The following is a 57293-nucleotide window of genomic DNA, read 5'->3' as shown; positions in this document are numbered from 1 at the left end:
CGGATAGCCCGGCACGATCGCCGCGGACTGCATCGCGGTCGGACCCTCCGGGGCCTGGGCGCGGGCCGAGGTCCGGTCCACGGCGAGTTCTCCGGCCGTGACGGACCTGGTGAAGCCGGTGGGCAGCGCGCCGGGCCGGTGCCAGGCGAGTTGGTACGCGTACCGGCTGGGATCCGATCCGTCGGCGAAGGCCGCGCCGATCATCGAGACGAAGGTGTCGGCGCTGCCGGTCCCGCCGATCTGGGCCGTCCGCATCCGGGTCGACGCGTTGCTGCTGCCGCCGACGGTCACCCAGGAGTCGCCGTTGCGGACGCCCACCTGGACGGTGCTGTCCGCGCGGACCGCGTCGGCTGCCGGCACGCTGACCTGGACCGGCCGCCCGGCCCGTTCGTCGAGCGTGAGGTCGGCGTCGGCGCGTACGGCGAGGTTCGCGTGCGCCAGATAGGTCAGCTCCGGAGGGCCGGAGAACATCTGCGACACGACCGCGTAGCGCCCCTCGGGCACCCGGATAGTGATCTCGCTGCCCTGCTCATCGTTGTAGTGGGCGAGCGAGTCGTAGACGTACGGGGTGTCCAGGCCCACGACGGTGGTGTAGAAGTCCCTGCTCGCCTGACCGTCCACGCCGAGATGCCGCAGCGTCAGCGAGTGGGTGGCGGCCTCCCGGACCAACCCGACCGGCGTGGTCAGCCGCTTGCCGTCGCCGGTGCTGGCGGTCAGCCGCCCGGAGTACGGCCCGGCCGGTGCCGTCGTGGAGGCGGCGGCCGTGACGGTGGCCTGCGCGCTGCCACCGGCCGGCACGGTCAGCGTCGACGGGCTGACCTGGAAAAGTCCGGAGACGGGCGTCATCCGCGGCCCGTCCACGGCCAGGGTCAGGGTCTGCGGCGCGGTGCCGGTGTTGCGGTAGGTGACCGTCCGGCTGATCGGCGCGTTGTCGGCGTGCGGGTACGTGTGCGTGCCGAGGCTCAGGCTCGGCGGGTCGGCGAGCACCCGGCCGGCGAGCGCCCCGGCCACGTCGACCCGACCGGCCCCCTGGGCGAACACGCCGACACCCGGTGCCGGTCGGGCGGTACCCATCAGCGCGGCCTTGATCATGTCCCCGGTCCAACCCGGGTGTTTCTGCTTCAGCAGGACGGCGCTGCCGGCCGCGTGCGGGGCCGCGAAGGAGGTGCCCCACAGGCCGTCGGTGTAGGGGCCGGTGCCGTACGCGTCGGTGCTGCGGGCGGCGGTGATGTCGTCGCCGGGTGCCGTGAGGTCGGGCTTGACGGCGTCGTCGCCGAGACGCGGGCCACGGCTGGAGAAGGAGGTCAGCCGGTCGTCGTGGTCGACCGCGCCGACGGCCAGCGCGGCATCGGCGGTGGCCGGTGACCCGACGTCGTAGTCGTGTGCGGCGTTCGGGTTGTTGCCGTTGTCGCCGCTGTTGCCCGACGCGACCACGAACAGCGTGCCGTGCTGCTCGCTCAGGCGGCGCAGGGCGATCTCCAGGGGGTCCTCGCCGGGGGTGTCGGGGAAGCCGAGACTCATGTTGACGACTGCGGCGCGCTTCGGGCCGGCCGCCCACTCCATCGCGGCGATCACCGCCGACTCGGTCGAGTCCCAGTCCCCGGTCTTGGCGTCGATGATCGTCGCCTCCGGAGCGACGCCCCGGTACCGGCCGGCCGAGGCGGCCCCGCTGCCGGCGGCGACGGCGGCGACGGCCGTGCCGTGTCCCATCAGGTCGCGGACGTCGCCCCTGGTGGGTACGCCGCCGTCGGAGACCGGCGAGAAGTCGACCTGGTCGACCACCCGGCCGACCAGGTCGGGGTGGGTGGCGTCGACACCGCTGTCGATCACCGCGACGGTGACGCCCTTGCCGGTCAGGCCGGCCTGCCAGGCGCTCGGCGCGCCGATCTGCTGGATGCCCTCGGCACCGTGGAAACGCCCGACGGCGTCCAGCCAGACCTTGCCCTTCGCGCCCTTGCGGGTCAGCCCCGACCAGAGCCGGTCGAGGCCCTGTTTGCGGGTGTGCATGGCGGTGGCCTGGAAGCTGGTCATGCGGTGCACGATCGTGCCGTCGACGCCACTGTCGGTGGAGGCGATGATCGGCAGGTCGGCGCGTCGGTCGTCGTCGTACCCGTCGGCGAGCAGCCCGGTCACGTCGAACAGCCGTGGGTCGAGCCGGGCCGCCCGCAACAGCGGCAGCGCGTCTGCCGGCACCACCCGTACCCGGCCGGCGATCGTGCTGGTCAGCATCGGGATCTCCGACCGGCCGGGGCCGGGGACGACGCTGACGCCGCCGTCGGCGGTCACGGTGACCCGGTCGCCGGTGATCAGCGTCGCGGTCCGGCCGTCACCGCCGGGCAGCGGCGCCGACCCGGCCGCGTCAGCCGCACCGGCCGGGGACGCGGGGACGAGACCGGCTGCGAGCAGCAGGGCCACGGCGGCCGGTAGGAATCTTCTGGGACGCATGTACCTCTTGTCCTCCATTGTGGACGAACGACGGCGGGAGAAGTGCGACGGCGCCGCGCCCCCGGGGGCGGGGACACGGCGCCGGACGTGCGGGGTCGCCGGTGTGGGCCAGGGGCTACCGCGCCTGGGGCACCGGGACCCAGGTGTTCTCGTCGGTGACGTCGGTCAGTTCGACCGACTCCACGATGCGGGTCAGTTCGGCGACGGAGAGCCCGCCGGTGCCGAGGACCTGCACCTGCACCGCGCCGTCGGCGGTCCAGCGGTTGCAGAACGGGTCACCCGACACCTGGTAGCACTTCGTCTTGCCGGCCTTCGCGCGCTGGTTGGAGGCGGAGGCGGGCATGACGTAGATGCTGACACTGCTCGGGATGGTGCCGGCCTCGTTGTCGCCGTACGGCGCGGTCAGGCCGGTGGTCGCCGGGCTGGGGTCGGCGTAGGTCACGCCGCCGTAGTTGCCCGCGCGGGCCTGCGAGATGCCGATCAGACCGGGCAGGGCGTGCGTGCCGGCCTCCACTGGGGCGTGGCCGGCGGGCAGGTAGCCGACCCGGAACGGCAGAGTGGCCGGCGTCGCCGGGCTCGGCTCCAGGGCGGTGACCAGCGCCGACAGGTCCGCGATGGAAGGTTCGGGGGTGCTGGTGTACGCGGTCACCACCGCCCATGCGTCGTCGGCGTACTCCCAGGCCAACTGTCGGCCGGCCGGCTCGACGGTGGACTCGACGGCCTGGCGGCCGGCGATCGTCGACGCGGTGCCGCCGACGATCCCCGCCGGGTCGAACGCGCCCGGCCGGTAGAGCGTCAGGTAGCCGGAGAACGGCCGGGCCGAGTCGGTGCCCGCAGCCGGGGGCCGCTTCCCGTTCCGCCGGACGGGCGTCTCGGAGTCCACGACCGGCCGGTCGTGGGTGACTCTGCCGTCCATGTAGACCGAGGCGATCTGATAGGCGGTGGAGACCACCACGGGGTCCTGCACACGCAGCGGACCGGCGTCGAACGCGCGGAACGTGAAGCTGAACGGCGGCGCGTCCGACCAGGTGGCCTCGGCGCCCGGCGCGGCCCCGGCGACGATCGTGGTCGGCTGCTCCGGAGCGCCCGACGTCAGCGCGAAGGTGCCGGCGACCACGGCCACGACCAGGCCGGCGGCACCTGCGGAGGCGAATCCCGCCCGACGGCGACGTTCGGCCTTGCGGCCGGCCGCGACGATCTGGTCGACGGAACGCGACATGGGCGGCTCGTCCACGGTCACCGCCGCCACGATCTCATGCAATTGCGACATTCCATTCCTTGTCCTCGATGTTGTTGAGCCGGTCGGCTCCGAGTAGTTCGCGGAGCTTGGCGAGACCGCGCGACGTCTGGCTCTTCGCCGTGCCGACGGTGCAGCCCAGGACCTGGGCCGTCTCCTCCAGGCTGAGTCCGAGGTAGTGGCGCAGCACCACGGCGGCCCGTTGGCCGGTGGGTACGGCGTTCAGCGCCGCCCGCAGCCGTAGCCGCTCGTCGGTGGCGCCGTTCGGGTCGTCCACCGCAACGTCCGGAATGCCGTAGCCGGCCGACCGCTCCCGCCCCTGACGCCAGGGCCTGCGCGTCTCGTCGACGGCGGCCCGGTACACCATGGTCTTGGCGTACAGGTCCGGGCGCTCCACCTTGCGCCAGCGCGGGTACAGCTTGATCAGTGTGTTGGCCACCGCGTCATCCGCCGCGTGCCAGTCCCCGCAGGTCACATAGGCCAGCTTGCGCAGTGACGCCATCTCGGACGTCACGAACTCCCGGAACGCTTGCTCGTCTGCGGCCTTCAAATCGACATTCCTCCTCTGTCCGGAGGTGGGACGGCGGTGGCGGGAGCAGAAGTTGCTCGGCGAGCAGAAGTACTTGCCTGACAACTCTCGGTAGCGGCGGTGGTCGTCGGAGCGGCGCTTCCATCGAGGGCGGGCGGGGCGCCACGGGGCGGTCGGCGGTGCGGCTAGGCTGGCTCATTGTGCTCGTACTCGTGGTGGACAGCTCGACGCCGGCGGTGACGGCGGCCCTGGTCGAGGTCACCGCGACGGCGGTGACGACCCGGGCACACCGGTGCACCGTCGACGCCCGCGCCCATGGCGAGCTGCTCGCGCCTCAGGTCGACGCGGTGCTGACCGACGTCGGCGTCCGCCCGGCCGACCTCGACGCGGTCGTCGCCGGGCTCGGTCCGGGGCCGTTCACCGGGCTGCGGGTCGGGCTGGTCACCGCCGCCACGATGGGCCAGGTGCTCGACATCCCGACGTACGGTGTCTGCTCGCTGGACGCGATCGGGTACCCGGCGGCGAGCGGCGAGCCGGTGCTGGCCGCCGGTGACGCGCGGCGGCGGGAGATCTACTGGGCGGTCTACGACGGTGCCGGGCAGCGGCTCGTCGGGCCGGAGGTCGGCGCGCCGGCGGTCGCCGCCGAGCGGGCCCGGGAGTTGGGCGTCACGGCGGCGGTCGGCGACGGCGCGCACCGGTACGCGGAGACGCTCGGGCTGCCGCTGCGACCGGAACCGCGCTACCCGGACGCGTCGGCGCTGGCCACCCTGGCCGCCGAGCGCATCCGGGCCGGTGCACCCGGCGAGACGTTGACCCCGCTCTACCTGCGACGTCCGGACGCCGTGGCGGCCACCGCCCGCAAACCGGTCCTGCCATGACCGAGCCGCAGCGCACCGATCCGGTGCGGCCCGATCCGGTCCGGCCCGATCTGGTGCGGCCCGATCCGGTCCGGCTCGGCCCGGTGCGGCTCGGCCGGTTCCGGTGGTGGCACATCGACGAGGTGCTGCCGATCGAGGTGGACCTCTTCGGCGCCGAGCAGTGGTCCGCGGCGATGTTCTGGAACGAGCTGTCCCACGGGCACTTCTATCTGGTCGCGACCGACGACGATGGCGCGGTGCTCGGCTACGCCGGGCTGGCCGTCGCGCCGCCCGACGAGGCGTGGGTGCAGAACATCGCGGTACGGCGGGACGCGCAGCGCCGGGGCGTGGGGCGGGTGCTGCTGGAGGCCCTGCTCGCCGAGGCCGCCCGGCGGCGCGTACGCAGCGTGCTGCTGGAGGTGGCGGCGGACAACGCGCCGGCCCAGCACCTCTACGCGTCGTACGGCTTCGAACCGATCGGCGTGCGGCGCGGCTACTACCAACCGAGCAACACCGACGCGCTGGTGATGCAGCGCAACCAGGACTGAGAACCCATGGCTGACGAACCACTGATCCTCGGCATCGAGACCTCGTGCGACGAGACCGGTGTCGGCATCGTGCGCGGGCACACCCTGCTCGCCGACGCGCTCGCGTCCAGCGTGGACCAGCACGCCCGGTTCGGTGGGGTGGTGCCCGAGGTGGCCAGCCGGGCGCACCTGGAGGCGATCGTGCCGACCATGCAGCGGGCGCTGACCGAGGCCGGGGTGACCCTCGCCGACGTCGACGCGATCGCGGTCACCGCCGGTCCGGGGCTGGCCGGTGCGCTGCTGGTGGGCGTGGCCGCGGCCAAGGGGTACGCGGTCGCCGCCGAGAAGCCCGTCTACGGGGTCAACCACCTGGCCGCCCACGTGGCGGTGGACACGCTGGAACACGGGCCGCTGCCCGAGCCGGCGATCGCGCTACTGGTCTCCGGGGGGCACTCGTCGCTGCTGCTCGTCGACGACCTGGCCCACGGCGTCACCCCGCTGGGCGCCACCATCGACGACGCGGCCGGGGAAGCCTTCGACAAGGTCGCCCGGCTGCTCGGCCTGCCGTTTCCCGGCGGCCCGTACATCGACCGGGAGGCGCGGGCCGGTGACCCCGCGTCGATCGCGTTCCCGCGTGGCCTGACCGCCGCCAAGGACCTGGCCGCGCACCGGTACGACTTCTCGTTCTCCGGCTTGAAGACCGCGGTGGCCCGGTGGGTGGAGGCGCGGCAGCGGGCAGGCGTTCCGGTGCCGGTGGCCGACGTCGCCGCGTCCTTCCAGGAGGCGGTCTGCGACGTGCTGGTCAGCAAGGCGCTGGACGCCTGCCGCAGCAGTGGCGTGGAGACCCTGGTGATCGGCGGGGGAGTGGCGGCCAACTCGCGGCTGCGGGCGTTGGCCGAGCAGCGGGCCGCGCGAGCGGGCATCCGGGTACGCGTACCCCGGCCGGGGCTGTGCACCGACAACGGCGCGATGGTGGCGGCCCTCGGCTCGCACCTGGTCGCCTCGGGGGTCGCGCCGAGCCGGCTCGACCTGCCCGCGGATTCGGCGATGCCGCTGACCACGGTCAGCGTGTGAGGGAGGACGGCGACGTGATCGTACGCATGTGGGAGGCGCGGGCGGAGCCGTACGCGCTCGCCGAGTTGATCACCTGGGTCTGCGACAGCGCCCTGCCCGAGTTCGAGCACGACCCGCTGCACCTGTCCAGCGAGGTGTTCTCCTCCACCGACCACCGGGTGGTGGTGATCTCGAAGTGGCGCAGCAGTCCCCGGCCGCTGCCCGAGCCGCCGGTGATGCTGCTCGCCCGGCCGCCGCACTCCTGGGACTTCACCCAGGTCGACCGCTGACCCGCAGAGCCACCACGGTCAGCGGATGGTCACCGTGGTGGTCGCGGTGGCCCGGTCGATGTCGCTGGTCCGCGCGCTGATCCGCAGCGTCCACTCGCCGGCCAGCGGGAACTGGATCTCGGCGCTGCCGTGGTGCGGTTCCAGGCTGACCACGTCGATCGCGATCGGCTCGACACCCGCCTCCGGCAGGGCGGCGGTGAGGCTCCACTCCGCCACCGGCAGCTCCTTGCCTTCGGGCGTGTAGACGTACGCGTGCAGGCTGTTCGCCGTGTTCGGCGCCGCCGGGTAGATGTCGAACTGCACCACGAAGATGCTGGTGCTGAGCGACTGCGCGACGCCGTCCCGGGTGACCCCGTCGGCCGTCGCGCCGTCGGTGCGCCCCGGCGGCGTCTGCACCAGCACCGCCGTCAGCGCCAGGACCAGCGCGGTCACCGCGAGTTCGACGCCGGCCGCGCGGGCGACCCAGCGGGGGCGTCCGGCGGCGACCCGCCGCCGGATCAGGCGTCGCTGCCAGGCCGCGATCGCCAGCACGGCCGCGAGCAGTGCGGCCTTGGCGCAGAGCAGACGACCGTACGCGGTGCCGAGCAGCGCCGACGGCCGACCGAGTTCGATCGCGGCCTGGAGCACCCCGGCGGTGACCAGCCAGGCCACGGCCAGCGTGGCCCACCTCGACCAGGCCGGCAGGATGCGGGCGAGGACCCGCTCGTGGGTGCCCCGGAGCAGGAACACGGTGAGGGTGAGCAGCCCACCCAGCCAGACGGCGACCCCGACGACGTGCACGGTGGTCAGCACGATGCTCACCGGCGGCACGGGTGCGGCGACCGGATGCCCGGCGAGCGGCCAGGTGACCGCTCCGGCCACCCCCACTGCGGCCAGCGCCCCGGTCCGGGCACGTCCGGCGGTACCCCGGGTGACCGCCGGCAGCAGCGCCGCGGCGACGCAGACCAGTGCCGGGCGTGCGGCCAACACCAGGCCGATGTCGGTGTCGGCGACGGCACGCAGGTCGGCGGGGGAGAGCTGCCCGACCGGCGCGCCGACCACCTGGGCGGCCTGCCCGACCCAGGTGCCGACGGTGGCCACCGCGACCAGGCCGAGCCCGACCAGCGCCGTCACCGTCGCACTCCGCCGAGATCGTCGGGGTGGCCAGAGGGCCGCCGCGAGCAGCGGCGGACCGACCGCCAGCAGCAGACCGAGGTAGCCGAGGAACTTGGCGGCAGGCACCAGGACCCCGGCCGGTGACTCCGACTCCGCCACGGCCGGCAGCGGCGGGGCCACCGACGGCGCTCCGGCGGCGAAGGTGAAGCTGCCGGCGACCGGGTGGCTGTCGGCGGAGATGACGCGGTAGCTGACCAGGTACGTGCCGAGCGGCCGGTCGGAGGCGCGCAGCATGATCCGCAGGGTCCGGTCACGGACCTCCGGGTCACCGATGTTGATCCGCTTGCCGTCCGGCGCGAGCACCTGCACCCGGCCGGACACCGGTGCGACCGACTCGCTGAAGGTGATCAGGACCTCGCGCGGCGCGTACGGAAGCACCTCGTCGCGCTGCGGGGTGGTGCTCACCACGACGGCGTGCGCCGCCGCTGGGCCGGCGGGACCCAGGGCGGCGCACAGGGTGGCCAGGACCAGCCCGAGCAGGGCGAGGGCCCGGGTACGGGGAGCCATCGGTGCGGGTCGGCTGGTTACCTGCGGCGCAACAGCCGATAGCTGAGGAAGCCGCCGGTGCCGAGGGCGGCGAGGAAGATCGCCCAGATCAGGGTGTTGCTGATGCCCATCGGCGGTGCGGTGTTGGCCTGCGCGGCGGCGATCAGTCCGTCTTCGCCGGGTGCGGGCAGCACGGCGGGCGGCAGTTCGGCGTACCGCACCAGGCCGGTGCTCTCCAGCATCAGCATGTGGTCGCTGACGTACTTGTTGGTGGCGTTGGCCAGGTCCCGGATCACGTCGTTGCGGGTGCTGCCCCGGACCGCGGTGACGACCGGGAGGATCGAGCCGTGGGCGACCCGGAGCCGGGTGACGAAGATCTGGTCGAACTGGGCGCCGGTGGCGTTCTTCATCTCCGTCAGCCACTGCTGCTGCTGTGCGGACGGCACGGTCGGGATGGTCGCGCCGAGCTTGTTGGCGGCCTCCACGGTGAGGCGGTCCAGCTCCTCGTGCTGTCGGGCGATCTCCGCACCGACCTCGCGGACCACCGCCGACTGGCCCTTCTCGGCGGCCATCTGCCCGGCCGGCATCTCCCAGAGCCCGGCCAGGCGCACCCCGTCGAGCAGGGCCTGGTCGGCGGCGGCGAGCTGCTGACCGACGGGCGCGGCCACGGCGGCACCGGGCTGCCAGACGAGAGCGGCGGCGATCGTGGTGAGCAGCACCGCCAGGCGACGGGACCGGGTGCCCTGCCGGCGACGAACGGAATCCAGCGGTGCCATGTCTGCGGCGCCTCCTCGGACGAGAACCGGTCGACTACGTGACGGGCGGCCGCACCCCGCCGGCCGCTCGTCCGCACAGTGGTACGGAATGAGTGGCCGATCAGTTCACCGGTTCCGAAACCGGTTCACGGTCATGTCCGGCCGGATCAGCCGACGTCGAGCGGGTCGGCCAGCAGCCGGTCGAAAGCGAGTTCGGCGGCACCGACCAGCGGGGCGTCCTCGCCGAGCTTCGGGGTCCGCAGGCGGACGTGCTCCAGGCAGGCGGGCAGGCCGTTCGAGTTGAGTCGACTGCGTACCTGGGCGGCGGCGGCCAGATAGAGGTCACGCATGGTGCCGCCGAAGATGACCATCTCCGGGTTGAAGATGTTGACCAGGTTGGCGACGCCGAAACCCAGCCAGTCGCCAGCCTGGCGTACCGCGGTCTGGGCCCGGGCGTCGCCACGGTCGGCGGCGTCGAAGACCGCGAGCATCGCCTCCCGGCCCCGGGCGTCGGAGCGTCCGGCGGCCCGCAGCAGCGCGTGCTCGCCGATCTCGGTCTCCCAGCAGCCCCGGTTGCCGCACTCGCAGCGCACCCCGTCGCGGGTGACCACCATGTGCCCGACCTCGCCGCTGTAACCGCCGTGCCCGGTCAGGCGGCGGCCACCGGCGATGATCCCCGCACCCACGCCGACGTCGCCGTAGAGATAGATGACGTTGTCGCAGCCGGCCGCCACGCCTCGGGCGTGTTCGGCGAAGGCCGCCACGTCGGCGACGTTCCCGACGGTGACCGGGACGTCGACGCCGAGTTCGCTGCCGAGGGTGGTGCCGATCGGCTCGTCCACCCACCCGGTGGTAGGGCCGAGCCGGACCAGCCCGTCGTCGCGGCGCACCATGCCGCAGACCGCCACCCCGGCCCCGACGCAGACCGCGCCCTGCGGCAACCCGTGCCGCATCTCCTTGACCGCCCCGGCCAGCAGCGGGGCGGCCTCCGTCGCGGTCAACCCGCGCGGTCGGTCCAGTTCCCAGCGGTCGAGCACCGCACCGCCCAGACCGACCCGCGCGGCCCGCAGCCGGTCCACCTCGATGCTGTACGCGTACGCGAAGACCCGGTCCGACTCGGGCCGGACGACCAGCGACGGTCGTCCGGCCCGGCCGGTCTCCCTCGGCGCACCCTCGCTCACCAGGCCGGCCGCGGCGAGGTCGGCGGTGAGCGCGCCGATGGTGCTCCGGTTCAAGCCCAGCGTGTTCGTCAGCTCGGCACGCGTGGTGGCGCCGTGCAGGTGCACGTAGCGCAGCAGGGCACCGAGATTCTGCCGGCGGATCTCGTCCTGGCTGGGTCCTACGCGCATCGGGCGTTACTACCTTCGGTACAGCGGATCAGCGGTTGCCGGTGGCCGAGGCTCGTCGTCGCGACAACGCGTCGACACTCGCCGCGAGCAGCAGCACCACGCCGGTGACCACGTACTTCACGCCCGAGCTGTAGCCCATCAGCCCCATGCCATTGTCGATCACCGCCACCACGGCGCCGCCGAGGACCGCGTCCAGGACCCGTCCCTTGCCGCCGAAGAGGCTGGTACCACCGATCACCGCCGCGCCCACCGCGTACAGCAGGACGTTGCTACCACCGGTGTTCGGGTCGACAGAGTTGGCCCGGCTCGCTGCCACGATGCCACCGATCGCCGCCATCGTGGAGCAGATCACGAAGACCGAGATGCGGATCCGGTCCACGTTGATGCCGGCGCGGCGCGCAGCCTCCTTGTTGCCGCCGACCGCATAGATGTGCCGGCCGTAGCTGGTGCGCTGGAGCACGAACGTCCAGACCACGAGCAGGATCGCGATGATCGGCACCACGATCGGCACACCCTTGAGCGAGCTGATCAGCACGTTGCGGCTGCGCTCCAGGTTGAGCACGTAGACGGCGACGCCGAGGACCACGGCCAGGATGCCGATCCGGCCCAGCACCATGGCCAGCGGGTCGTTGAGCAGGCCTCGTGCCGCGCGCTTGCGGTACCGCAGCAACTGCACCGCGGCGAAGCCGGCGACCGCGAGCGCGGTCAGGGCCCAGCCGAGCGCCGGCGGCAGGTTGCGGTTGGCGATCGCCACCAGGACCGAATCACGGACCGAGATGTTCCGGCCCTCTTCCATCAGCAGCAGCACCACGCCCTGGAAGGCGAGGAAGCCGGCGAGGGTGACCACGAACGACGGAATGCCGACCTTGGCGACCAGGAAGCCCAGCGTGGTGCCGATGACCAGGCCGGTGAGCACGGCCGCGAGCACCGCCACGTACCAGGGGTACCCGAGGACGGTCACCACGTTGGCCAGCACCGCCGCGCAGACGCCGCTGGCGAAACCGGCGGACAGGTCGATCTCGCCCAACAGCAGGACGAAGACCAGGCCCATGGCGATCAACGTGACCGCCGCGCCCTGGGTGAACAGGTTGGCGAAGTTGCCTGCGGTGAGGAAGCTCGGACGCATGATCGAGAAGATCGTGCAGAGCACGAGCAGCCCGGCGACGGCGGGCAGCGCGCCGATGTCGCCGCCGCGCACCCGACGCCAGTAGCCGCGTACGTGACTGCCGACGGTGGGTGCCGGCGCCACGGCGGCCGGCCCGTCCTGCTTGACGGCGGTGGAACTCATGCCGACCCTCCGCTGCGCTGCGGGCCGGCATCGGCCCGGAGTTGATGATTCGCTCGCCGAGGCTCGCTCATGCCAGCCCTCCCGGAGTGCTGCTGGCGGGTGCTCCACCGTTGCCGTTGGTGGCCGGTTCGGTGGCGAGCCCGAGCCCGCCGGAACGGCCTGCGGTGATCAGCTCGACCACCTGCGAGTGCGTGATGTCGGTGGTCCTCACCTGGGCGACCATCTGGCCGAGATAGAGCGCGGCGATCCGGTCGGAGACGGCGAAGACGTCGTTCATGTTGTGCGAGATGAGCACCACGGCCAGACCGTTGTCGGCCAGCCGGCGGACCAGTTCGAGCACCTGGGCGGTCTGCGCGACGCCGAGCGCGGCGGTCGGCTCGTCCAGGATCACCAGCTTGCTGTTCCAGAGCACCGCCTTGGCGATCGCCACCGTCTGGCGCTGGCCGCCGGAGAGGCTGGAGACGTGCTGGCGCAGCGACTTGACGGTGCGTACGGAGAGCCCGGCCAGGGTCTCCGCCGCCATCTGCTCCATGGTCGGCTCGTCCAGCACGATGCCGCTGCGCTTCTCGCGCCCGAGGAACATGTTCTGCACGATGTCGAGGTTGTCGCAGAGCGCGAGGTCCTGATAGACGACCTCGATGCCGAGCGAGGCGGCGTCCCGGGGGCTGTTGATGTGCACCGGACGGCCGTCGAAGACGAACTCGCCGGAGTCGGTGGGATGGATGCCGCTGATGCACTTGACCAGGGTCGACTTGCCGGCGCCGTTGTCGCCGACGAGCGCGGTCACCTCGCCCGGGTAGGCGGCGAAGGCGACGTCGCGCAGGACCTGGACGGGACCGAAGCTCTTGTCGATCCCGCGTAGCTCCAGCAGTGGGGTCGCGGACACGGGGGTCTCCTTAGACACGGAGGGAGATCGGGGCCCGTCCAGCGGCGTCGCGCCGCCCGGCACGGGGTTGCCGTGCCGGGCGGCGCCGCCTAGGCGGGTGGGTCAGCTGATGCCCGCTTCGGTGCAGAGCTTGACGAAGTCGGCGGTGCAGACCTCTTCCTTGGTCACGTAGCCGTCGGCGATGACGTCCTTGACGTTCTCCTTGAAGATCGCCTTCGGGGTGAGCAGGACGCTGGGCACGTCGCGGCCGCTCTCCGGGTCCTTGACCGTCTGGCCGGTCTCCTTGCGCTCGCCCTTGGCCAGCGCGATGGCCAGCTCGGCGGCGGCGTCCGCCTCCTGCTTGACCGCCTTGTAGACGGTCATGCACTGGTCACCGGCGAGGATGTTCTGCAGACCCTGCGGGTCGGCGTCCTGGCCGGTCACCGGGACCTTGCCGTTGAGGTTGTTCTTCTTGAGCACCGAGATGGCGGCGTTGCCCAGGCCGTCGTTGGCGCTCAGCACGCCGTCGATCTTGCCGCTGGCCTTGGTGAGCTGCTGCTCGAAGATGGTGGCGGCCTGCGCGTTGTCCCAGTCCGGCACCGAGTCGTCGGCGGCCTGGGTGTACTCGCCCGAGTCGAACTTCGGCTTGAGGACCGAGTCGTACCCGTTCTTGAACAGGGTCGCGTTGTTGTCGGTCGGCGAGCCGTTCAGGTATGCGATCGCCGGCTTCTCCACCTTGGCGTCGGTGAGGCACTTGACGAGGCCCTCGCCCTGGAGCTTGCCGACGGCCTCGTTGTCGAAGCTGACGTAGTACTCCGCCGAGCCGCCGAGGGTGAGGCGGTCGTAGTCGATCGTGGCGACGCCCTGCGACTTGGCCTTGTCGAGCACGGCCTTGCCGGTGCCGGAGTCCAGGTTGACGATCATCAGCGCGGTGACGCCGCTGGTGATCATCTGGTCGGCGATGGTCTGGAACGCGTTCTTGTCACCCTGGGCGTTCTGGATGTCGTACTGAACGCCGGCGGCCTTGAACGCCGCCTCCAGGAACTTACGGTCCGCGCTCTCCCACCGGACCGAGGACTTGCTGTCCGGCAGGATCACCCCGATCTTCGGGGTCTTGTCGGAACCGGCCTGGTTGCCGCCGGAGTCGTCGCCGCAGGCCGTCATGCTGCCGAGGGTCAGGAGACCCACGGCGCCGACGGCGAGGAAGCCCTTGCGCATGTGCAGGGTCCTTTCGAGGGTGGGGGAGAGGTGCGGTGTTTGTTTTGTTGTGTCCGGCAACGTATTGCGCCCCACCCGCCAGCACAAGAGTGTGATGGCGATGAGTTTGTTGTCGGCGGTAACAATTCAGCAACGCCGAGGACACCCGCCCGGTACGGGACCGGACGACGGTGGGTGAGTGCGCAGGTGGAGTGCGGTCAGCCGGTGGTCAACGCGGCGGTGCGGGCCTCGGTGAGCGCCACGAGATCCGTGGGCGCCAATTCCACCTGGAGACCCCGGCGACCGGCCGACACGTACACGGTGGGGTGGGTCAGGGCGGACTCGTCGAGCACCGTGGGCAGCCGCTTGCGTTGGCCGAGCGGGCTGATGCCGCCCCGCACGTACCCGGTGGCACGCTGGGCCACCGCGCGGTCGGCCAGCGCCGCCCGCTTGCCGCCCACGGCGGCGGCGAGGGCCTTGAGGTCCAACTCGCCGGTGACCGGCACCACCGCCACGGTCAGCGCGCCGTCGACCTCGGTGACCAGGGTCTTGAAGACCCGCTCCGGCGCGACCGCGAGCGCCGCGGCGACCAGCGCGCCGTAGTTGGCGGCGTCCGCCGGGACGTCGTACGGGTGGGTGCGGTGCGTGATCCTCCGCTTCGCCAGCAGCGCGATCGCCGGCGTACCCCGTCCCGCCATGCCCGCCAACCTAGTCCGTCGATCGTCCGCTGGGCCAGCGGCGGTCCGGTGTGGCCGGGCCGGCGCGGTGCGGGCCGCCGTCGAGCTGTTCTACGACCGGGTGTTGGCCGGCTACTTCACCGAGGTGCTGGCGGTCGGTGCTCGCCGTGTGGTGATCCGGCGGATCAGGGCACCGGCTGGCAGACCAGCACCGTCGGGGCGTCGGCGACCCGGGTCAGCACCAGGCTGGCCGGCTGGTCACCGGCCAGCCGCAGGTCCCGCCGGAGCCGCTCCGGTTCCAGCGCGGAGCCCCGCTTGAGGATCTCCACCCGGCCGACCCGACGCTCCCGCAGCAGCGCCCGCAGCCGCTTGAGCGAGAACGCCAGCACGTCGGTCACCTCCAGGCACCGGGCGTACGGGGTGGGGGTGGCCCGGTCGGCGTAGAGGTAGGCGATGCTCGGGTCGGCCAGCGTGGCGTCCAGGTCTTCGGCCAGCTCGGCGACCAGGTGCGCCCGCACCACCGCCGAGTCCGGGTCGTAGACGAACCTGCGTACCGGCCCGACCGGCGCCTGCGCCGTCCCCGCCCCGACGAGCTGATGCACGCTTGCGCCGGGGTGTAAGGAGGGGACCCCTGCTATACACGAGGCGTTAGTAGGGGACCCCTCCTTGCACACAGTCGCGCGGCGCGGGTGCTCGGCGAGCGGGCCGCACCAGAGGGCCGCCTCCACCAGGTCGCCGTCGACACCGACCCACTCGGCCTCGGCGCCGCCCGGGATCAGGGCGTGGTCGATCCCCGGCGCCACCTTCACCACCGTGCGCGGCACCCGTTCGGCGAGTCCGACGACGAAGTCCCAGGGCGGCGAGTACGCGTTCGGGTCGAAGATCCGGCGACCGGTGCCGGCCCGACGACGCGCCGGATCACAGAAGACCGCGTCGACCCGGGTCACGTCGAACGCGGTCGCGTCGCCACACTCGACGGTGACGAGGTCGGCCACCCCGGCGGCGTGGGCGTTCGCCTCGGCGAGCGCGGCGGTGAGCGGGTCGGCCTCCACCGCGTACACCCGGATGCCGGCGCGGGCGGCGGCCAGCGCATCGGCGCCCAACCCGCAGCCCAGGTCCGCCAGGGTGCCCACCCCGGCCGCCCGCAGGCGGCGCGCCCGGCGATCCGCGACGACCCGCCGGGTGGCCTGCTCCAGACCGGGCCGGGTGAAGAACATGCCGCTCGCCTCCGGCCCGAACTTGCCGGTGGCGCGGCGGCGCAACTCCGCCTGGGTCAGTGCCGCCGCCGCCAATCCGGCCGGCACCCCGGCCGCGCGGAGCGTGGCCGCCGCGTGCAGCGGGTCGCCGCCGGCCACCCGCCCCGCCGCGTCGAGCGCAGCCGACCCCTCGTCGGTACGCAACACGGCGAACTGCTCCAGATCCACCCGCCCATTGTCCGGGCCGCCACCCGTCCCCGCCCCGACCGCCCCCCGCCACTGCCCCTGACCGCTCCCGCCCCGCTGTCCCCGACCGCCCCCGCCCGCCCCCGCCCGGCGCTGTCCGGCTCATGATCGTGCTCGATCCAGGATCGAGTGGTCTCGCGGTCGCCGGGATGCCACTCGATCCTGGATCGAGCGTGACCTTGACGCCGTTCGCGGCATCCCGTCCACCCGTCGATCATGCGGCAGCCCGCACCGTCGCCCTGCCGATCATGGGGTTGTGGCTCGGGCAATGCCCTGGATCGGGCGTTTCGTCGACCACAACTCCATGATCGACGGGCGACGGGCGACGGGCGACGGGCGACGGGCGACGGGCGACGGGCGACGGGCGACGGGACGGCGGGACGGCGGGCGACGGGACGGCGGGGCGATGGGACAGCGGGGCGAGGGGACAGCGGGGCGGCGGCGAGCAACGGGGCCACGAGGTGGCGGGGCGGCGGTGGCGGGGCGCGTCGCGGGTGGTGAAGCGTCGACTACGGCGGCGGGTGCGGGGTGGCAGCGCCAGCGTCAGTTACGGCGGCGGGTGCTGTGGGTGGTCGGCGCCAGCGTCAGCGCCCGGGCGTGGGGGTGGTCAGCGGGTGGGGTGGTGGGTGGTGACGAAGGCGTGCCAGGCGGCCGGGGTGAAGGTGAGCGCCGGGCCGGTCGGGTCCTTGCTGTCGCGTACGGCGACCACGCCGGGCAGGTTGTCGGCTACCTCGACGCAGGCGCCGCCGTTCTGATTGCTGCGGGAGGACTTGCGCCAGGCGGCGCGGGTCAGGTCCATGAGTTCGCCACTTCCTCGATCAGGCGGGCGGACTGCCGGCGCGGCAGCGCCTCACCGGCCACAGTCTCCCAACGCCGTCCGAGGCTGGCAAGCTCGTTAGGGCTGTCCACGGTGTGCCCCCGGAGTTGGTTGTCCAGGTGGGCCACCTCGGTGCCGTCGGCGAGCCGGGCCAGCACGAACGGCCCGGCAAGTCCGCCGTACCACGGCGTCGCGGCCGGGATGATCCGCACCTGGACGTGCGGGCGGTCGGCGAGGCCACACAGGTGCGCCAACTGCTCGCGCATGGTCGCGGGCTCGCCGACCTGTCGGCGCAGCACCTGCTCGTCGAGCACCGCGACGAGGTGCGGCGGCTCCTCGCGGGCGAGTACCTCCTGCCGCGCCATCCGGGCCAGCACCCGCTTCTCGATCTGCTCGTCGGTCAGCGGCGGTTCGGCCCGGAGCATCGCCCGTGCGTACGCCTCGGTCTGGAGCAGGCCCGGCACCACCGCCGGGTCGTACCAGCGCAGCGCGACGGCCTCCCGCTCGATCTCGCCCCACGGTCGGAACCAGTCCGGCTCGGCGTGCAACCGGATCAACTCCAGCATCCCGACAAAGAGGCCGCCGGTTTCCAGCACCTTGTCGAACCGGGCCAGGTAGTCGGCGCTGAGCTGGTTTTGCCCGGTCTCCATCGCGCTGATCGACGACGGAGCGTAGTTGACCATCTTGCCCAGTTCCTCCTGGCTGAGCCCGCGCAGCTTGCGGGCCCGGCGCAGTTGGTCGCGCAGGAAACCCAGGGTTGGCACATCCGCCATCTGTCTGCCCTCCGTCACGTAGTCGCGCCGGAGAGTAAGGGTCGGTCGTTCGGTGGGGAAGCGAGTGTCGGCGTGTTGCGGTCGACCGTGGCGAACGCTGGCGCAAGAGCGGCAGGAGAGTGGCGAGATAGTGGCGCAAGAGTGGGGAAAGAGTGGCGACACGAGGTGGTGGGTTGGCACTCTCCTTGACGGAGTGCTAGCCGAGGAATAACCTGCGATTAGCACTCTCACCCTGAGGGTGCCAACGTCCGGGCCCTGGTGTCCGGGGGTTGAACGCCAGGCGGACCGGCACCCGCGACGACGGCCCCGCCCGGTGGCATGTGGCAATTGACGCCGGTCGGCATGCCGACCGGTAACGAAACCAAGTACCCCAGGAGGGTATGCCCGTGACTACCGCGACCAAGGTTGCGATCAAGCCGCTCGAGGACCGCATCGTGGTCCAGGCGAACGAGGCCGAGACCACCACCGCCTCGGGCATCGTGATCCCCGACACCGCCAAGGAGAAGCCGCAGGAGGGCACCGTCCTCGCTGTCGGCCCGGGCCGGATCGACGACAAGGGCAACCGCGTGCCGATCGACGTCTCCGTCGGCGACACCGTTCTCTACTCGAAGTACGGCGGCACCGAGGTCAAGTACGCCGGCGAGGAGTACCTGGTGCTCTCCGCCCGCGACGTCCTCGCGGTCATCGAGAAGTAACCAACCGATCAGTGACGTTGCCCCGGTCCGGCTCGCCGGGCCGGGGCAACCTCGCGTCGAAGGGACATTCATGGCGAAGATCCTGAGCTTCTCGGACGACGCCCGGCACCTGCTGGAGCACGGTGTCAACGCGCTCGCGGACGCGGTCAAGGTCACCCTCGGGCCGCGCGGGCGCAACGTCGTCCTGGACAAGAAATTCGGTGCGCCGACGATCACCAACGATGGTGTGACCATCGCCAAGGAGATCGAGCTCACCAACCCGTACGAGAACCTCGGCGCGCAGCTGGTCAAGGAGGTGGCGACCAAGACCAACGACGTCGCCGGCGACGGGACCACCACCGCGACCGTGCTGGCCCAGGCCATGGTCCGCGAGGGTCTGCGCAACGTCACCGCGGGTGCCAACCCGGCCGGCCTCAAGCGGGGCATCGACGCGGCCTCCGCGAAGGTCTCCGAGGCGCTGCTCGGCAAGGCCGTCGAGGTCGCCGACAAGAAGGCCGTGGCGCACGTCGCGACGGTCTCCGCGCAGGACTCCACCATCGGTGAGCTGATCGCCGAGGCGATGGAGCGGGTCGGCCGCGACGGCGTGATCACCGTCGAGGAGGGCTCCGCCCTGCACACCGAGCTGGACGTGACCGAGGGTCTCCAGTTCGACAAGGGCTTCATCTCGCCGAACTTCGTCACCGACGCGGAGTCGCAGGAGTCCGTCCTGGAGGACGCGTACATCCTGATCACCACGCAGAAGATCTCGGCGATCGAGGAGCTGCTGCCGCTGCTGGAGAAGGTTCTCCAGAACAACAAGCCGCTGCTGATCGTCGCCGAGGACGTCGAGGGTCAGGCCCTGTCCACCCTGGTGGTGAACGCGATCCGCAAGACCCTCAAGGTCTGCGCGGTCAAGGCCCCCGGCTTCGGTGACCGCCGCAAGGCGATGCTCCAGGACATGGCGATCCTGACCGGCGCCGAGCTGGTCGCGCCGGAGCTGGGCTACAAGCTCGACCAGGTCGGCCTGGAGGTGCTGGGCACCGCCCGGCGCATCGTGGTCGACAAGGAGAACACCACGATCGTCGACGGTGGCGGGCAGGGCACCGAGGTCACCGACCGGGTCGCGCAGATCCGCAAGGAGATCGAGGCGTCGGACTCCGAGTGGGACCGGGAGAAGCTCGCCGAGCGGCTGGCCAAGCTCTCCGGCGGCATCGCGGTGGTCAAGGTCGGCGCGGCCACCGAGGTCGAGATGAAGGAGCGCAAGCACCGCATCGAGGACGCCATCGCCGCGACCAAGGCCGCGGTCGAGGAGGGTACGGTCCCCGGTGGCGGTGCCGCCCTGGCCCAGATCCTGCCGGTGCTCGACGACGACCTGGGCTTCACCGGTGACGAGAAGGTCGGCGTCTCGATCGTGCGCAAGGCGCTGGTCGAGCCGCTGCGCTGGATCGCCCAGAACGCCGGCCACGACGGTTACGTGGTGGTGCAGAAGGTCGTCGCCGCCGAGTGGGGCACCGGCCTCGACGCCGCCGTCGGCGAGTACGTCGACCTGGCCAAGGCGGGCATCATCGACCCGGTCAAGGTGACCCGTAACGCGGTCACCAACGCCGCGTCGATCGCCGGTCTGCTGCTCACCACCGAGAGCCTCGTGGTGGACAAGCCGAAGGAGGCGGAGCCCGCCGCCGGTGGTCACGGCCACGGCCACGGGCACGGCCACCAGCACGGCCCGGGTTTCTGACCCGAGGAGTACGTGGACGCGGGGCGCATCGTCGACGACGGTGCGCCCCGCGTGTGTTCCGGCCCGGTCACGCCGGGTCGAGGTGACTACCGGTCGGGCGTACGGTCGGAAACACTGGACCGGTGAGCAGTACGACACCCCGGTACGCCGCCCTGGCCGGTGTCGCCGCCGCAGCGGCGGCCATCGGTGCCGCCGAAGTGGTGGCGGTGCTGACCGGCCCTCGTTCCGCCCCGCTGGTGGCGGTCGGTGGGCTGGTCGTGGACGCCGCCCCCGAGCCGGTGAAGCGGTTCGGCATCGCGGTCTTCGGCACGTACGACAAGATCGCCCTGCTGGTCGGGACGGCGGTGCTGCTGGCCGCCTTCGCCGCCCTGCTGGGCGTGCTGGCCGTCCGCCGTCTGGTGGTCGGCCTGGCCGGTATCGCGGCGTTCGCCGCACTGGGTGCCGGTGCGGCGCTGACCCGGGCCGGCGCGGACGGCCTGGACGCGCTGCCGTCACTGGTCGGCGCGCTGGTCGGCGGCGTGACGCTCTGGGCGTTCGTCGCCGGTCCGCTGGAACTCGACCCGTGGCCCTGGTCCCCGCCGACGGAGCAGCGTCCACCCGGGCCGGATGGGGTGGGACCGCAGCGTCCGACCGCGCCGGACGGGGCGGGATCGCAGCAGCGGACCGATCCGGAGTCACGGCGGCGGTTCCTGACCGGTGTCGGCGGGGTGCTCGGGGTGGCCGTGGTCGGCGGTGCGGCCGGGCGATGGTGGGCCGGTCGACGCGGCGTCGCCGACGCGCGGGCGGCGATCAGGCTGCCCGCCCCGGTCTCCGCCGCGCCGCCGCTGCCCGCCGGTGTCGACCTTCAGGTGCCGGGCCTGACGCCCTTCGTCACCGAGAACCGGCGTTTCTATCGCATCGACACCGCGCTGGTGGTGCCGCAGGTGGATCCGGAGACGTGGCGGCTGCGCATCCACGGCCGGGTGCGCAACCCGGTGACGCTGAGCTTCGCGGACCTGCTGGCCCGGCCGATGGTGGAGCGGTACGTCACGCTGGCCTGCGTCTCCAACGAGGTCGGTGACGACCTGATCGGCAACGCGCGGTGGCTCGGCGTACCGATCCGGGAGCTGCTCGACGAGGTGCAGCCGCTCGACGGCGCGGACCAGGTGGTCGGGCGCTCGGTGGACGGCTGGACCTGCGGCACCCCGACGGCGGTGCTGCGGGACGGGCGGGACGCATTGCTCGCCGTCGGCATGAACGGCGAGCCGCTGCCGGTGGCGCACGGATTCCCCGCCCGGATGGTGGTGCCCGGCCTCTACGGCTACGTGTCGGCGTGCAAGTGGATCACCGAGCTGGAGCTGACCAGCTTTGCCGACTTCGACGCGTACTGGGTGCCCCGGGGCTGGTCGGCCGAGGGGCCGGTGAAGACGCAGTCGCGGATCGACACGCCCCGCCCGCGTAACCGTCCTGCCCCCGGCCCGGTCACCGTGGCCGGGGTGGCGTGGGCGCAGCACCGGGGCGTACGCCGGGTCGAGGTACGCGTCGACGGCGGGCCGTGGCAGGAGGCGGAGTTGGCGCCGACGGCCTCGGTGGACACCTGGGTGCAGTGGTCCTGGCGGTGGGAGGCGACGCCCGGCGAGCACACGCTCCAGGTCAGGGCGACGGACAGCACCGGCGAGACGCAGACCGGGCAACGGCAGGCCGTGGCACCGGACGGCGCGACCGGCTGGCACTCGGTCACCCTGACGGTCGAGTGACGCACAGACCGACGCCGCGCTTCCGGGGGGCGGGAGCGCGGCGTCGGGGGCGTTCGGTCAGGCGACGTTGCGTTGGGGCGGCAGGGTCGACTTGTGGGAGCTGCCCAGCCGGGCCTCCAGCCGGTTGACGTCCACCCGGCTCTGCCGACGGTCGGCGAGGTCCTCCCAGCCGACCGCGAGCAGGCGCAGGCGCTCCGACTCGCTGAACCCACCCCAGACGCCGTACGGCTCCCGCACCGCCAGCGCGTGTGCGGCGCACTCGGCCCGGACCGGGCAGGCGCGGCAGACGTTCTTGGCGGAGGACTCGCGCCGGAGCCGGGAGGATCCGCGCTCGCCGTCGGGGTGGAAGAACTGGGCGCTGTCGCGGCCACGGCAGGAGCCGAGCCGCTGCCAGTCCCACAGGTCGATGATGGGTCCGGGCAGTCTACGTACGTTCGACATCTGCACCCCTCCTCTCGCGCGGCACCGCGAGATACTTCGTGGCCGGCTGTCCGGGCGGCGGGCCGCGCAGGCGCACCGTTCCCGGCCTGAGCCCCTCGGTACCCAGCGCCCTCTCGGCTCACACGTGTGTGATCCAAAACCTTTGGCAGATTGGGGCATATGCCCTATCTGTCGGAAAAGTTGGAAGAGTTGCCGGGAACCTCCTCCCGACCCCACCCGGTCATGGTCTGCTCGTGTGCGGAGAGGAGATCACAGTGCGTACGGTTCTCGTGTGCGTTCGGACGCCGCTCGCGGCGCAGCACCTGACCTCCGCGGCAGCGCGGTTGGGACTGTCGGGTGCGGTCCGGACGGCGGTCTCCGATCCGGAGGTGATGCTGCGGCTCGCCGAGCGCCCCGCCGACGTGGTGCTCGCCGACACCGCCATCACCCGCCCCGACAGCGCCGGCTTCGTCCGCCGGGTCCTGGCCCGCGCGCCGCAGGCCAGCGTGCTGCTGCTCGGCGCGGAGGAGTCCGAGGCGGCGGCGGCGACCATCAGCGCCGGTGCGCGCGGCCTGATCCAGGGCGTCGACCACGATCTCACCAGCGCGGTCGCCAAGGCGCTGCTGCTGCTGGCCGCCTCCGGTCGGGCCAACCGGCCCCGGATCGCCGACCCGGCACGGGACACCGCCGCCGTCGGTGGCTCCGGCCGCCCGGCCCCCGGCACCCGGCCCACCACCGGCGAGGCCGCGTCGGCCTGGCCGGGCGGTGACGCCGCCGGTGGCCCGGCGATGGTGCCGGTGCAGCGGGGCGACGACCCGGCCGAGCCGGACGCCGCCGAGACCGGCAAGGCCGCTCCGGCGCGGGCCGACCGGTCCACCGTCGGCCTCACCGAACGGGAACTCCAGGTGCTGCTCGGCATGGCCGAGGGCAAGAGCAATGCCGAGATCGGCCGCGAGCTGTTCGTCTCCGAGGACACCGTGAAGACCCACGCTCGGCGGCTGTTCCGCAAGCTGGGCGCCCGGGACCGGGCACATGCGGTGGCCGCCGGATTCCGGGCTGGCCTGGTCGCCTGACACCGACTGGTTAGCAGGGGCCCCCTGCTAACGCCTGGTGTATAGGAAGGGCCCCCTCCTTACCGGCCATCGGACGGCGGCTACGGCCTGGCAGCGGGCAGCGCCGGCCGCGTGAGGCGGCGGGGCTCACTCCCGGCCGGTGGAGTCGTCCTCGGTGCCCTCGCTGAGGGTGTCGTGCACGCCGTCGGCGTACCCCCGGGCGTAGTCCCAGGTGACGTAGTGGTCCGGGTCGGGGTCGTAGGCCGGCTCGTGCACCCGGGGACGGCCCGAGCTGAGCAGGTGACGCAGGTTGCCCCGAAGCAGGTCCCAGTCGAAGTAGTGCGGCTCCCGGCAGTCCTCACACTCGATGACGAGCCCGCGTACGCCGATCGGCGCCAACAGCGCCTGGTAGATCTCCAGATCGGCGAGGTCTTCCAGCACGTCCTGGCGTTCGACGTCGGTCAGCGGGTCGAGCGGGGCGTCGCGACCGGGGCCGTCCAGATCGGCCGACGGGTCGGTCGGATCGCCGGTGAACGGGTCGATGGGCTCGTCGTGCACCCCCTCACCGTAGACCCAAGGCACGTCGGACGCCTGTCCCCCTTCGCGCAAGCCGACGTACCCCACTGAGGTCGTCGCCACCCCGCCGCGCGGACCGCCGGACGCGGGTGTGGCCCCGGCCACTGGGTACGATGGGGCTGACGCACCCTCGCCCGGCGTTCGCCGGTGCCCACCCGTGCCACCTCGCTGAAGCCCCGTTCGACCAGCTCAGGAGAGCAATCGTGGAGAATTCGCCTCGTTCCGACCTTTTCGCTGGCGCCGAGGGTGGCGAGCTGGGCGGCCATCTGCCCGAGCTGCCGGCCGGCTCCGCCCGGGTGGTGCCGCTGGGGCTGACCTTCGACGACGTGTTGCTCCAGCCCGGCGAGTCGGACGTGGTGCCGAGCCGGGTGAACACGGTCACTCGGCTGACCCGTAACGTCACGCTCTCCATCCCGCTGCTCTCCAGCGCGATGGACACCGTCACCGAGGCGCGGATGGCGATCGCCATGGCCCGCCAGGGCGGCATCGGCGTGCTGCACCGCAACCTCTCGGTCGAGGACCAGGCGCTCCAGGTCGACCTGGTCAAGCGCTCCGAGTCCGGCATGATCACCAACCCGGTGACCGCCAGCCCGGACGACACGCTGCGCGAGGTGGACCAGCTCTGCGGGCGCTACCGCATCTCCGGTGTGCCGGTGGTGGACGGGCAGGGCCAGCTCGTGGGCATCGTCACCAACCGCGACATGCGCTTCGTCTCCGACCCGGCCACCCCGGTGCGCGACATCATGACCCGCGCGCCGCTGGTCACCGCGTCGGTCGGGGTGAGCAAGGAGGACGCGCTCGACCTGCTGCGCCAGCACAAGGTGGAGAAGCTGCCGATCGTCGACGGCTCCGGCAAGCTGCGCGGGCTGATCACCGTCAAGGACTTCACCAAGAGCGAGCAGTACCCGAGCGCCACCAAGGACGACGCGGGCCGGCTGCGGGTGGCCGCCGCGATCGGCGTGGGCGAGGACTCGTACAAGCGGGCCCGCGCGCTCGTCGACGCCGGGGTCGACGTGATCATCGTGGACACCGCGCACGGGCACCAGCGCGCCGTGCTGGAGATGGTCAGCCGGCTCAAGAAGGACGTCGCGATCGACATCGTCGGCGGCAACGTGGCGACCTACGCCGGTGCGAAGGCCCTGGTCGACGCCGGTGCCGACGGCGTCAAGGTGGGTGTCGGCCCGGGTGCCATCTGCACCACCCGGATCGTGGCCGGCGTCGGCGTGCCGCAGATCACGGCGATCATGGAGGCCGCCCGGGCGGCCCGCCCGGCCGGTGTGCCGGTGATCGGCGACGGCGGCATCCAGTACTCGGGCGACATCGCCAAGGCGCTGGTCTCCGGTGCCGACACGGTGATGCTCGGCAGCCTGCTGGCCGGCTGCGAGGAGAGCCCGGGTGAGCTGATCTTCGTGAACGGCAAGCAGTTCAAGGCGTACCGCGGGATGGGTTCGCTCGGTGCCATGCAGTCCCGGGGCCAGGCCAAGTCGTACTCCAAGGACCGTTACTTCCAGCAGGACGTGACCAGCGACGAGAAGCTGGTCCCGGAGGGCGTCGAGGGCCAGGTGCCGTACCGTGGGCCGCTCGCCCGGGTGGCTCACCAGCTCGTCGGCGGCCTGCGGCTGGCGATGGGGTACGCGGGCGCGGAGAGCATCGTCGAGCTGCACGAGCGCGGTCAGCTCATCCGGATCACGGCGGCCGGGCTCAAGGAGAGCCACCCGCACGACATCCAGATGACCGTCGAGGCCCCCAACTACCACACCCGCTGACACCCCCCTCCACCCCCGAAGACATCTGGAGTCCCCATGCGTGACGTGGTCGAGATCGGGCTGGGCAAGACCGCGCAGCGCGGCTACCACCTGGACGACATCGCGATCGTGCCGAGCCGCCGCACCCGGGACGTCGACGACGTCTCCACCGGTTGGCAGCTCGACGCGTACCAGTTCGGCATCCCCTGTGTCGGGCACCCCTCCGACGCGACGATGAGCCCGGCCTCGGCGGTCCGGCTCGGCGAGCTGGGCGGCCTCGGCGTGCTCAACGTCGAGGGGCTGTGGACGCGGTACGAGAACCCGACCAAGGTGCTGGAGGAGCTGGCCGACCTGGGCGAGGACGCCCGCGCCACGAAGCGCCTCCAGGAGGTCTACGCCGAGCCGATCCGGCCCGACCTGATCACCGAGCGGGTCCGCGAGCTGCGGGAGGGCGGCAGCACCGTGGCCGTCCGGGTGTCCCCCCAGCACACCCTGGCGCTGGCCCCGGTCATCCTCGACGCGGGCGTCGACCTCCTGGTCATCCAGGGCACGATCGTCTCGGCCGAGCACGTCTCGACCACCGACGAACCGCTCAACCTCAAGGAGTTCATCGCCGACCTGGACCTGCCGGTCATCGTCGGCGGATGCACCGACTACAAGACCGCGCTGCACCTGATGCGGACCGGTGCGGCGGGCGTGATCGTCGGCATCGGCGGGGACGAGTGGTCCACCACCGAGTCGGTGCTCGGCATCCGGGTGCCGATGGCCACCGCGATCGCCGACGCCGCTGCGGCCCGCCGGGACTACCTGGACGAGACCGGTGGCCGGTACGTGCACCTGATCGCCGACGGCGACATCCGTACCTCCGGTGACATCGCCAAGGCGCTCGGCTGCGGTGCGGACGCGGTGATGCTCGGCGAGCCGCTGTCGCTCTGCGCCGAAGCGCCGGCCGGTGGGGCCTGGTGGCACTCGGCGGCCAGCCACCCGTCGCTGCCCCGGGGTGCGTTCGAGGTGGCCGGTGAGCCGCTGGGCTCGATGGAGCGGCTGCTGTTCGGCCCCGCCGACGAGCCCGACGGCCAGCTCAACCTCTTCGGCGGCCTGCGCCGGGCCATGGCCAAGTGCGGCTACCGCGACCTCAAGGAGTTCCAGCGCGTCGGCCTGGTCCTCGACCGCTGACGCTCCCTCCCGCCGCGCACCCGCCGTCCCGTCGCCCCGCGGCCCCCGCCGCGCGCCCAAGCTGCGTCGATCATGGAGTTGTGGCACGTGACCTGTGCTGATTTCGCACGGTTCGCCACCGCCACAACTCCATGATCGATCACGTAGGCGGCGGTAGGCTCTGGCGGATGAGCAGGGGTTCGGTGCGGCGGTGGCGGGCTGGCGTGGTGGCCGTGGTGGCCGCTGTGGGGCTGGTGAGCTGCACCGGTGACCGCGAACCCGCGGACCGGGACGGGTTCCGGGCGGGCAGCGTCGACCTGGCCGACCCGTACGTGCCGGGCAGCGGCAACGGCGGGTACGACGTGGACCACTACCGGTTGGTGGTGCGCTACGACCCGGCCGACGACCGGCTCACCGGCCGGGCCGAGGTCCGGGCGACCGCGACCCACGGGCTGTCCCGCTTCAACCTGGACCTGGCCGGGCTGTCGGTCGACACGGTCACCGTGGACGGCGCACCGGCGCAGCATCGGCACGCCGACGGTGAGCTGACCGTCACCCCGCGACGGGGACTGCCCGAGGGCAGCCGGTTCACGGTCGACGTGACGTACGCCGGCGTGCCGCAGCCGATCGCCGACAACGTGTTGGGCAGTGGCGGCTTCCAGCACACCGACGACGGCGCGATCGCGCTCGGTCAGCCCCGCTCGGCGTCGACCTGGTTCCCGGTCAACGACCACCCCTCCGACAAGGCCACGTACGACATCGAGGTGACCGTCCCGGACGGCCTCGCCGCGTTGAGCAACGGCGTGCCGGGGGAGCGGACCAGCGCCGACGGCTGGACCACCTGGCGGTGGGCGGAGCGGTCGCCGATGGCGAGTTACCTGACCACGCTGGTGATCGGTGACTACCGGGTCGAGACCGGCACCCATGGCGGCAAGCCGCTGGTGACCGCCGTGCCGACCGGGATGCCCGCCTCCGGTCCGCAGGCCCGGTCACTGGCGCGCACCGGCGAGATCGCCGACTTCCTGGCCGGTCGCTTCGGGCCGTACCCGTTCGAGGCGTACGGCGGGGTAGTGGTCGACGACAGCCGCATCGGGTACGCGCTGGAGACGCAGTCCCGGCCGGTCTACGGGCCGGGCTTCTTCCGCGACGGTGAACCGAACTACGCGGTGGTCGCGCACGAGCTGGCCCACCAGTGGTTCGGCAACAGCGTGGCGCTGGCCCGCTGGGGCGACATCTGGCTCAACGAGGGCTTCGCCAGCTACGCCGAGTGGCTGTGGGCGGAACACGACGGTGGACGTACCGCCCAGCGCAGCTTCGAGCTCCAGTACGCCGACACCGACTGGTCGCGGCCCACCCTCGACCCCGGTCCGGGCCAGATGTTCAGCACCGCCGTCTACAAGCGCGGGGCGCTGGTGGTGCACGCGTTGCGCCGTACCGTGGGCGACGACGCCTTCTTCGAGATCCTGCGCTCCTGGACCACGGAACGCCGGGACGGCACCGCCACCACCAGTGACTTCGTCGCCCTGGCCGAGCGGGTCTCCAAGCGGTCGCTGGGCACCTTCTTCGACACCTGGCTCACCGGCACCACCCCACCCGGCCTGCCCTGACCGCCCGGCCTGCCCCGGCCGCCCTGCCTGCCGGGCGGCAATGCGACAGGCGACAGGCCGCAAGCGCCGAGCGCCGCTCACTGCGGCACGGTGAGCTTCGGGTGCTCGGCGAGGTACGCGTCCGCCCGTCCGGCGCGCAGCGCGGTCAGGAACCGGCGACCGACGGTGGTCAGTTCCTCGCCCCGGTACGCGCCGCCCCGGCCGACCGACGCCCCGGGCAGGCCGACCAGCGTGAGCGTCTGCGGTGACAGCGTGCTGAGCGCGTACGCGAACTCCACGATCCGCCGCCCGCCGACATAGACCATGGCGTCACCGAGCGCGGCGACCACCTGCTCGACGCGCTGTGGTTGCCGGGCCAGGTCGTCGGCGAGGATGCCGCCGATCAGCGCCCGGACGAGTTGCTGCTGGTGGCGCTGCCGGGTGTAGTCGCCGCCGGGCAGGTAGCGCTGGCGCGCGTAGTCCACTGCCTGCCAGCCGGTGAGGTGCCGGTCGCCCGGCTCGTAGACCATCCTCGGCCCGACGTAGCCGCCGACGCCCGGGCCGGGCCGGCGGTGCTTGCCGTCCGGCTGGCGGTGCCGGGACACGACCCGCTGGTCGACCCGGATGTCCACCCCGCCGAGGCTGTCCACCAGCTTGTCGAAGCCGCCGAAGGTGAGCACCGCGCCCGCGTCGATGCGTAGCCCGGTGTACTCGCTGACGGTGCGGCGCAGCAACTCGTACCCCTGGGCCGGGTCGGGCTTGTTCGGTCGGCCCGGGACCCGGCTGCCGTTGCTCATCGCGTGGGTGAGTTTGGTCCGCCCGCCCCGGTAGTCGGCGGCGGGGAACGCCGGGATGTCCACCAGCAGGTCGCGGGGGAGCGAGAAGAGGTACCCCCGGGACAGCCCCGCCGGCACGTGCAGCACCAGGACGGCGTCGGCGTTCGGCTGCCAGCCGGGCACGCTGACCCGGGTGTCGATGCCGACCAGTAGCAGGTTGAGCGGGCCGGTGATGTCGGCGCCGGGCGGTGGCGTGCTCGGGACGGGGCTGGGCGACGCGGTCGGCGAGGTGGCGACGCCGGTGGGCGCGGCGGCCGGCGCGCGGTCGTCGCGGACCGTCCGGGCCACCGCCACCGCGCCGACGGCCACCACCGCGACTGTGACCAGGCCGGCCACCGCCAGTGTCAGCCGTCTACGGTCTCCTCCGAGCGCCATCCCCCGCCTCCTCCTGCGATGCCGGGCCGCCGCCGCGCGGCGGACCGGGACTGCCTGGCGACCGGTCCGCAGGCGTCCGGGACGGCGTCGTGGCACGCGTCGGGCCCACGGCGGTCGGGTGCGCTGCATGATGGCGCGAAAACCGCGCCTGGCGCGAGATCTACTCACGAGTAATGATGCCTGCATGCGGTACGACGTGGTCGTGATCGGGTCCGGCTTCGGCGGCAGCGTCGCCGCGCTGCGGCTGGCCGAGAAGGGCTACACCGTCGGTGTGCTGGAGGCCGGCCGGCGGTTCGCCGACGACGAGTTCCCCCGGACCTCGTGGCGGCTGCGCCGGTTCCTCTGGGCGCCCCGGCTGGGCTGCTTCGGCCTGCAACGTCTCACCCTGCTGCGCGCCGCCGACCGGCGAGTCGGCGGCGGAGTGCTGGTGCTGTCCGGAGCCGGTGTCGGCGGCGGGTCGTTGGTCTACGCCAACACGCTCTACGAGCCGCTGGACGCGTTCTACGACGATCCCCAGTGGCGGGACGTCACGGACTGGCGCACCGAACTGGCCCCGCACTACGCCCAGGCGAAGCGGATGCTCGGGGTGACCGCGTACCCGCTGGTGACCCCGGCGGACCGGGTGATGCGGCGGGTGGCCGGGCGGATGGGGGTGGGGCACACCGTGCACGCCACCCCGGTCGGCGTGCACATCGGGCGGCCCGGTGAGTCGGTCGCCGACCCGTACTTCGGTGGTGCCGGTCCCACCCGCACCGGCTGTACGCACTGCGGCGCCTGTATGACCGGCTGCCGGCACGGCGCGAAGAACACGCTGGTCAAGAACTATCTCTGGTTGGCCGAGCGGCTCGGTGCCGAGGTGCACCCGCTGACCACGGTGACCGCGGTCCGGCCGGTCGAGGGCGGCTACCGGGTGCACACCGAACGCACCGGGTCCTGGCTGCGGCGGCGTCGGCAGGTGATCGAGGCCGACCAGGTGGTCTTCGCCGCCGGTGCGCTGGGCACCCAGCGGCTGCTGCACGAGATGCGGGCGGTCGGCGCGCTGCCCGGACTCTCACCCCGCCTCGGCGAGCTGACCCGCACCAACTCGGAGGCGATCCTCGGCGCCTCGATGTCCCGCCGGCAGGCCCGGGCGCGCGGGGTCGACCTCACCGAGGGGGTGGCGATCACCAGTTCGTTCCACCCCGACCCGCAGACCCACGTCGAGCCGGTCCGGTACGGGCGGGGCGCGAACGCCATGGGGCTGCTCCAGACGCTGCTGGTCGAGGGCGGGCCGCACCGGGTCCGCCGCTGGCTGGGGCAGATCGTCCGGCATCCCGTCCGGGCCGCGCGGATGCTCTCCGTACGCGGCTGGTCGCAACGCACCGTGATCGCGCTGGTCATGCAGTCGGTGGACAACTCGCTGACCACCCGGTGGCGGCGCGGTCCGTTCGGTGGCCGGCTGGTCTCCGGCCCCGGTCACGGCGCACCGAACCCGACCTGGATCCCCGCCGGTCACCGGGCCGCCCGACTGCTGGCGGAGGAGATCGACGGTACGCCGGGCGGCGCGCTGACCGAGCCGTTCGACATCCCGATGACCGCGCACATCCTGGGCGGTGCGGTGATCGGCGCGTCCTCCGCCGACGGGGTGGTCGACCCGTACCACCGGGTCTTCGGCCATCCGGGGCTGCACGTGCTGGACGGTGCCGCCGTCTCGGCCAACCTCGGGGTCAACCCGTCGCTGACCATCACCGCCCAGGCCGAACGCGCGACGTCGCTCTGGCCCAACCGGGGCGAGGCGGACCCTCGTCCACCGCTCGGCGCGCCGTACCGCCGGCTCGCGGCGGTCCGCCCGCACCGTCCGGCCGTGCCGCCCGGCGCGCCGGGTGCCCTGCCCGACTAGGGCGGCTCCTGGCCGCCTCGGCGCCGGTCACGCGACGGGTGATGGGACCACGCAGGGCGCGGCCGGGCCGACCGGTGACTGTCGGTAGGCTTCGTGCACATGAGCCTGCCGCGTCCTGTCCTCGTGGTCGACTTCGGTGCCCAGTACGCCCAACTGATCGCCCGCCGGGTACGCGAGGCGAGGGTCTACTCCGAGATCGTCCCGCACACCATGCCCGTGGCCGAGATGCTGGCCAAGAATCCGGCCGCGATCATCCTCTCCGGTGGCCCGTCCAGCGTCTACGAGCCGGGCGCGCCGCAGGTGGACGACGGGTTGTTCCACACCGGTGTGCCGGTCTTCGGCATCTGCTACGGGTTCCAGGCGATGGCCCGCTCCCTCGGCGGCACGGTGGCCCGCACCGGCAACCGCGAGTACGGCGGCACCCCGCTACGGCCCCGCCTGCTCGACCCGGGCGTGCTGCTCCGCGACCTGCCGGCCGACCTGCCGGTCTGGATGAGCCACGGCGACTGCGTCACCGAGGCGCCCGAGGGTTTCACGGTGACCGCCGAGTCGGCCGGTGCGCCGGTCGCCGCCTTCGAGGACCTCGCTGGTCGGCGGGCCGGTGTGCAGTTCCACCCCGAGGTGGGGCACACCGCGCACGGGCAGGAGATGCTGACCCGCTTCCTCTACGAGATCGCCGAGATCGAGCCGACCTGGACTCCCGAGAACATCATCGACGAGCAGGTGGCCCGGATCCGCGAGCAGGTGGGCGACAAGGAGGTCATCTGCGGTCTGAGCGGCGGGGTGGACTCCGCGGTCGCCGCCGCGCTGGTGCACCGGGCCGTCGGTGACCAGCTCACCTGCGTCTTCGTCGACCACGGCCTGCTGCGCGCGGGCGAGGCCGAGCAGGTCGAGAAGGACTACGTCGCCGCCACCGGCATCAAGCTCAAGGTGGTCGACGCGGCAGACCGGTTCCTCGGCGCGCTGGCCGGGGTGATCGACCCGGAGCAGAAGCGCAAGATCATCGGCCGGGAGTTCATCCGGGTCTTCGAGGCCGCCGCTCGGGAGGTCGCCGCGCACGGTGACGTCGAGTTCCTGGTGCAGGGCACCCTCTATCCGGACGTGGTCGAGTCCGGCGGCGGCACCGGCACCGCCAACATCAAGAGCCACCACAACGTCGGCGGGCTGCCCGAGGACCTCAAGTTCGCCCTGGTCGAGCCGCTGCGCACGCTGTTCAAGGACGAGGTCCGCACGCTCGGCCTCCAGCTCGGCCTGCCTGAGGCGATGGTCTGGCGGCAGCCGTTCCCCGGCCCTGGCCTGGCCATCCGGATCATCGGCGCGGTCGACCGGGAGCGGCTGGACCTGCTGCGCCGGGCCGACTTCATCGCCCGCGAGGAGCTCAGCGCCGCCGGGCTGGACCGCGACGTCTGGCAGTTCCCGGTGGTGCTGCTGGCTGACGTGCGCAGCGTCGGCGTACAGGGCGACGGGCGCAGCTACGGTCACCCCGTGGTGCTGCGCCCGGTCTCCAGCGAGGATGCGATGACCGCCGACTGGTCCCGCCTGCCCTACGACGTGATCGCCCGGATCTCCACCCGGATCACCAACGAGGTCGCCGAGGTGAACCGGGTGGTCCTGGACGTCACCAGCAAGCCGCCGGGCACCATCGAGTGGGAGTGACGCCTCAGACGGCCGGTCTCTCCGGCGGCTGAGGCGAGGTCCCGGGGGCCGGCTGCGGCCCGGCCTCCGGCCCCGGTTCGGCGACTGGTGTCGACAGCCCCGGCGAGGCGGTGGCCGACTGCGGAACGTCCGGAGTCGGCGACGCGGGCGGAGCCGCCGGGGGTGCCTCCGGTGCGGCGGACGCCGCGTGCGGAGCCTCCTGCGGGACAGCCGTCGGGTGCGGAGTGTGCGGGGCCGGTGGCGTCGCGTGCGGGGTGGGTGCCGGGCCGGTGGGTGCCGCTCCGGGGCCCGGGAAGGGCCAGGCGGGGTGCGGCGGACCACCGGCCGGTCCGGGCGGCGGTGCGGCGTAGGGCGCCGCGCCCGACGGGTGCGGCCAGGCCGGCGCGCCGGCCGGCTCCTCGGGCATCAGGAACCACATGACCGGGTACGCGAGCGCGGCGATCCCGCCGGTCAGCAGCGTGACGACGGCGAAGGCGACGCGGACCAGGGTGGGGTCGACGGCGAAGTACCGGCCGAGGCCGCTGGCCACACCGGCGATCATCCGGTCGGTCGTCGGGCGGCGCAACTGCTTGTACGGAGCCTGCGATGTGGAAGTCATGACTCCACGGTCCGCGTCGCGGCGCTCATCGACCTCGGTGATGGCCCGGAGCCTTACCCTGACCTGTCCCTCAGGGACGAGTGATCAGTCAGGAATCCGACTCTTTTCCGCTGCGGTAACCGGACACGGGGAGAATTTGGCTCCGTGACCACCATGCTGGAGCCGCTGCGCAGGATCGCGGCATATGCAGTCTGTGCTGATTCGGTTGACCGAGTGTTGCTGGTCCGCGCATCGGAGCGCTCCGGCACACCCGGCACGTGGTCCCTGCCCGGCGGGGCTGTCGACCACGGCGAGGACCCCCACCACACCGTCGTCCGCGAGACGGCCGCCGAGACCGGGCTGTCGGTGGCCGTGGCCGGCCTCCAGGACGTCCTGGCCGACATGCGTGCCCTGCCCGAGCGGGGCATCACCATCCACACCGACCGGCTGCTCTATCGGGTCTCGGTCCGGGGCGGCTCGTTGACCGACCGGGTCGACCGGCCGACCGACCTGGCCCGCTGGGTCACCCGGGAGGAGGCGCAGCACCTGCCGCTGCGTTCCTTCACGGCCCGCGCGCTGGGGCTGCCCGCCTCCTCGGCGGACATCGTCCCCGACGAGGCGCCGGAGTTCCCCTCCTTCTATGCGGTGCCCGGCCCGGACGGGCTGCACCGGGCGCAGCGCTTCGCCGCGTACGCCGTCGTCACCGACCCGGACGGGCGGGTGCTGCTGACCCGGGTCTCCGACGGGTACCCGGGTGCGGGCTGCTGGCACCTGCCCGGCGGCGGCACCGACTACGGCGAGCAGCCGGGTGCCGCGCTGATCCGGGAACTGGTCGAGGAGACCGGGCAGGACGGGCGGCTGGTCGAGTTGCTCGGGGTCGCCAGCCACCGGGACGCCGCCTCGCTCGGCCCGGAGGGCTATCCGATCGACTGGCACGGCGTCCGTGCCTTCTACCGGGTCGTGGTGGACAAGCCCGCCCCGCCCACCGTCGCCGACGTCGGTGGTTCCACCTGTGAGGCCCGCTGGTTCGCGCGGGAGGAGTTGGGCGCCCTGCCCTCCGACCGCCTTACCGAGGTCACGGCGGAGGCCGTGCAGGCGGCCCGACTGACCTGACGCCTGACGCCACCCGCCCGACGATCCTGGCGGTGGCGGAACAGGCCGTAGGGTCGGGGGCGTGGAACAGGTGCGGCGGGTCGGGGCGTACGGGGTGCTGCGGGACGCCGAGCGGCGGGTGCTGCTGGTGCGGGGCTCGGCTGAGGCGGACTTCCCTGCGGTGTGGTCGCTGCCCGGCGGCGGCCTGGAGCACGCCGAGCCTCCCGCCGACGCGGTGGTCCGCGAGGTCGCCGAGGAGACCGGCCTGACCGTCGAGGTGACGGGGCTGCGGGCGGTGGTCGCGGACGTGACGCCGTACCCGGACCTCGGGGTGGCCCTGCACACCGACCGGGTGCTGTTCGACGTGACCCCGCTGGGCGGGCGGCTACGCGCCGAGCGGGTCGGCAGCACCGACCTCGCCCGCTGGTTCACCCCGGCCGAGGCGTCCGTGCTGCCGCTGCTGCCGTTCACCGCCGAGGCGCTCGGTCTGCCGGTGGTCCCGTTGCCGCCGCAGGCGCTGCGCCGGACGGCGCCCTTCCCGCCTCCCGAGCCCCACCGTCGGCAGCGTTTCGGGGCGTACGGCGTGGTCACCGACCCGGCGGGTCGGGTGTTGCTGTCGTTGATCGCGGACGGCTATCCGGGTGCCGGCCGCTGGCACCTGCCCGGTGGCGGTACGGATCATGGCGAACAGCCGGTCACCGCGTTGCTACGGGAACTGGTCGAGGAGTCCGGACAACTGGGTCGGGTGACCGAGTTGATCGTAGTGGACAATCTGCACAATCCGGCCGCGCTGGGTCCGGAGGGCTATCCGCTCGACTGGCACGGCATCCGCGTCGTCTACCGGGTGCTGGTCGACCTTCCGACTGTTGCGGCGGTAACCGAACTGGCCGGCGGCTCGACCGCCGACTCCGCCTGGTTCACCGTTCCTGAGCTGCGAGAACTCCCGTTGACGGAGATCGCCTCCCGGGCGTTCGACGCGCTCGTGTGACGCGCGTCGCGTCGCCGCCCGGGCCACTGCTCGCCAGGCCGGTGATGACCGGCTCCGGTACAGTCGAGGCAGGGCTGACACCAGAAACGGGCAGGAAGCCCGGGATGGGAATAAGACGGCGGTTTGCGCGGTTAAGGCAGATATAAGTACCGCCGGTAGCTATCGCCAATCCCCGTCCCCCTATGCAATGGTGTACTCCGCAAAACGGCTGCCGGGTCGAAGAGACCCGGCACGAGAGAGCCGGACGCAGGCCCCAAATGGCGGCCAACGATCCGGTGATGGAGGAAGCGTGCCGAGAGCCCCATGGCGCCGGCGTCGTACCACTGACAGCCCGCGTCCCGCCGGACGCAACTGGACGGGCCCGCTGCGCCGCAGCGGCAGTCTTGCCCGCCAGGTCCTGTTGGTCCGCGTCGGTCGTCGAGGTGTGGAGGGGGGCGGCACGGCTGACGTGCTGCCCGAGCCGAGGTACCAGGACCGCCCGCGTCGCCGGTACGGCCTGCAGCGGTTCCACCGCACCCGGATCGAGACAATCGCCCCGGTCAGCCCCGCCGTCGTGCCGGCTCCGGTCCAGGAGAGCGTCGAGACACCGATCCCGCTGCTCCCCGGCGAGCGGACGATGGCCCGGCGGATGAAGTTCGCCCTGGTCAACGCCTGCACACTGGCCAGCCTGGTGCTGGGCATCAACGCGATCTTCGTCGCCATGCGCGGCGACGTACAACTGGCCGCCCTGCTGCTCATCGCCTGCGTCGCCTTCGACGGCCTGGACGGCGCGTTGGCCCGCAAGCTCGGGGTCTCCAGCCCCTTCGGCGCGCAGATGGACTCGCTCGCCGACATGTGCTCGTTCGGTCTCGCCGCGCCGGTGGTGGTCTACGCCTCGCTCGCCGGTGAGGTGCCGACGGCCGCCGCCGGGGTGGCCGCCGCACTGGTCGCGGCGTGCGCCGCGATCCGGCTGGCCCGCTTCAACGTCTCGCCCAAGGACGGCCGCTTCTTCTGTGGCGTGCCGACCACCATGGCGGCTGCCGTACTCGCCCTGATGGTCGTGATCGGCCTGCCGGTGCCGGGTGTGGTGCAGGTCGCCGGGGTGGCGCTGCTCGCCTTCACCATGGTCAGCAGCTTCCCCTACGCCAAGCTCGCGCGGCTGGTCAAGCTGCCGCCGTGGATCTGGGTGGCCCCGGTGCTCGGCGCGCTGATCGACATCCGGGTCACGTTCGGGCTGATCGTGGTGGGTTACCTGGTCAGCGGCCCGGTGCTCTGGCTCCGGCAGCGTCGCACCATCTGATCCTGATCGACCTCACGAACAGGGGCGCCGCAGTCGTAAAGACTGCGGCGCCCCTGTCTGTCGTCGGTCAGCGCCAGCGGGCGATGACGCTCGCCCCGCCGACGACCTTGTCGCCCGGTCCGACCAGCGGCTCGGCGGCATCTGCCGGCAGGTAGACATCGGTACGCGAGCCGAACCGGATCAGGCCGAACCGCTCGCCCCGGGCCAGCAGCGCACCGATCGGCGCCCGCTGCACGATCCGCCGCGCGATCAGCCCGGTCCGCTGGGCCACCACGACGGTGCCGTGCGCGGTGTCCAGCACCGTGTACGCGGCCACGTTGTGCTCGGCGTCCGGCTTCATCGCGTTGACGAACCCGCCGTCGGCGACGAAGTAGTCCACCACCTTGCCCGCCACCGGTGCGCGGTTGACGTGCACGTCGAGCACCGAGAGGAAGACGGCGACCCGCAGGAACTCGCCGTCGCCGAAGCGCTCGTCGTGCAGGCGCTGCACCGACAGCACCTCACCGTCGGCGGCGGCAACCACGGACGACGGGTCCTCCGGCACGTCCCGCTGCGGGTCGCGGAAGAAGGCGGCCACGGGTACGGCGGCCAGCGCGGGCAGCAGCCAGAGCTTCGACTTCGGCCGGGCCACGCGGGTCAGGGCGGCCAGTCCGAGGGCGATGCCGGCGGCGGCCACGCCGTTGGAGTCGATGTGCATGTCGCGGGTCAGCGGCACGCTCGACGGCCGGTAGGCGGGGGCGAGGCGCTCCGCCGACGCGGCGTCGGCCGGCGTGAAGCGCAGCCGGTAGACGCGTACCGGCGGCGAGTTGCGCAGCACCAGGTCGGCACCGACGCCGTGCAGTGCGCCCTGCCGCTCCAGCTCGGCGGCGGCGCCGGCGGTCCGGGCGACCGCCGTGGAGACGGTCAGCACTCCGCCGTCGGCGAGGTACTTGGTCAGCTCCTCGACGGCGCTCCGGGTCTCGTCCGCGGTGCCGACGAACGGCTCACCGGCGACGACCACGGTGGCGGGCTCGGCCTCGGTGAGGGTGTCCACCACGCGGACCCGGTCGGCGACCCAGCGCCCCTGGGCGGTGACGTGTTCCCGCAGCGCCGACGCGCTGACCCGCTCGGTGGGCACCAGGGTGAGGGTGTCGCCGGGCAGCAGCGCGTCGATCGCCGCGGCCAGCACAGCGGACTCCGGGGCGGCACCCACCAGCAGGGCGGCCTTCGGGTCGTTGATCCGAGCGAACTCGGCGACGAGGGTACGGGCGGCACGCTCGCCGAGGCGGACCGGACCGGACCGCCCGGGGACACGCACGGCGGGGGACTGGGTCATGTCGAACGGGCTCCTGACGAGGTAGAGGCGACTGTCGCGAGATCACCGCCAGCGGCGGGGCCGATCCCGCCACGGACGGCCCGCGCGAGCCGGCGGCCAGCGCAGGACGCCCTGCGGCGTGGACCGGCCGACGGAGGCGGGAGCACACCGGCCAGCATAGGCCGCTGACGACAAGCGTCGCATGGTCAGGCGGCGGGCCCCCGTGGCGACCGGGACGACGTGTCGTCGGGGTGGGGGAGATCGAGGGTCTGGTCGTCCGGCCCGGTCCGGTCCGACGCCGCCCCGGTGGTCCGGTCGTCGGCCAGGTCCGGCCAGGTGCCCGTCGGTGCGTCGGGGTCGGCCGCCCGGAAGGGCGTCGGCGCGTCGAGGTCGGTCGGCGTGAAGGCCGTCGGCGAGTCCGGGTCGGTCGCCGACGATGCGCCCGGAGCGGCGTCCGGGTCGCCGGCCGACAGTCCGGCCGGGTCGGTCGCGGTGGCCTCGTCCGCCGCCGAGCTGTGCCGGCTGGACCGCAGCGCGCCGACCAGGCCGAGCACACCGATCAGGATCAGCCCGCCGGCCAGGAACCAGCCCACCGGCGGCAGGACCAGGCCGAGCACCTGGGCCAGCAGCCACCAGGCGGCGAGCAGGAGGAAGAGCAGCCCGAAGGCGAACGACACCAGGTCCGTGCGATGCACCCTCACCGGGTCACCTCCATGTGTCCGGCGTTGATCTGCAGGTTGAGGCGGAGCTTGCCGCCACCGGCACCGTCCGCGCCGAGGTCGACGATCTCCGTGAGCCGGTTGTCCAGGCCGCCGGCACGCTGGCCGAAGACGTTGGCGTCACCGGCGGTGACATGCGCGTTGGCCGTCACGTCCACGTTCGGCGGAACGACCACGGTGGCCTCGCCGAAGTTGATGACCACGGTGATCTCGGTGTCCTTCTGGTCGAAGTCGACCCCGCGCAGGTCGAGCACCGCGTCGGAGAAGCTCTGCTCGTACCGCACCGCGAGCTCGCGGTGGTCGGTCGGTGCCCAGGTCACGGTGCCGTCCACCCCACGGACCCGGTCGTACGACTCGGCGACCGTGGCCACCGCCAGCGCGGCGGAGGCCACCAGACCGAGGGCGATGAGCCAGCGGGCCCGGCCGAACCAGGTGCCCACGAGCAGGCCCAGGGCGATCACGGCGAGCACCGCCGCGAAGTACGCCGACGCGCCGACGTGGAAGACGTCGAGCAGGTCGAGGATGCCCACCACACCCAGTGCGACGAAGATCAGCGAGAAGGTCACCGCACCGAGGGCGGAGCGTTCGCGGGGCTTCTTCGGTGGCTTGGGCCCGGGCGGCGGCGGTGCCGCCGGGGTCTGCCCGGCGTACGGGCCGTGCGGGGCGAACGGGGCACGGTAGGTCGGCGAGTGCGGCGGCACGGTCGGCGGCACCACCAGTGGCGTCGGAGCGCCCATGGACGGCCACGGGGGTGTCGGCGGCAGGTACCGCGTCGGCTCCTCGGTCTGCCCGGCCGCACCGGGTGCCGCTGCGGGCGGCGGCGGGGGCGCGTGGAAGGCGGCCGGCGCGGCGAACGCCGGTACGGTGCGGCCGAACCCGCCGGCCGGCGGTGGATACCCGGCCGGACCGGGATAGCTCACCGGTGGCACCGGGCCGGGTGGTCCGGCAGGTGGCGCCGGTGCCCCACCCGGACCGCCCGCCGGCTGCGGGCTGCGCTGCTGGTGACGGTTGAGCAGCAGGGCGCCGCCGACCAGGATCGCCGCGCCGAGCAGCACCGCGCGGAAGGCGTCGGTGACGATGAAGCCGAAGCTGATCGCGACCAGGATGCTGAGCACGATCACGGTCACCGGGGACATGCTGGACCGACCCCGACCGAGCATGGACTCGACCGGTGAGGCGGTGTCACCCTCGCCCGGAATGATCAACCAGGCGGCGACGTAGAGCAGGATGCCGATGCCGCCGAAGAAGCCGAGCACCGCGAGCAGCACCCGCCAGAGCACCGGGTCGGTGTTGGTGGCGCGACCGACGGCGGCACACACCCCGGCCAGGTAGCGGCCGTCGCGGGGACGGACCAACCCGTAGCGCGAGGTGAATCCGGCGCCGCCGAAGTGCGACCAGGGGCCGTCCGACGGCGGCGGCGCGCCGGTCCCCCCGGGTGGTGGGGCGGCCGACGGGCCACCGGGGTACGCCGACTCGCCGTACCCGCCTGACCCGCCCGGCCCCCCCGGCCCGGCGGGTGGTGGCGTGCCGACCGGCGGAGGCGTCGCGTCCCAGGCCGTTCCCCCCGCCGGGGGCGGTGCGGCCGAGGTGCCGGAACCGTCCGGCGCGGCGGCCGGGGTGTCGGGACCGTCCTGGACGGCCCCCGGTGGTCCGGACGCGTCCGGCGCCGGGACGTCGTGCCCCGGTGCCTTCTCCGTGGGCCCGGGCCGGTGCGGCTGAGCAGCGTCGTCGGTCATGTCTCGATACTGCTGCGCGGCGGACCCGAGCGACCTCCGGAGACGACCCTGACCCCACCCTGAGATCGGTGGGCCGGTGATGTCCGGGGCGTCCCCGTGGTCGGCCGACCACCGCGCGTGTGACGATCGGACCAGCGCCGCTGCACCGTCCTTCTCCGGCGCGAGCCGTCCTGACCAGGGAGTACGTGATCAGCACCGTCAGTGGGCCACCGCGCCTCTATCGCGCCCCGGAGCACCGGATGGCCGCCGGGGTGGCTACCGGCATCGCCGAGCACCTCGGCGTCCCGGTGCTCCGGGTCCGGGTCGCCTTCATGGTGCTGCTCGGGCTGAGCGGGCTCGGCCTGCTGCTCTATGCCGCCTTCTGGGCCGTCGTGCCGCTGCGTCCGGGAGACACCGCCGTGCCGCCCCGGCGGGAGTTCGGGCAGTTGCTGCCGTTCGTGGCGATCGGGCTCGGTGTCCTGCTGGTCCAGATGATGCTCTTCGATTCGGTGGGTGCCGCGGGCACCGCCGGCTGGCTGGTCGCGATCATCGCGGTCGGGGCCGGCGTGATCTGGCACCAGTCCACCCCCGAGCGGCGGCGGCAGTGGGGCGAGTCGCTGCCGGTGCCGTGGCTCGGCGCGGTGGTGGAGGAGAGCGACCGGCGGGCCTTCGTGCTCCGTTTCGTCGGCGGTGGGGTGCTGGTCGCCGTCGGCATCATCGGCGTCGCCGCCGTGTACTCCCCGGCGCAGAACCTCGACGCGGTGATCAACGGCGTGATCTTCGCGCTGGTCGGCCTGGCCGGTGTCGGGGTGGTGGCCGCGCCGGTGCTCTGGCGGACGTGGAACCAGCTCCGCTCCGAGCGCGAGGGACGCATCCGGGAACAGGAACGGGCCGAGCTGGCGGCCATGGTGCACGACCAGGTGCTGCACACCCTCGCGCTGATCCAGCGCAACGCCAGTGACGTGAAGGCCGTCCAGCGGCTGGCCCGGGGCCAGGAGCGCTCGCTGCGGAACTGGCTCTACAAGCCCACCGCCTCGCCCACCGAACGGTTCGCCGCCGCGTTGGAGCAGGCCGCCGCCGAGGTCGAGGACACCTTCGCGATCACCGTGGAGACGGTGGTGGTCGGTGACCGGGACACCGACGAACGGGTCGGCGCGATCGTCGCCGCGGCCCGGGAGGCGCTGGTGAACGCCGCCCGGCACGCCGGGGTGCAGACCGTCTCGCTCTATGCCGAGGTGGAACCCGACCAGGTCAGCGTCTTCGTACGGGACCGGGGGGCGGGCTTCGATCCGGATACCGTGGAGGATCACCGGCACGGTGTACGGGGCTCGATCATCGGGCGGATGAAGCGACACGGCGGCCGGGCGGAGATCCGCTCCGGGCCGGGGGAGGGGACCGAGGTGCGACTGATCCTGCCGATCAGTCGGGACTCGGCCACGGCGGAAAGGGACAGATCATGACCGAGCAGTCGACGCCAGCGGCCGAGCCGACGGGAGCCGGACCCGAGCGGCTGCGCGTGTTCCTGGTCGACGACCACGCCATGTTCCGCGCCGGGGTACGCGCCGAGCTGGGCGCGCACGTCGAGGTGGTGGGCGAGGCGAGCACGGTGTCCGAGGCGGTCAGCCGGATCGCGGCCACCGAACCGGACGTGGTGCTGCTCGACGTACACATGCCCGACGGGGGCGGTCGTGCGGTGCTGGAGGCGATGCGGCGCAGCCACCCGCAGGTGCGGTTCCTGGCGCTCAGCGTCTCCGACGCCGCCGAGGATGTGATCGGGCTGATCCGGGCCGGTGCCCGGGGCTACGTCACCAAGACCATCTCGCCGGACGAGCTGGCTGCGGCGATCCGACGGGTGGCCGACGGCGACGCCGTGTTCAGCCCCCGGCTGGCCGGGTTCGTGCTGGACGCCTTCGCGGCACGCCCCGACGCCCCGGTCGCCGACCCCGAGCTGGACCAGCTCACCAACCGCGAGCGCGAGGTGCTGCGGCTGCTGGCCCGGGGGTACGCGTACAAGGAGATCGCCCGGGAGTTGTACATCTCGATCAAGACGGTCGAGACCCACGTCTCCAACGTGTTGCGCAAGCTCCAGATGTCCAACCGCTACGAGCTGTCCCGCTGGGCCGCCGACCGCCGGTTGGTGTGAGCGGACGGGGGCTCGTCCGGGCCCTCGGGCAGACGATCACCCGAGGAACTGATTCGGTCTCCTGTCTGGAATCGGCATCGTCCTTTCGGTTAGGATTCGGGGCGACGTGGCGGGATTCACCTCAGGTTTCCTGGTCGATGCTTCGGGGTGCTCCGGCCGCGCCGGCAATCGGCCATTCGGGCGCGAAAAAGCCGTTGACGGGCAGCTCATAGCATGCCTGTCGGGCGGCGTGGACGGGGCTCCGGGTCGATGTCGAGGCCGTCCCGGGCGGGTATCGGGTTGATAACACGCCTTTCGGCTTGGGCGCATCGGGTGTCACAGTGGCAGGCACCTCACAACCCCCTCGTGAGCCGAGCGCCCTGAGGAGGCACTCCCATGCGCGGGAAATTCCTGAAGGTGGCGGTCGCGGCGACCGCCACCGCCATGTTGGCCACCGCCTGTGGCGGTGGTAGCGACAACGACAGCGAATCGAGCGGCCAGGCCGGCGGTACGTTGCGCGTCTACAACGCGGAGCCGGCGTTCCTGACGCCCTCCGGCGGTGACGACGAGCCGTCGCTGTACGTGATCCGTTCGCTCTTCCGTGGTCTGGTCAAGTACAACGCCGAGAGCGCTGCGGTCGAGATGGACCTGGCCGAGTCGGTCGACTCGGACGACCAGAAGCTCTGGACGATCAAGATCAAGGACGGCTACACCTTCGACAACGGTGAGCCGGTCAACGCCGACGCCTTCATCCGTTCCTGGAACTTCGCGGCCTACAGCCCGAACGCCCAGAACAACGGCTACTTCATGAAGCGGATCGCCGGTATCAAGGACGTCCAGTCCACCGACCCGGACGGCGACGGCCCGCAGAAGGCCCCGGAGCCGAAGGCCAAGGAGCTGTCCGGCCTGAAGAAGGTCGACGACCTGACCTTCACCGTCGAGCTGGAGGCCCCGTTCTCCGGCTTCCCGACCACGATCGGCTACCCGGGCTTCTTCCCGATGGCCGAGGCCTGCATCGCCGACATCGCGGCCTGCAACGAGAAGCCGATCGGTAACGGCCCGTACAAGATCGACGGCAGCTGGCAGCACAACGTCGCGATCAACGTGGTCCGCAGCGAGAGCTGGAAGGGCGAGCCCGGCAAGCCGGACCGCATCGAGTACCGGATCTTCGCCGACATCGACGCCGGTTACGCCGCCTTCCAGGCCGGCGAGCTGGACGTGCTGTACACCGTGCCGCCGGCCCGGTACAAGGAGGCCAAGGCCACCTACGCCGACCGGATGTACGAGCAGCCGGGTGACAGCTTCACCTACGTCGGCATGCCGCTGTACCAGGACAACTTCAAGGACAAGCGGGTCCGCCAGGCGCTCTCGCTGTCGATCGACCGCCAGTCGATCATCGACGCCGTCTTCGACGGCCGGTTCACCCCGGCCACCGGCTTCGTCGCCCCGACCTTCGAGGGTGCGCGGGAGAACGTCACGCCGTACGCCAAGAAGGACGTCGAGAAGGCCAAGCAGCTGCTCGCCGAGGCCGGCGGCTGGCCGGCCGGTGAGAAGCTGATCCTGTGGGCCAACGCCGGTGCCGGCCACGACCAGTGGCTGCAGGCGGTCGGTGACCAGATCAAGGAGGCCCTGGGTATCGACTACGAGCTGCGGGTGAACCTGCAGTTCGCCGAGTACCTGGAGACCGCCGACCAGAAGAAGTTCACCGGTGGGTTCCGCCTCGGCTGGGGTCCGGACTACCCGTTCATGGAGACCTTCCTCTACCCGCTGTACGCCACGGGCTCGGGCAGCAACAACTCGACCTACAGCAACCCCGAGTTCGACGCCGCCATGAAGGAGGGTGACTCGGCCGACTCGATCCAGGCCGCGATCCCGTCCTACCAGAAGGCGGAGGACTTCGTCGGTGAGGACCTGCCGGTCATCCCGATGTGGTTCAACAAGGTTGGTGCCCTTTACAGCGAGAACGTCGACCAGTTCGTCTGGAACTCCGTCTCGGACGCCGACTACGCAGCGATTTCGCTGAAGCAGAACTGAGCTTCAACCGCCTGATCCTGCCGTAACACGACGTGGCGGCAACGGTCTCCCCACCAGGGTGATCGTTGCCGCCACGTCAGCGCCGAGAGGAGACCCCGACATGGGGCGCTACGTCATTCGACGGTTGCTCCAGTTCATCCCCACCGTGCTGGGCACCATGTTCCTGCTCCACTACCTGACTTCACTGGCGATCCAGTTCAGCGGGAACCCGGTCCGGGCGCTGTTCGGGGACCGGACGCCGCCGCCCGCGCTGCTGGAGGCGATCACCGAGCGACTCGGCTACGGTGACCCCTGCCTCGACCAGAAGGGCAACCCCTGCTTCGGGATGTTCCTGGATCGGCTGCAGGGCATCTTCCTGAACTTCGACTTCGGCATCAACCTGCGCCAGCGTGAGGTCACCGACCTGGTGGCGGACGCCATTCCGTTCACGCTCAAGCTGCTGCTCATCGCCATCGTCTTCGAGGCGGTCGTGGGTATCGCCGCCGGTGTGCTCGCCGGTCTGCGCGGCGGCAGCTTCGCCGACTACACGGTGAAGATCAGCACGGTCTTCGTCATCTCGGTGCCGATCTTCGTGCTCGGCCTGATCGTGCGGGAGTTCGTCGGCGTCAAGTTCGGCAACGTGCTGCGCGGCCAGAGCTGGATCCCCGACGTGATCTCCACCGGCATGTTCAGTCCCGGCTTCAAACCCGACTATCCCTGGGCGAGTCTGATCATCCCGGGCATGGTGCTCGGTGCGACGTCGCTGGCGGTCACCGCCCGGCTCACCCGGACCAGCATCATGGAGAACATCCGGGCCGACTACGTCCGGACGGCGAAGGCCAAGGGCCTGACCACCAAGCGCGTCATCGGTGTGCACACGCTGCGTAACTCGCTGATCCCCGTGATCACCTTCCTGGGCGTCGACATCGGCGCTGCGATGGCCGGCGCGGTGGTCACCGAGACCATCTTCAACGTGCCGGGTATCGGCCGGCTGGTGACGATGTCCGCGCGTACCGGGGAGTCCTCGGTGGTGATCGGCGTGGTGACCATGCTGGTGCTGGTCGTCCTGATCGCCAACCTGCTGGTCGACCTCCTGTACGCCGTGCTCGACCCGAGGATCCGTTATGAGTGACCGGACCGTGGTGACGATGCCGACGCAGGATCTTCCGACCGCTCCCGGGTGCCGGTGGAGCGAAACGAGGTGTGGACATGAGTGAGCGTAGCGAGCGAATCATCAGGCTCAGTGTGTTGGTGCCTCATGGCGGCGCGCAGCGAAGCGGAGCGTCGGCATGAGTGACCTGAGTAGCGCGGGCGCCGCCGTCGGCGGGGCACCGGTGGGCGGCGACGGTCCCACGACCGATGCGCCGGTCGGTGGCAAGGAGCGCAGCGCCAGTCTCTGGGCGGACGCCCGCCGGCAGTTGCTGCGCGACCCGGTTTTCGTGATCGCCTTCCTGTACATCCTCGTGGTGGGCTCGATGGCGGCCTTCCCGAAGCTGTGGACCAGCCAGGACCCGCGGGCCTGCAACACCGACCGGTCCCGGATCTCGCCCAGTTGGGAGCACCCGTTCGGGTACGACATCCTGGGCTGCGACTACTACTCGCACGCGATCTACGGCGCACGGCCGTCGATGGTCATCGCGGTCATGGCGACCGGTGGCATCGTGCTGGTCGGCGGCGTACTCGGCCTGCTCGCCGGCTACTACGGCGGCTGGGTCGACGCGATCATCTCCCGGGTGATGGACATCGTCCTGTCGCTGCCGTTCCTGCTCGGCGCGATCGTGTTCCTCACGGTCATCAAGCGGCAGAACATCTGGACGCTGACCCTCGTGCTGTTCCTGCTCGCCTGGCCGACCATCGCCCGGATCACCCGAGGCAGCGTCATCTCCTCGAAGGACCTGGACTACGTACACGCGGCCAAGGCGGTCGGTGCCCGCAACTCGCGGCTGATGTTCCGGCACATCCTGCCGAACGCGATCGCCCCGATGCTGGTGTACGCCACCATCGTGCTCGGTTCGTTCGTCGCCGCGGAGGCCACGCTGACCTTCCTCGGTGTCGGGCTCCAGCCGCCGGCGCAGTCGTGGGGCATCATGATCTCGGTGCACCAGGTCTACTTCCTGGAGGACCCGTGGCTGCTGCTCTTCCCCTGTGGTCTGCTGGTCGGCACGGTGCTGTCCTTCATCCTGATGGGTGACGCACTGCGTGACGCCCTCGACCCGAAGTTCCGGTGATTCCGAATGAGTGAGCCGAGCGGAGTGTCGGCATGAGCAGTGATGTGAACGTCAAACTGGACGCGCTGCCGGGCCTCGACCCGAACGCGTTGCCACTTCAGGTCAAGAACCTGCAGGTGGAGTTCCGTACCCGTAACGGCGTGGCGCGCGCGGTCAACGGGGTGAGCTTCGACGTGCGGGCCGGCGAGACCCGAGCGATCCTCGGTGAGTCGGGCTGCGGCAAGAGCGTGACCGCTCAGGCGATCATGGGCATCCTGGACAGCCCGCCCGGGTTCATCACCGGTGGGGAGATCCTGTACCGGGGTGTCGACCTGCTCAAGCTGCCGGAGTCCGAGCGCCGTAAGGTGCGCGCGAACCGGATCGCGATGATCTTCCAGGACGCGCTCTCCGCGCTGAACCCGGTATTCACCGTCGGGTTCCAGCTCGCTGAGCTGTTCCGCAAGCACCGGGGCATGTCCCGCCAGGCCGCCAAGGCCCGGGCTGTCGAACTGCTCGACCTGGTCAAGATCCCGGCGGCGCAGCAGCGGGTGAACGACTACCCGCACCAGTTCTCCGGTGGTATGCGGCAGCGCGTGATGATCGCGATGGCGCTGGCGCTCGACCCCGAGGTGCTGATCGCGGACGAGCCGACCACCGCGCTGGACGTGACCGTGCAGGCCCAGATCATGGCCCTGCTCGCCGAGCTCCAGCGGGAACGGAACATGGCGCTGGTGCTGATCACCCACGACATGGGTGTGGTGGCCGACGTGGCGGACCGGATCTCCGTCATGTACGCCGGTCGGGTCATCGAGGAAGCCGGCGTGAACGACATCTACGCCAGCCCGGCCCACCCGTACACCAAGGGTCTGTTGGAGTCGATCCCGCGACTGGACCTCAAGGGCCAGGAGCTCAGCGCCATCAAGGGTCTGCCCCCGGCGCTGACCAACATCCCGCGCGGATGCGCCTTCAACCCCCGGTGCCGGTACACCCAGGACGTCTGCAAGCAGGACCCGGCGCCGCCGCTGTACCAGGTGTCGCCGAGCCGGACGGCTGCGTGCCACTTCTGGAAGGAGGTCAAGGGCGATGAGTGACGTGGTGTTGGAGACCCGCGACCTGGTCAAGCACTTCCCGCTCACCCGGGGCATCGTCTTCAAGAAGCAGATCGGCGCGGTCCGCGCGGTCGACGGGATCAACCTGGAGCTGCGGCGCGGCGAGACCCTCGGCATCGTGGGCGAGTCCGGTTGCGGCAAGTCGACGTTGGCCCGGCTGCTCGTCGGTCTGGAGACGCCGACCTCCGGTGACCTGTTCGTGCAGGGCAAGAACATGGCCAAGGTCGGTGCCGAGGCACGGCGTCGGGGCCGGCGGAACATCCAGCTGGTGATGCAGGACCCGTACACCTCGCTGAACCCGCGAATGACCGTCGGCGACATCATCGGCGAGCCGTTCGAGGTGCACCCGGACGTGGTGCCGAAGGGCCAGCGCCGGCCCAAGGTGCAGGAGCTGCTGGAGCTGGTCGGTCTGAACCCCGACCACATCAACCGCTATCCGCACCAGTTCTCCGGCGGCCAGCGGCAGCGTATCGGCATCGCCCGGGCGCTGGCGCTCAACCCGGAGATCATCCTCTGCGACGAGCCGGTCTCGGCGCTGGACGTCTCCATCCAGGCACAGGTGATCAACCTGCTGGAAAAGCTCCAGAACGAGCTGGGTCTGTCGTACATCTTCATCGCCCACGACCTGTCCGTGGTGCGGCACATCGCCGACCGGGTCGCGGTGATGTACCTCGGCAAGATCGTCGAGATCGGCACCGAGGACCAGATCTACGAGACGCCCACGCATCCGTACACCCAGGCGCTGCTGTCGGCGGTGCCGGTGCCGGACCCGAAGCTGCGTGGGCACCGTGACCAGATCGTCCTGACCGGCGACGTGCCGTCGCCGGCCAACCCGCCGTCCGGCTGCCGGTTCCGCACCCGCTGCTGGAAGGCCCAGGACGTCTGCGCGGAAGAGGAGCCACTGCTGCAGATCAGGGACAAGTCCGGCCACCCGAGCGCCTGCCACTTCGCCGAGGTACGCGACGTGGTGCACGCGACGGAGTAGCCACGCAGACGCCGTCGTGGCCGGTCATCCAAACCGGGAGCGGCGGTGAAGGTAGTGCCTCCTCAGTGATTCGGGGCGTCGGCCGTCACCAGCGGCCGGCGCCCCGGTCCGCGTCCAAGCCGCCGTGCCCGGACTGCCTTGGCGCCGGACGGCCGGGATCCCCGGTGTGCCACTCCGATCGACCCGCCCGGGTCAGAGCGGGCCGCGACCGGCCCGCAGCAGCAGCAGCGCCAACTGGGTGCCGTCGGCGCCGAGGGCGACCCGGAAGCGCTCCAGGATCTCCTGTTCCCGGGAGAGCACCAGCCGGGTGCCGCCGGAGGCCATCCGGGTCGCGCCGACCTCGCGGGACAGGGCGGCCCGCTCCTGCCACAGCTCGACGATCGTGCGGTCGATCTCGTCGATCCGTACCCGGATCTCGGCGATGCGGGCGGCGGCGCCCGGTTCCGCGGTCCCGGTGCCCGGGGTGTCCGCGCCGGGGCTGGTGCTGCCCTCCGCGCCGGTGCCGTTCGGGGCCGTGCCGGACTCGCCTGAGACGCCGTTCTGCTCCATCACGTCTGTCATCTTCGGGTACCTCTCACGGTGTGGTGCCCGGTGCCCGGATCCCGGGACGACAAAAGCCCCGGACTCCGAGAGCCCGGGGCTTTTCGTAGGTCTTGTCGATCAGGCGCGACCTACGGCTGCCGGACTCCCGGGGCCGTAGTAAAAGTAGAAGCGCTGGTCGAACACGCCGTCGAGTATGCCCGCAGCAGCCGTCGCCGCGCAAGGAAACCGGTTAGGAAGGGACCCTTCCTATGCACGAGGCGTTAGTAGGGGGCCCTTCCTTACACCGGGCGGCGGCGTGGGGCGGGGATGTCGGGGCGGCGGCATAGACTCGCCCTGCGATGCATCCTCTCTTCGACATCCCCGCGTCCCCGTCCGCGCCCGAGCCCGACCGGGCGCTGCCGCCGCGCCGGCCGGCTTCCGGCCGCCTCGACCCGTCCGAGTTGGTGGAGGGCCTCAACGGCCCCCAGCGGGACGCGGTCACCCATGCCGGCTCACCGCTGTTGATCGTCGCCGGTGCCGGTTCCGGCAAGACCCGGGTCCTGACCCACCGGATCGCGTACCTGCTCGCCGCGCGGGACGTGCACCCCGGCGAGATCATCGCGATCACCTTCACCAACAAGGCCGCCGGTGAGATGAAGGAACGGGTGGCCGCCCTGGTCGGTCCGCGAGCGCGGCTGATGTGGGTCTCCACGTTCCACTCCGCCTGCGTACGGATCCTGCGCGCCGAGCACGAGCACGCCGGGCTCAAGTCGACCTTCTCGATCTACGACGCGGACGACTCCCGCCGGTTGATGCAGATGGTCACCCGCGAGCTCGACCTGGACCCGAAGCGCTACCCGGCGCGGGGTCTGGCGGCCCAGGTCTCCAATCTCAAGAACGAGCTGGTCGATCCGGAGACCTTCGCCGACCGGGCGTCGGGGCCGAACGAGCGGGCGCTGGCCGAGGCGTACACGCTGTACCAGCGACGGCTGCGCGAGGCGCACGCGCTGGACTTCGACGATCTGATCATGACGACGGTGCACCTGCTCCAGTCGCACCCGCACGTCGCCGAGACCTATCGCCGCCGGTTCCGGCACGTGCTGGTCGACGAGTACCAGGACACCAACCACGCGCAGTACGTGCTGATCAAGGAGTTGGTCTCCGGCACGGAGGGGCTGGCGCCGGCGGAGCTGTGCGTGGTCGGTGACGCGGACCAGTCGATCTACGCCTTCCGGGGCGCGACGATCCGCAACATCCTGGAGTTCGAACGCGACTTCGGCGACGCCCGCACCATCCTGCTGGAGCAGAACTACCGCTCCACCCAGACCATTCTGAACGCGGCCAACGCGGTGATCGACCGCAACACCTCGCGCAAGCCGAAGCGGCTGTGGAGCGACGCCGGGGCGGGCGAGCAGATCGTCGGGTACGTCGCCGACACCGAGCACGCCGAGGCCGACTGGGTGGGTCGGGAGATCGACCGGCTGGTCGACGCCGACGAGACCCGGCCGGGCGACGTGGCGGTCTTCTACCGCACCAACGCGCAGTCCCGCGTCTTCGAGGAGGTGTTCATCCGGGTCGGCCTGCCGTACAAGGTCGTCGGCGGGGTGCGCTTCTACGAGCGCAAGGAGGTCCGCGACGCGTTGGCCTACCTGCGCGCGGTGGTCAACGACGACGACACGGTGAGTCTGCGCCGGATCCTGAACACGCCCCGGCGGGGCATCGGTGACCGGGCCGAGGCGTGCGTGGAGGCACTGTCCAGCCGGGACCGCATCTCCTTCGGTGCCGCGTTGCGCCGGGCCAAGGACGCGCCGGGCATCTCCACCCGCGCGGCCAACGGCATCGCCGACTTCGTCGCGCTGCTCGACTCCGCCCGGGAGGTGGCCGTCGACGGCACCCCCGAGGAGGTGCTGGAGGCGGTGCTGACCCGCTCGGGCTACCTGACCGAGTTGGAGGAGAGCCTGGACCCGCAGGACGCGGGCCGGGTGGACAACCTCCAGGAACTGGTCAGTGTGGCCCGGGAGTACACCGAACGGATCGAGGCGACCGGCGCGGAGGGGGAGCGGGCAACGCTGGCCGGTTTCCTGGAGCAGGTGGCCCTGGTGGCCGACGCTGACCAGATCCCCGCCGACGATCCCGAGCACCAGGGCGTGGTCACGCTGATGACCCTGCACACCGCCAAGGGGCTGGAGTTCCCGGTGGTCTTCCTGACCGGCCTGGAGGACGGCGTCTTCCCGCACCTGCGCTCGCTGGGCGACACCCGGGAGCTGGAGGAGGAACGGCGGCTGGCGTACGTGGGCATCACCCGGGCCCGGCAGCGCCTCTACCTGTCCCGGGCGGTGACCCGGTCGGCGTGGGGGCAGCCGGCGTACAACCCGCCGTCGCGGTTCCTGGAGGAGTTGCCGACCGAGCTGGTCCGCTGGGAGCGCACCGAGGGGTCGTACACCTCCTGGGGCGGCGGTGGCGGCGGCGTGGGCGGTCGCGCGGACCGGGTGGGCGGCAGCTTCACCGGCGGTACGCCCCGCGCGGTCCAGTTGGCCCGCAAGCTCGGCGTGGACGGCAGTCGGCTGGCCACCGCGAGCGAGCTGCCGCAGGGCCCCAAGGTCTCCGCCGGGGACCGGGTCAACCACCAGCGGTACGGACTCGGTCGGGTGGTGACGGTGGAGGGCCACGGTCCGGGTGCCCGCGCACAGATCGACTTCGGCGACCAGACGTTGTGGCTGGTGCTGCGGCACGCCCCGATCGAGAAGATCTGACGGGTCGGCGCACCGGCCCGGGGTGGGCCGGTGCGCCGGACGCTGGGCGTCAGGTCAGCACGCCACGTCGATGCCGCGTGCGCGCAGGAACGGCGCCGGGTCGATCTGGTTCCACATCTGACCCTGGTGCACCTCGAAGTGCAGGTGCGGCCCGGTGGAGTCGCCGGTGGAGCCCTCCAGACCGATGGTCTGCCCGGTGCTGACCTTCTCGCCCACGCTCACCCGGGTGGTGCTCAGGTGGGCGTAGTGGGTGAGGTAGCCGTTGCCGTGGTCGATGACGACCGAGATGCCGTATCCGTCACCGACGTCGCCGGCCTTCGTGACGGTGCCTTTGGAGGCGGCCCGCACCGGTGTGCCGGCGGGCAGCGCGAAGTCGATACCGGCGTGCAGCGTGCCCCAGCGGGGGCCGTAGCACGAGGTGATGGCGGCGCCGGCCATCGGGATGACCCAGTCGGGCTTCGGTGCCGCGCTCGTGGTGGTCTTCGTGGCGGCCTTGCTGGCCTTGGTCGCCGTCGGACGGGGTTTCGCGGTCGGGCTCGCGCTGGGTGTCGTGGACGGACTGGCCGTCGGGGTCGGCGTCGGGCTCTCCGGGGCGGCCGACTCGCGGGCCGAGCGGTCGGCGCGGTCGGCGGCCTCCGCCCGGGCGGCGGCTTCGGCGCTGGCCTGCGCGTCGAGTGAGACGGGGCTCGGGGTCGGGCTGTCGTCGAGATTGGTCACGACGACGCCACCGAGTCCGAGTCCCAGTACGGCGACCGCGCCGACGGCCAGCCGACGGCCGCGCCGGCCGATCCGGCGGCGGTGCCGGGCGGGGGCGTGGGGGAGTTCGGGGTTCGGGGTGGAGCTGTCGTCCTGCACGGGGCGGACCTCACTGGATCGAGGGGTACGTGACCTGGAAATCCTGGTGTCGGCCGGGTGCGCGTCGGGTACCGGGGGTTCGGTGGGGCAACGATGGCGGCGGGGCCGCTGCCCGGTTCTGTCCTCGGTTGTCGTCGGGTGACCGGGTCGCGGGGTCGGGCGTGGTGTGCGCTCGGCCACAATGCGGACTGTGTCCTGGGACACTTTCTGATATGCGCGCACACAGGAAACCGCCCGGATCGATCGATCCGGGCGGTTAACGGGTGCAACGGGGTGTCAGGACTCCGCTACCTCGCTGTAAATTGCCTCGACTTGCAGCTTGATGTCCACTCCGCGCTCCTGGAGCCAGGGCACCGGGTCGAGCGGCTTGCCCTTGACATGGATCTCCAGGTGCAGGTGGACCCCGTAGGAGTGTCCGGTGTTGCCGACCAGACCGAGCTGGTCGCCGGCCTTGACCTGCTGGCCCTCGCGGACGCTGACGGCCGAGGAGTGGCCGTAGATCGCTTCGCTGCCGTCGGGGTGCTGCACGATCACGGCGTTGCCGTACCCGCCGAACCAGCCGGCCTTGGTGACGGTGCCCTCGTGGATCGAGACGTACGGGGTGCCCTCCGGCGCGACCAGGTCGATGCCGGTGTGCAGCTTGCCCCACCGCATGCCGTAGGGGGAGTTGAAGTCGTAGCCCTGCAGTGGCAGCAGCCAGACGCCGGAGTCCTCGACGGTCTCCGGAGCGCTCCGGCTGTCCCGGGAGGACCGCTCGGCGGCGTCGGCGCGCTCGGCAGCACCCTGGCTGCTGACCGCTGCCTGCTTCAGCTCGTCGAGAACCGACTGTTCGACGCTCTTGGCGTCCGGCAGTGCGCCGGCGCCCAGTGCCACCACACCGGCACCGACGAAGGCGGTGGTGACGACTGCGGCGTAGCGGCTACGCGGGGGGGTGGGTACGCGGCGGCGACCGCGATATCGATCGGGCTCAGACGACAGGCGCTGGCGCACGCACACCCTCCGTTGTCGGGGTTCCGAGGCGTTCGGCCGCCGTCCGGATCAGTGATCCGTCCGCCGGCTGGTCGCGTCGTCACCCGTCCGCAAACCTGATGACAACCGTGGACACGGTAGCCAACCGTCAGTCGCCCCACAAGCCGGAGCGCCGAACTCGTTGGACCTTTCTGTCCCTTTCCGTCCATTAATGTCATGGCTCGCGGCACTGGAGGGCCGCCCTCGTTATCGTCCGTTCGTCGCACACCGTGACCGATCGGCGGAGTCGTCCTCCTTGACCCGGACCGGGTTGGTCATGCCTCTGTGTGAGGTCGTCGTGGCGGCGGGTCCGCCCCCGGGTCCCGGCCCCGGTTCCCCGAGTTCGGTGGCGCGGGTTACCGTTCGTTCAGGTGAAAGCCCCGGAGCCGGTGAAAGGGATGCGCAGATGAGCTCTCGTGTTCGGGTCGTCGTCGCCAAGCCGGGCCTGGACGGCCACGACCGTGGGGCCAAGGTGGTGGCCCGTGCTCTCCGGGACGCCGGCATGGAGGTCATCTACACCGGCCTGCACCAGACGCCGGAGCAGATCGTGGAGACCGCGATCCAGGAGGACGCCGACGCGGTCGGCCTCTCCGTGCTCTCCGGCGCGCACATGACACTGTTCCGCCGGGTGCTCGAACTGCTGGGCGAGCGCGACGCCCGGGACATCGTGGTCTTCGGCGGGGGCATCATCCCGGACGCCGACATCCCGGAGCTGGAGCAGCTCGGCGTGGCCAAGATCTTCACGCCGGGCGCGACCACCCAGTCCATCGTGGAGTGGGTCCGCAGCAACGTCGCCCAACCGGTGAGCTGAGCCCGACACGCGCGGACCCAATGGGCGCGCACGGGGATCGACGCGGCAAAGGCGCGCAAGGGGAGGGGCCGGACGCACCCCTCACACGTCCGGCCCCTCTATGCACGATGCCCCGCCGCCACCCCTCGACCGACAGGGCATCGGCCGCTTGCGTCCTCGCGCCGTTCAGCGCTCCGACATCTGACTCAACGAGGCCCTGCCGACCGGGTTACGGACCGGCACCGGGTTCCCTGCCCGGCCCGTCGAGATCGCTCGAACGGGTGACACCGGAGCGGCCGCTGCGGCGCGGTGCACGCCGGTGACGCAGCGTCGGTGGTGGCTGTGGATTACCGCACACCCCGCACCCGCTCGGTTGCCGCCCGTGCCGACATCGTTAGGCTGCGCCCAATGAACCCCGCACCACCTCTGCCCACGGTCCGCAGGATCCACGGGGCGGGCGCGGTGCGCGAGTGCCGTGCGGTTCGGGCCGCGCGAGGTTCAGCGGTCTGCGTCAACTTCGACTGATGTCAGGCACCGCACTGTTTACTTTCCATACGCTGGTGGCGGCGCGACGGTGCGCCGCGGAGACGGGACGGGACGCGCAATCGTGGACCTGTACGAATACCAGGGGCGGGACCTGTTCGAGCGGCACGGTCTGCCCGTGCTCGCCGGCGGCGTTGCCACTACCCCGGAGGAGGCCCGCGCGATCGCCGATCGCCTCGGCGGCCGAGTGGTCGTCAAGGCGCAGGTGAAGGTCGGCGGGCGAGGCAAGGCCGGCGGCGTCAAGCTCGCCGAGGGCGCGGAGGAGACGGTGGCCCGCGCCACCGACATCCTCGGCATGGACATCAAGGGTCACACGGTCCACAAGGTCATGATCACGGTGACTGCGGACGTGGCCGAGGAGTACTACTTCTCGTACCTGCTGGACCGGGCGAACCGCACCTTCCTCTGCATTGCCAGCGTCGCTGGCGGCATGGACATCGAGCAGGTCGCCGCCGACACCCCGGACAAGGTCGTCAAGGCCCCGATCGACGCCGTCAAGGGTGTCGACGAGGCCAAGGCCCGGGAGATCGTCTCCGCCGCCGGCTTCCCGGCCGAGGTCGCCGACCAGGTCGTCGACGTCGCGGTGGGGCTGTGGAAGGCGTTCGTCGCCGAGGACGCCACCCTGGTCGAGGTCAACCCGTTGGCCAAGACCGGTGACGGCACGCTGCTGCTGCTGGATGCCAAGATCTCGCTGGACGAGAACGCCGGCTTCCGGCACCCGGACCACGAGGCCCTGGTCGACCAGGCGACCGTGGACCCGCTGGAGCAGGCCGCCAAGGAGAAGGACCTCAACTACGTCAAGCTCGACGGCGAGGTCGGCATCATCGGCAACGGCGCGGGTCTGGTCATGTCCACGCTCGACGTGGTCGCGTACGCCGGTGAGCGGCACGGCAACGTCAAGCCGGCCAACTTCCTCGACATCGGCGGCGGTGCGAGCGCCGCGGTGATGGCAAACGGCCTGGAGATCGTGCTCTCCGACCCGGCGGTCCGGAGCGTCTTCGTCAACGTCTTCGGTGGCATCACCGCCTGCGACGAGGTCGCCAACGGCATCATCCAGGCGCTGGCCCTGCTGGAGCAGCGCGGGGAGCAGGTCACCAAGCCGCTCGTCGTGCGGCTCGACGGCAACAACGCCGAAGCTGGTCGGGCGATCCTCGACAGCGCGAACAACCCGCTTGTGCAGCGGGTCGACACCATGGACGGCGCGGCCGAGCGGGCCGCCGAGCTGGCGGCTGCGGGGGTCTGACAATGGCTATCTGGCTGACCAAGGACTCGAAGGTCATCGTCCAGGGGATGACCGGTTCCGAGGGTTCCAAGCACACCCGGCGGATGCTCGCGGCCGGCACCAACGTCGTCGGCGGCGTGAACCCGCGCAAGGCGGGCACCACCGTCGACTTCGACGGCACCGAGCTGCCGGTCTTCGCCAGCGTCGCGGACGCGATGAAGGACACCGGCGCCGACGTCACCGTCATCTTCGTGCCCCCGCAGTTCACCAAGGGCGCGGTCATCGAGGCGATCGACGCCGAGATCCCGCTGGCCGTGGTGATCACCGAGGGTG

At 71.9% G+C, this 57293-nt stretch carries 49 protein-coding genes and 1 pseudogene (2 of these 50 running past the window's edge); 27 read left to right on the top strand and 23 right to left on the bottom strand.

Translation table 11 applies throughout. The annotated features are described in order from the left end of the window. From ABT008_RS01885 to ABT008_RS01875, 3 genes are all read right to left on the bottom strand, one after another. On the bottom strand, positions 1-2445 hold the 5' portion of the coding sequence (locus ABT008_RS01885) for a S8 family peptidase (RefSeq protein WP_350692800.1). Its footprint begins 792 nt before the window's first position; the window shows 2445 of its 3237 coding nt (coding positions 1-2445); its start codon is at positions 2443-2445; the stop codon falls past the left edge of the window. Positions 2446-2560: 115 nt separating this feature from the next. Continuing rightward, positions 2561-3715: a hypothetical protein gene (locus ABT008_RS01880; protein ID WP_350692799.1), complete on the bottom strand. Its 1155-nt coding sequence runs from the start codon at positions 3713-3715 to the stop codon at positions 2561-2563. Further along, positions 3699-4232 carry a SigE family RNA polymerase sigma factor gene (locus ABT008_RS01875; protein WP_350692797.1) on the bottom strand — a complete coding sequence of 178 codons (534 nt, stop codon included), beginning with the start codon at positions 4230-4232 and terminating at the stop codon, positions 3699-3701. Before ABT008_RS01875 ends, ABT008_RS01880 begins: the two co-directional genes overlap by 17 nt. A gap of 179 nt (positions 4233-4411) precedes the next feature. Between ABT008_RS01875 and tsaB the strand changes: the two genes are divergently transcribed. The 4 genes from tsaB to ABT008_RS01855 all read left to right on the top strand — a co-directional run bounded on the left by tsaB (position 4412) and on the right by ABT008_RS01855 (position 6938). Beyond that, positions 4412-5089 (top strand): tRNA (adenosine(37)-N6)-threonylcarbamoyltransferase complex dimerization subunit type 1 TsaB, encoded by a 678-nt coding sequence (gene tsaB, locus ABT008_RS01870; RefSeq protein WP_350692795.1) that lies wholly within the window; start codon positions 4412-4414, stop codon positions 5087-5089. A gap of 83 nt (positions 5090-5172) precedes the next feature. Further along, positions 5173-5616 carry a ribosomal protein S18-alanine N-acetyltransferase gene (rimI, locus tag ABT008_RS01865; protein WP_350693173.1) on the top strand — a complete coding sequence of 148 codons (444 nt, stop codon included), beginning with the start codon at positions 5173-5175 and terminating at the stop codon, positions 5614-5616. Positions 5617-5622: 6 nt separating this feature from the next. Further along, a complete protein-coding gene (gene tsaD / locus ABT008_RS01860) occupies positions 5623-6669 on the top strand; it encodes a tRNA (adenosine(37)-N6)-threonylcarbamoyltransferase complex transferase subunit TsaD (protein ID WP_350692794.1) in 1047 nt (348 codons plus the stop codon). 14 nt (positions 6670-6683) lie between these two features. Further along, a complete protein-coding gene (locus tag ABT008_RS01855) occupies positions 6684-6938 on the top strand; it encodes a hypothetical protein (RefSeq protein ID WP_131056998.1) in 255 nt (84 codons plus the stop codon). A gap of 18 nt (positions 6939-6956) precedes the next feature. Here the strand turns inward: ABT008_RS01855 and ABT008_RS01850 are convergent, their stop codons facing one another. From ABT008_RS01850 to ABT008_RS01805, 10 genes are all read right to left on the bottom strand, one after another. Continuing rightward, positions 6957-8600 (bottom strand): copper resistance CopC/CopD family protein, encoded by a 1644-nt coding sequence (locus tag ABT008_RS01850; protein ID WP_350692792.1) that lies wholly within the window; start codon positions 8598-8600, stop codon positions 6957-6959. A 17-nt stretch (positions 8601-8617) separates the two neighbouring features. After that, positions 8618-9355, bottom strand: coding sequence for a DUF4142 domain-containing protein (locus tag ABT008_RS01845; protein ID WP_350692790.1), 738 nt, complete (start codon positions 9353-9355; stop codon positions 8618-8620). A gap of 146 nt (positions 9356-9501) precedes the next feature. Further along, complete coding sequence (locus ABT008_RS01840; RefSeq protein ID WP_350692788.1) at positions 9502-10683, bottom strand: ROK family protein; 1182 nt, start codon at positions 10681-10683, stop codon at positions 9502-9504. A gap of 28 nt (positions 10684-10711) precedes the next feature. Further along, positions 10712-11971, bottom strand: a complete 1260-nt coding sequence (locus tag ABT008_RS01835; RefSeq protein WP_350692787.1) for a sugar ABC transporter permease — start codon at positions 11969-11971, stop codon at positions 10712-10714. A 67-nt stretch (positions 11972-12038) separates the two neighbouring features. Continuing rightward, on the bottom strand, positions 12039-12857 hold the full coding sequence (locus tag ABT008_RS01830) for an ATP-binding cassette domain-containing protein (RefSeq protein ID WP_350692786.1): 819 nt from the start codon (positions 12855-12857) through the stop codon (positions 12039-12041). Positions 12858-12959: 102 nt separating this feature from the next. After that, positions 12960-14054 carry a sugar ABC transporter substrate-binding protein gene (locus ABT008_RS01825; RefSeq protein ID WP_350692784.1) on the bottom strand — a complete coding sequence of 365 codons (1095 nt, stop codon included), beginning with the start codon at positions 14052-14054 and terminating at the stop codon, positions 12960-12962. Positions 14055-14251: 197 nt separating this feature from the next. Further along, positions 14252-14731 carry a Cys-tRNA(Pro) deacylase gene (gene ybaK, locus ABT008_RS01820; protein WP_350692782.1) on the bottom strand — a complete coding sequence of 160 codons (480 nt, stop codon included), beginning with the start codon at positions 14729-14731 and terminating at the stop codon, positions 14252-14254. A gap of 164 nt (positions 14732-14895) precedes the next feature. Continuing rightward, on the bottom strand, positions 14896-16134 hold the full coding sequence (locus tag ABT008_RS01815) for a THUMP-like domain-containing protein (RefSeq protein WP_350692781.1): 1239 nt from the start codon (positions 16132-16134) through the stop codon (positions 14896-14898). Positions 16135-16759: 625 nt separating this feature from the next. Further along, positions 16760-16951: a DUF397 domain-containing protein gene (locus ABT008_RS01810; protein ID WP_350692779.1), complete on the bottom strand. Its 192-nt coding sequence runs from the start codon at positions 16949-16951 to the stop codon at positions 16760-16762. Further along, positions 16942-17742, bottom strand: a complete 801-nt coding sequence (locus tag ABT008_RS01805) for a helix-turn-helix domain-containing protein (protein ID WP_350692778.1) — start codon at positions 17740-17742, stop codon at positions 16942-16944. The genes ABT008_RS01810 and ABT008_RS01805 overlap by 10 nt, the downstream gene beginning before the upstream one ends. Positions 17743-18128: 386 nt before the next feature. Between ABT008_RS01805 and groES the strand changes: the two genes are divergently transcribed. The 3 genes from groES (at position 18129) to ABT008_RS01790 (ending at position 21887) form a co-directional block, all read left to right on the top strand. Beyond that, positions 18129-18437, top strand: a complete 309-nt coding sequence (groES, locus tag ABT008_RS01800; protein ID WP_498070723.1) for a co-chaperone GroES — start codon at positions 18129-18131, stop codon at positions 18435-18437. 70 nt (positions 18438-18507) lie between these two features. Beyond that, positions 18508-20151, top strand: a complete 1644-nt coding sequence (groL, locus tag ABT008_RS01795; RefSeq protein WP_350692777.1) for a chaperonin GroEL — start codon at positions 18508-18510, stop codon at positions 20149-20151. Positions 20152-20273: 122 nt separating this feature from the next. Next, on the top strand, positions 20274-21887 hold the full coding sequence (locus ABT008_RS01790) for a molybdopterin-dependent oxidoreductase (protein WP_350692775.1): 1614 nt from the start codon (positions 20274-20276) through the stop codon (positions 21885-21887). 57 nt (positions 21888-21944) lie between these two features. Here ABT008_RS01790 and ABT008_RS01785 read toward each other — a convergent pair whose 3' ends face one another. Next, a complete protein-coding gene (locus ABT008_RS01785; protein WP_350692774.1) occupies positions 21945-22328 on the bottom strand; it encodes a WhiB family transcriptional regulator in 384 nt (127 codons plus the stop codon). A gap of 254 nt (positions 22329-22582) precedes the next feature. On the opposite strand from ABT008_RS01785, the gene ABT008_RS01780 reads away from it, so the two are divergent. After that, the gene (locus ABT008_RS01780) at positions 22583-23380 is read left to right on the top strand and encodes a helix-turn-helix transcriptional regulator (RefSeq protein ID WP_350692772.1); all 798 of its coding nucleotides are present in this window, start codon (positions 22583-22585) and stop codon (positions 23378-23380) included. A gap of 126 nt (positions 23381-23506) precedes the next feature. Here ABT008_RS01780 and ABT008_RS01775 read toward each other — a convergent pair whose 3' ends face one another. Next, entirely contained in the window at positions 23507-23917 is a 411-nt protein-coding gene (locus ABT008_RS01775) for a DUF5319 domain-containing protein (RefSeq protein ID WP_350692770.1), read from the bottom strand. A gap of 221 nt (positions 23918-24138) precedes the next feature. Here ABT008_RS01775 and guaB point away from each other — a divergent pair, with 221 nt between their 5' ends. The 3 genes from guaB (at position 24139) to ABT008_RS01760 (ending at position 28442) form a co-directional block, all read left to right on the top strand. Next, positions 24139-25701, top strand: coding sequence for an IMP dehydrogenase (gene guaB / locus ABT008_RS01770; RefSeq protein WP_350692768.1), 1563 nt, complete (start codon positions 24139-24141; stop codon positions 25699-25701). A gap of 36 nt (positions 25702-25737) precedes the next feature. Continuing rightward, positions 25738-26856 (top strand): GuaB3 family IMP dehydrogenase-related protein, encoded by a 1119-nt coding sequence (locus ABT008_RS01765; RefSeq protein WP_350692766.1) that lies wholly within the window; start codon positions 25738-25740, stop codon positions 26854-26856. A gap of 167 nt (positions 26857-27023) precedes the next feature. After that, positions 27024-28442 (top strand): M1 family metallopeptidase, encoded by a 1419-nt coding sequence (locus tag ABT008_RS01760; RefSeq protein ID WP_350692765.1) that lies wholly within the window; start codon positions 27024-27026, stop codon positions 28440-28442. Between the two features lie 77 nt (positions 28443-28519). On the opposite strand, the gene ABT008_RS01755 is transcribed toward ABT008_RS01760, so the two are convergent. Further along, entirely contained in the window at positions 28520-29632 is a 1113-nt protein-coding gene (locus ABT008_RS01755) for an LCP family protein (protein ID WP_350692763.1), read from the bottom strand. 184 nt (positions 29633-29816) lie between these two features. Between ABT008_RS01755 and ABT008_RS01750 the strand changes: the two genes are divergently transcribed. Then, on the top strand, positions 29817-31511 hold the full coding sequence (locus tag ABT008_RS01750) for an FAD-dependent oxidoreductase (RefSeq protein WP_350692762.1): 1695 nt from the start codon (positions 29817-29819) through the stop codon (positions 31509-31511). A gap of 99 nt (positions 31512-31610) precedes the next feature. Beyond that, positions 31611-33167 (top strand): glutamine-hydrolyzing GMP synthase, encoded by a 1557-nt coding sequence (guaA, locus tag ABT008_RS01745; RefSeq protein WP_350692760.1) that lies wholly within the window; start codon positions 31611-31613, stop codon positions 33165-33167. Between the two features lie 4 nt (positions 33168-33171). Here guaA and ABT008_RS30430 read toward each other — a convergent pair whose 3' ends face one another. Further along, positions 33172-33765, bottom strand: a complete 594-nt coding sequence (locus tag ABT008_RS30430; protein WP_502890317.1) for a PspC domain-containing protein — start codon at positions 33763-33765, stop codon at positions 33172-33174. A gap of 144 nt (positions 33766-33909) precedes the next feature. Here ABT008_RS30430 and ABT008_RS01735 point away from each other — a divergent pair, with 144 nt between their 5' ends. The 3 genes from ABT008_RS01735 to ABT008_RS01725 all read left to right on the top strand — a co-directional run bounded on the left by ABT008_RS01735 (position 33910) and on the right by ABT008_RS01725 (position 37103). Further along, the gene (locus ABT008_RS01735; protein ID WP_350692758.1) at positions 33910-34857 is read left to right on the top strand and encodes an NUDIX domain-containing protein; all 948 of its coding nucleotides are present in this window, start codon (positions 33910-33912) and stop codon (positions 34855-34857) included. Between the two features lie 61 nt (positions 34858-34918). Continuing rightward, positions 34919-35824 carry an NUDIX hydrolase gene (locus ABT008_RS01730; RefSeq protein ID WP_350692757.1) on the top strand — a complete coding sequence of 302 codons (906 nt, stop codon included), beginning with the start codon at positions 34919-34921 and terminating at the stop codon, positions 35822-35824. A 364-nt stretch (positions 35825-36188) separates the two neighbouring features. Next, entirely contained in the window at positions 36189-37103 is a 915-nt protein-coding gene (locus ABT008_RS01725) for a CDP-alcohol phosphatidyltransferase family protein (RefSeq protein WP_350693171.1), read from the top strand. Between the two features lie 67 nt (positions 37104-37170). Here the strand turns inward: ABT008_RS01725 and ABT008_RS01720 are convergent, their stop codons facing one another. From ABT008_RS01720 to ABT008_RS01710, 3 genes and pseudogenes are all read right to left on the bottom strand, one after another. Continuing rightward, positions 37171-38418 (bottom strand): phosphatidylserine decarboxylase, encoded by a 1248-nt coding sequence (locus tag ABT008_RS01720; RefSeq protein ID WP_350692756.1) that lies wholly within the window; start codon positions 38416-38418, stop codon positions 37171-37173. 497 nt (positions 38419-38915) lie between these two features. Next, positions 38916-39098: pseudogene (locus tag ABT008_RS01715) on the bottom strand (hypothetical protein); the annotation flags it as partial. Continuing rightward, positions 39095-40852 (bottom strand): PspC domain-containing protein, encoded by a 1758-nt coding sequence (locus ABT008_RS01710; protein ID WP_350692754.1) that lies wholly within the window; start codon positions 40850-40852, stop codon positions 39095-39097. The gene ABT008_RS01710 and the pseudogene ABT008_RS01715, both read right to left, overlap by 4 nt. Before the next feature lie 170 nt (positions 40853-41022). Between ABT008_RS01710 and ABT008_RS01705 the strand changes: the two genes are divergently transcribed. The 7 genes from ABT008_RS01705 to ABT008_RS01675 all read left to right on the top strand — a co-directional run bounded on the left by ABT008_RS01705 (position 41023) and on the right by ABT008_RS01675 (position 49267). Next, on the top strand, positions 41023-42291 hold the full coding sequence (locus ABT008_RS01705; protein WP_350693169.1) for a PspC domain-containing protein: 1269 nt from the start codon (positions 41023-41025) through the stop codon (positions 42289-42291). After that, entirely contained in the window at positions 42288-42974 is a 687-nt protein-coding gene (locus tag ABT008_RS01700; protein WP_350692752.1) for a response regulator, read from the top strand. The genes ABT008_RS01705 and ABT008_RS01700 overlap by 4 nt, the downstream gene beginning before the upstream one ends. A gap of 375 nt (positions 42975-43349) precedes the next feature. Then, positions 43350-44987, top strand: coding sequence for a peptide ABC transporter substrate-binding protein (locus tag ABT008_RS01695; RefSeq protein WP_350692750.1), 1638 nt, complete (start codon positions 43350-43352; stop codon positions 44985-44987). A gap of 100 nt (positions 44988-45087) precedes the next feature. Then, positions 45088-46098: an ABC transporter permease gene (locus ABT008_RS01690; protein WP_131053632.1), complete on the top strand. Its 1011-nt coding sequence runs from the start codon at positions 45088-45090 to the stop codon at positions 46096-46098. 157 nt (positions 46099-46255) lie between these two features. Beyond that, positions 46256-47194: an ABC transporter permease gene (locus tag ABT008_RS01685; protein ID WP_350692748.1), complete on the top strand. Its 939-nt coding sequence runs from the start codon at positions 46256-46258 to the stop codon at positions 47192-47194. 32 nt (positions 47195-47226) lie between these two features. Next, a complete protein-coding gene (locus tag ABT008_RS01680) occupies positions 47227-48264 on the top strand; it encodes an ABC transporter ATP-binding protein (RefSeq protein ID WP_350692746.1) in 1038 nt (345 codons plus the stop codon). Next, positions 48257-49267, top strand: coding sequence for an ABC transporter ATP-binding protein (locus ABT008_RS01675; RefSeq protein WP_350692744.1), 1011 nt, complete (start codon positions 48257-48259; stop codon positions 49265-49267). Before ABT008_RS01680 ends, ABT008_RS01675 begins: the two co-directional genes overlap by 8 nt. 192 nt (positions 49268-49459) lie before the next feature. On the opposite strand, the gene ABT008_RS01670 is transcribed toward ABT008_RS01675, so the two are convergent. Continuing rightward, positions 49460-49828 (bottom strand): chorismate mutase, encoded by a 369-nt coding sequence (locus ABT008_RS01670; RefSeq protein ID WP_350692742.1) that lies wholly within the window; start codon positions 49826-49828, stop codon positions 49460-49462. Positions 49829-50148: 320 nt separating this feature from the next. Between ABT008_RS01670 and pcrA the strand changes: the two genes are divergently transcribed. Next, complete coding sequence (gene pcrA, locus ABT008_RS01665; RefSeq protein WP_350692740.1) at positions 50149-52542, top strand: DNA helicase PcrA; 2394 nt, start codon at positions 50149-50151, stop codon at positions 52540-52542. Between the two features lie 54 nt (positions 52543-52596). On the opposite strand, the gene ABT008_RS01660 is transcribed toward pcrA, so the two are convergent. Both ABT008_RS01660 and ABT008_RS01655 read right to left on the bottom strand, forming a co-directional pair. Beyond that, positions 52597-53397: a M23 family metallopeptidase gene (locus ABT008_RS01660; RefSeq protein ID WP_350692738.1), complete on the bottom strand. Its 801-nt coding sequence runs from the start codon at positions 53395-53397 to the stop codon at positions 52597-52599. Between the two features lie 276 nt (positions 53398-53673). Continuing rightward, a complete protein-coding gene (locus ABT008_RS01655) occupies positions 53674-54387 on the bottom strand; it encodes a M23 family metallopeptidase (RefSeq protein WP_350692736.1) in 714 nt (237 codons plus the stop codon). Positions 54388-54811: 424 nt separating this feature from the next. Between ABT008_RS01655 and icmB the strand changes: the two genes are divergently transcribed. The 3 genes from icmB to sucD all read left to right on the top strand — a co-directional run. Continuing rightward, the gene (gene icmB / locus ABT008_RS01650; RefSeq protein WP_350692734.1) at positions 54812-55216 is read left to right on the top strand and encodes a coenzyme B12-dependent isobutyryl CoA mutase small subunit; all 405 of its coding nucleotides are present in this window, start codon (positions 54812-54814) and stop codon (positions 55214-55216) included. A gap of 586 nt (positions 55217-55802) precedes the next feature. Beyond that, positions 55803-56981, top strand: coding sequence for an ADP-forming succinate--CoA ligase subunit beta (gene sucC / locus ABT008_RS01645; protein WP_350692732.1), 1179 nt, complete (start codon positions 55803-55805; stop codon positions 56979-56981). Between the two features lie 2 nt (positions 56982-56983). Further along, positions 56984-57293: the start of a succinate--CoA ligase subunit alpha gene (sucD, locus tag ABT008_RS01640; protein WP_176095199.1), read on the top strand. Its footprint extends 578 nt past the window's final position; only the first 310 of its 888 coding nucleotides appear in the window; its start codon is at positions 56984-56986; its stop codon lies beyond the right edge, outside the window.

It is taken from the genome of Micromonospora sp. NPDC002389, from assembly GCF_040296095.1.
GTDB lineage: Bacteria > Actinomycetota > Actinomycetes > Mycobacteriales > Micromonosporaceae > Micromonospora.
This window is presented reverse-complemented; position numbering and strand designations above follow the sequence as displayed.

What these genes read in the sequence shown, in the direction of transcription:
- ABT008_RS01880 (WP_350692799.1), bottom strand. Translation starts at nt 3,715, where the DNA reads ATGTCGCAATTGCATGAGATCGTGGCGGCGGTGACCGTGGACGAGCCG.
- tsaD (WP_350692794.1), top strand. Translation starts at nt 5,623, where the DNA reads ATGGCTGACGAACCACTGATCCTCGGCATCGAGACCTCGTGCGACGAG.
- ABT008_RS01850 (WP_350692792.1), bottom strand. Translation starts at nt 8,600, where the DNA reads ATGGCTCCCCGTACCCGGGCCCTCGCCCTGCTCGGGCTGGTCCTGGCC.
- ABT008_RS01845 (WP_350692790.1), bottom strand. Translation starts at nt 9,355, where the DNA reads ATGGCACCGCTGGATTCCGTTCGTCGCCGGCAGGGCACCCGGTCCCGT.
- ABT008_RS01840 (WP_350692788.1), bottom strand. Translation starts at nt 10,683, where the DNA reads ATGCGCGTAGGACCCAGCCAGGACGAGATCCGCCGGCAGAATCTCGGT.
- ABT008_RS01835 (WP_350692787.1), bottom strand. Translation starts at nt 11,971, where the DNA reads ATGAGTTCCACCGCCGTCAAGCAGGACGGGCCGGCCGCCGTGGCGCCG.
- ABT008_RS01825 (WP_350692784.1), bottom strand. Translation starts at nt 14,054, where the DNA reads ATGCGCAAGGGCTTCCTCGCCGTCGGCGCCGTGGGTCTCCTGACCCTC.
- ybaK (WP_350692782.1), bottom strand. Translation starts at nt 14,731, where the DNA reads ATGGCGGGACGGGGTACGCCGGCGATCGCGCTGCTGGCGAAGCGGAGG.
- ABT008_RS01810 (WP_350692779.1), bottom strand. Translation starts at nt 16,951, where the DNA reads ATGGACCTGACCCGCGCCGCCTGGCGCAAGTCCTCCCGCAGCAATCAG.
- ABT008_RS01805 (WP_350692778.1), bottom strand. Translation starts at nt 17,742, where the DNA reads ATGGCGGATGTGCCAACCCTGGGTTTCCTGCGCGACCAACTGCGCCGG.
- groL (WP_350692777.1), top strand. Translation starts at nt 18,508, where the DNA reads ATGGCGAAGATCCTGAGCTTCTCGGACGACGCCCGGCACCTGCTGGAG.
- ABT008_RS01785 (WP_350692774.1), bottom strand. Translation starts at nt 22,328, where the DNA reads ATGTCGAACGTACGTAGACTGCCCGGACCCATCATCGACCTGTGGGAC.
- ABT008_RS01765 (WP_350692766.1), top strand. Translation starts at nt 25,738, where the DNA reads ATGCGTGACGTGGTCGAGATCGGGCTGGGCAAGACCGCGCAGCGCGGC.
- ABT008_RS01760 (WP_350692765.1), top strand. Translation starts at nt 27,024, where the DNA reads ATGAGCAGGGGTTCGGTGCGGCGGTGGCGGGCTGGCGTGGTGGCCGTG.
- ABT008_RS01755 (WP_350692763.1), bottom strand. Translation starts at nt 29,632, where the DNA reads ATGGCGCTCGGAGGAGACCGTAGACGGCTGACACTGGCGGTGGCCGGC.
- ABT008_RS01750 (WP_350692762.1), top strand. Translation starts at nt 29,817, where the DNA reads ATGCGGTACGACGTGGTCGTGATCGGGTCCGGCTTCGGCGGCAGCGTC.
- guaA (WP_350692760.1), top strand. Translation starts at nt 31,611, where the DNA reads ATGAGCCTGCCGCGTCCTGTCCTCGTGGTCGACTTCGGTGCCCAGTAC.
- ABT008_RS30430 (WP_502890317.1), bottom strand. Translation starts at nt 33,765, where the DNA reads ATGACTTCCACATCGCAGGCTCCGTACAAGCAGTTGCGCCGCCCGACG.
- ABT008_RS01720 (WP_350692756.1), bottom strand. Translation starts at nt 38,418, where the DNA reads ATGACCCAGTCCCCCGCCGTGCGTGTCCCCGGGCGGTCCGGTCCGGTC.
- ABT008_RS01710 (WP_350692754.1), bottom strand. Translation starts at nt 40,852, where the DNA reads ATGACCGACGACGCTGCTCAGCCGCACCGGCCCGGGCCCACGGAGAAG.
- ABT008_RS01700 (WP_350692752.1), top strand. Translation starts at nt 42,288, where the DNA reads ATGACCGAGCAGTCGACGCCAGCGGCCGAGCCGACGGGAGCCGGACCC.
- ABT008_RS01695 (WP_350692750.1), top strand. Translation starts at nt 43,350, where the DNA reads ATGCGCGGGAAATTCCTGAAGGTGGCGGTCGCGGCGACCGCCACCGCC.
- ABT008_RS01690 (WP_131053632.1), top strand. Translation starts at nt 45,088, where the DNA reads ATGGGGCGCTACGTCATTCGACGGTTGCTCCAGTTCATCCCCACCGTG.
- ABT008_RS01685 (WP_350692748.1), top strand. Translation starts at nt 46,256, where the DNA reads ATGAGTGACCTGAGTAGCGCGGGCGCCGCCGTCGGCGGGGCACCGGTG.
- ABT008_RS01680 (WP_350692746.1), top strand. Translation starts at nt 47,227, where the DNA reads ATGAGCAGTGATGTGAACGTCAAACTGGACGCGCTGCCGGGCCTCGAC.
- ABT008_RS01675 (WP_350692744.1), top strand. Translation starts at nt 48,257, where the DNA reads ATGAGTGACGTGGTGTTGGAGACCCGCGACCTGGTCAAGCACTTCCCG.
- ABT008_RS01670 (WP_350692742.1), bottom strand. Translation starts at nt 49,828, where the DNA reads ATGACAGACGTGATGGAGCAGAACGGCGTCTCAGGCGAGTCCGGCACG.
- pcrA (WP_350692740.1), top strand. Translation starts at nt 50,149, where the DNA reads ATGCATCCTCTCTTCGACATCCCCGCGTCCCCGTCCGCGCCCGAGCCC.
- icmB (WP_350692734.1), top strand. Translation starts at nt 54,812, where the DNA reads ATGAGCTCTCGTGTTCGGGTCGTCGTCGCCAAGCCGGGCCTGGACGGC.